The sequence below is a fragment of the Streptomyces sp. NPDC057743 genome, assembly GCF_042798755.1.
Classification (GTDB): Bacteria; Actinomycetota; Actinomycetes; order Streptomycetales; family Streptomycetaceae; genus Streptomyces.
Genome location: NZ_JBHVJX010000048.1, coordinates 1 through 49,617, shown reverse-complemented (window position 1 = coordinate 49,617; position 49,617 = coordinate 1). Strand labels below are relative to the sequence as shown.

The 49,617-nt window shown below is 72.1% G+C and carries 40 protein-coding genes; 13 read left to right on the top strand and 27 right to left on the bottom strand.

Going from position 1 to position 49,617, the window contains the following annotated elements; translation table 11 throughout:
• Positions 1-91 precede the first annotated feature (91 nt).
• From ACFVFQ_RS34445 to ACFVFQ_RS34435, 3 genes are all read right to left on the bottom strand, one after another.
• Positions 92-1,537: a CoA transferase gene (locus ACFVFQ_RS34445; protein WP_383423775.1), complete on the bottom strand. Its 1,446-nt coding sequence runs from the start codon at positions 1,535-1,537 to the stop codon at positions 92-94.
• Between the two features lie 69 nt (positions 1,538-1,606).
• Positions 1,607-2,344 (bottom strand): helix-turn-helix domain-containing protein, encoded by a 738-nt coding sequence (locus ACFVFQ_RS34440; protein WP_383423773.1) that lies wholly within the window; start codon positions 2,342-2,344, stop codon positions 1,607-1,609.
• A 25-nt stretch (positions 2,345-2,369) separates the two neighbouring features.
• Complete coding sequence (locus tag ACFVFQ_RS34435; RefSeq protein WP_383423771.1) at positions 2,370-2,954, bottom strand: TetR/AcrR family transcriptional regulator; 585 nt, start codon at positions 2,952-2,954, stop codon at positions 2,370-2,372.
• Positions 2,955-3,092: 138 nt separating this feature from the next.
• Here ACFVFQ_RS34435 and ACFVFQ_RS34430 point away from each other — a divergent pair, with 138 nt between their 5' ends.
• Complete coding sequence (locus ACFVFQ_RS34430; protein ID WP_383423769.1) at positions 3,093-4,634, top strand: AMP-binding protein; 1,542 nt, start codon at positions 3,093-3,095, stop codon at positions 4,632-4,634.
• Between the two features lie 47 nt (positions 4,635-4,681).
• Here ACFVFQ_RS34430 and ACFVFQ_RS34425 read toward each other — a convergent pair whose 3' ends face one another.
• The gene (locus ACFVFQ_RS34425; protein ID WP_383423767.1) at positions 4,682-5,899 is read right to left on the bottom strand and encodes an IS701 family transposase; all 1,218 of its coding nucleotides are present in this window, start codon (positions 5,897-5,899) and stop codon (positions 4,682-4,684) included.
• Between the two features lie 336 nt (positions 5,900-6,235).
• On the opposite strand from ACFVFQ_RS34425, the gene ACFVFQ_RS34420 reads away from it, so the two are divergent.
• From ACFVFQ_RS34420 to ACFVFQ_RS34405, 4 genes are all read left to right on the top strand, one after another.
• Positions 6,236-7,072: a BTAD domain-containing putative transcriptional regulator gene (locus ACFVFQ_RS34420; RefSeq protein ID WP_383423764.1), complete on the top strand. Its 837-nt coding sequence runs from the start codon at positions 6,236-6,238 to the stop codon at positions 7,070-7,072.
• 85 nt (positions 7,073-7,157) lie between these two features.
• Complete coding sequence (locus ACFVFQ_RS34415) at positions 7,158-7,742, top strand: RNA polymerase sigma factor (RefSeq protein ID WP_383423760.1); 585 nt, start codon at positions 7,158-7,160, stop codon at positions 7,740-7,742.
• Positions 7,739-8,548: an Ada metal-binding domain-containing protein gene (locus tag ACFVFQ_RS34410; protein WP_383423758.1), complete on the top strand. Its 810-nt coding sequence runs from the start codon at positions 7,739-7,741 to the stop codon at positions 8,546-8,548. The genes ACFVFQ_RS34415 and ACFVFQ_RS34410 overlap by 4 nt, the downstream gene beginning before the upstream one ends.
• A 23-nt stretch (positions 8,549-8,571) precedes the next feature.
• On the top strand, positions 8,572-9,114 hold the full coding sequence (locus tag ACFVFQ_RS34405) for a methylated-DNA--[protein]-cysteine S-methyltransferase (protein ID WP_383423756.1): 543 nt from the start codon (positions 8,572-8,574) through the stop codon (positions 9,112-9,114).
• A gap of 12 nt (positions 9,115-9,126) precedes the next feature.
• On the opposite strand, the gene ACFVFQ_RS34400 is transcribed toward ACFVFQ_RS34405, so the two are convergent.
• From ACFVFQ_RS34400 to ACFVFQ_RS34385, 4 genes are all read right to left on the bottom strand, one after another.
• On the bottom strand, positions 9,127-10,557 hold the full coding sequence (locus tag ACFVFQ_RS34400; RefSeq protein WP_383423754.1) for an adenylosuccinate lyase family protein: 1,431 nt from the start codon (positions 10,555-10,557) through the stop codon (positions 9,127-9,129).
• A complete protein-coding gene (locus ACFVFQ_RS34395; RefSeq protein WP_383423752.1) occupies positions 10,554-12,542 on the bottom strand; it encodes an FAD/NAD(P)-binding protein in 1,989 nt (662 codons plus the stop codon). Before ACFVFQ_RS34395 ends, ACFVFQ_RS34400 begins: the two co-directional genes overlap by 4 nt.
• A gap of 40 nt (positions 12,543-12,582) precedes the next feature.
• The gene (locus ACFVFQ_RS34390; protein ID WP_383423750.1) at positions 12,583-13,587 is read right to left on the bottom strand and encodes a methyltransferase; all 1,005 of its coding nucleotides are present in this window, start codon (positions 13,585-13,587) and stop codon (positions 12,583-12,585) included.
• A gap of 69 nt (positions 13,588-13,656) precedes the next feature.
• Entirely contained in the window at positions 13,657-15,339 is a 1,683-nt protein-coding gene (locus ACFVFQ_RS34385) for a class I adenylate-forming enzyme family protein (RefSeq protein WP_383423748.1), read from the bottom strand.
• Between the two features lie 199 nt (positions 15,340-15,538).
• On the opposite strand from ACFVFQ_RS34385, the gene ACFVFQ_RS34380 reads away from it, so the two are divergent.
• From ACFVFQ_RS34380 to ACFVFQ_RS34370, 3 genes are all read left to right on the top strand, one after another.
• The gene (locus ACFVFQ_RS34380) at positions 15,539-17,194 is read left to right on the top strand and encodes an FAD-dependent monooxygenase (protein WP_383423745.1); all 1,656 of its coding nucleotides are present in this window, start codon (positions 15,539-15,541) and stop codon (positions 17,192-17,194) included.
• 169 nt (positions 17,195-17,363) lie between these two features.
• Positions 17,364-18,254, top strand: a complete 891-nt coding sequence (locus ACFVFQ_RS34375; protein ID WP_383423743.1) for a BTAD domain-containing putative transcriptional regulator — start codon at positions 17,364-17,366, stop codon at positions 18,252-18,254.
• 316 nt (positions 18,255-18,570) lie between these two features.
• On the top strand, positions 18,571-19,377 hold the full coding sequence (locus ACFVFQ_RS34370; protein ID WP_383423741.1) for an SDR family NAD(P)-dependent oxidoreductase: 807 nt from the start codon (positions 18,571-18,573) through the stop codon (positions 19,375-19,377).
• Between the two features lie 100 nt (positions 19,378-19,477).
• Here the strand turns inward: ACFVFQ_RS34370 and ACFVFQ_RS34365 are convergent, their stop codons facing one another.
• The 5 genes from ACFVFQ_RS34365 to ACFVFQ_RS34345 all read right to left on the bottom strand — a co-directional run bounded on the left by ACFVFQ_RS34365 (position 19,478) and on the right by ACFVFQ_RS34345 (position 25,663).
• Positions 19,478-20,137, bottom strand: a complete 660-nt coding sequence (locus ACFVFQ_RS34365) for a cupin domain-containing protein (RefSeq protein WP_383423739.1) — start codon at positions 20,135-20,137, stop codon at positions 19,478-19,480.
• 111 nt (positions 20,138-20,248) lie between these two features.
• Entirely contained in the window at positions 20,249-21,475 is a 1,227-nt protein-coding gene (locus ACFVFQ_RS34360; RefSeq protein WP_383423737.1) for an MFS transporter, read from the bottom strand.
• Positions 21,472-23,160, bottom strand: a complete 1,689-nt coding sequence (locus tag ACFVFQ_RS34355; RefSeq protein ID WP_383423735.1) for an FAD-binding oxidoreductase — start codon at positions 23,158-23,160, stop codon at positions 21,472-21,474. The genes ACFVFQ_RS34360 and ACFVFQ_RS34355 overlap by 4 nt, the downstream gene beginning before the upstream one ends.
• A gap of 126 nt (positions 23,161-23,286) precedes the next feature.
• The gene (locus ACFVFQ_RS34350) at positions 23,287-24,906 is read right to left on the bottom strand and encodes an FAD-binding oxidoreductase (RefSeq protein WP_383423733.1); all 1,620 of its coding nucleotides are present in this window, start codon (positions 24,904-24,906) and stop codon (positions 23,287-23,289) included.
• A 94-nt stretch (positions 24,907-25,000) separates the two neighbouring features.
• A complete protein-coding gene (locus ACFVFQ_RS34345; RefSeq protein WP_383423731.1) occupies positions 25,001-25,663 on the bottom strand; it encodes an O-methyltransferase in 663 nt (220 codons plus the stop codon).
• A gap of 372 nt (positions 25,664-26,035) precedes the next feature.
• Here ACFVFQ_RS34345 and ACFVFQ_RS34340 point away from each other — a divergent pair, with 372 nt between their 5' ends.
• Together ACFVFQ_RS34340 and ACFVFQ_RS34335 are read left to right on the top strand one after the other, a co-directional pair.
• The gene (locus ACFVFQ_RS34340; protein WP_383423729.1) at positions 26,036-26,602 is read left to right on the top strand and encodes a flavin reductase family protein; all 567 of its coding nucleotides are present in this window, start codon (positions 26,036-26,038) and stop codon (positions 26,600-26,602) included.
• 67 nt (positions 26,603-26,669) lie between these two features.
• Positions 26,670-28,247: a 4-hydroxyphenylacetate 3-hydroxylase family protein gene (locus tag ACFVFQ_RS34335; RefSeq protein WP_383423727.1), complete on the top strand. Its 1,578-nt coding sequence runs from the start codon at positions 26,670-26,672 to the stop codon at positions 28,245-28,247.
• A 121-nt stretch (positions 28,248-28,368) separates the two neighbouring features.
• Here the strand turns inward: ACFVFQ_RS34335 and ACFVFQ_RS34330 are convergent, their stop codons facing one another.
• From ACFVFQ_RS34330 to ACFVFQ_RS34265, 14 genes are all read right to left on the bottom strand, one after another.
• Positions 28,369-29,760 carry a class I adenylate-forming enzyme family protein gene (locus ACFVFQ_RS34330; RefSeq protein WP_383423725.1) on the bottom strand — a complete coding sequence of 464 codons (1,392 nt, stop codon included), beginning with the start codon at positions 29,758-29,760 and terminating at the stop codon, positions 28,369-28,371.
• 78 nt (positions 29,761-29,838) lie between these two features.
• A complete protein-coding gene (locus ACFVFQ_RS34325; protein WP_383423723.1) occupies positions 29,839-30,948 on the bottom strand; it encodes a 3-dehydroquinate synthase II family protein in 1,110 nt (369 codons plus the stop codon).
• Complete coding sequence (locus tag ACFVFQ_RS34320) at positions 30,945-31,751, bottom strand: 2-amino-3,7-dideoxy-D-threo-hept-6-ulosonate synthase (RefSeq protein WP_383423779.1); 807 nt, start codon at positions 31,749-31,751, stop codon at positions 30,945-30,947. The genes ACFVFQ_RS34325 and ACFVFQ_RS34320 overlap by 4 nt, the downstream gene beginning before the upstream one ends.
• Before the next feature lie 279 nt (positions 31,752-32,030).
• Positions 32,031-32,459, bottom strand: a complete 429-nt coding sequence (locus tag ACFVFQ_RS34315) for a nuclear transport factor 2 family protein (RefSeq protein ID WP_383423721.1) — start codon at positions 32,457-32,459, stop codon at positions 32,031-32,033.
• Positions 32,460-32,620: 161 nt separating this feature from the next.
• Positions 32,621-33,430 (bottom strand): enoyl-CoA hydratase/isomerase family protein, encoded by an 810-nt coding sequence (locus ACFVFQ_RS34310; protein WP_383423719.1) that lies wholly within the window; start codon positions 33,428-33,430, stop codon positions 32,621-32,623.
• 141 nt (positions 33,431-33,571) lie between these two features.
• Entirely contained in the window at positions 33,572-34,273 is a 702-nt protein-coding gene (locus tag ACFVFQ_RS34305) for an HAD-IA family hydrolase (protein ID WP_383423717.1), read from the bottom strand.
• Positions 34,270-34,926 (bottom strand): transaldolase family protein, encoded by a 657-nt coding sequence (locus ACFVFQ_RS34300; RefSeq protein ID WP_383423715.1) that lies wholly within the window; start codon positions 34,924-34,926, stop codon positions 34,270-34,272. The genes ACFVFQ_RS34305 and ACFVFQ_RS34300 overlap by 4 nt, the downstream gene beginning before the upstream one ends.
• Positions 34,923-36,953 (bottom strand): thiamine pyrophosphate-dependent enzyme, encoded by a 2,031-nt coding sequence (locus ACFVFQ_RS34295; RefSeq protein ID WP_383423713.1) that lies wholly within the window; start codon positions 36,951-36,953, stop codon positions 34,923-34,925. The genes ACFVFQ_RS34300 and ACFVFQ_RS34295 overlap by 4 nt, the downstream gene beginning before the upstream one ends.
• Before the next feature lie 10 nt (positions 36,954-36,963).
• Positions 36,964-38,259 (bottom strand): D-arabinono-1,4-lactone oxidase, encoded by a 1,296-nt coding sequence (locus ACFVFQ_RS34290; protein ID WP_383423711.1) that lies wholly within the window; start codon positions 38,257-38,259, stop codon positions 36,964-36,966.
• Positions 38,256-39,950: an alpha-amylase family glycosyl hydrolase gene (locus tag ACFVFQ_RS34285; protein ID WP_383423708.1), complete on the bottom strand. Its 1,695-nt coding sequence runs from the start codon at positions 39,948-39,950 to the stop codon at positions 38,256-38,258. Before ACFVFQ_RS34285 ends, ACFVFQ_RS34290 begins: the two co-directional genes overlap by 4 nt.
• A 10-nt stretch (positions 39,951-39,960) precedes the next feature.
• Positions 39,961-40,947, bottom strand: a complete 987-nt coding sequence (locus tag ACFVFQ_RS34280) for an aldo/keto reductase (RefSeq protein WP_383423706.1) — start codon at positions 40,945-40,947, stop codon at positions 39,961-39,963.
• Positions 40,947-42,419: a glycosyltransferase gene (locus tag ACFVFQ_RS34275; protein ID WP_383423704.1), complete on the bottom strand. Its 1,473-nt coding sequence runs from the start codon at positions 42,417-42,419 to the stop codon at positions 40,947-40,949. Before ACFVFQ_RS34275 ends, ACFVFQ_RS34280 begins: the two co-directional genes overlap by 1 nt.
• Positions 42,412-45,189 (bottom strand): DUF4915 domain-containing protein, encoded by a 2,778-nt coding sequence (locus ACFVFQ_RS34270; RefSeq protein ID WP_383423702.1) that lies wholly within the window; start codon positions 45,187-45,189, stop codon positions 42,412-42,414. The genes ACFVFQ_RS34275 and ACFVFQ_RS34270 overlap by 8 nt, the downstream gene beginning before the upstream one ends.
• Before the next feature lie 14 nt (positions 45,190-45,203).
• A complete protein-coding gene (locus ACFVFQ_RS34265; protein ID WP_383423700.1) occupies positions 45,204-47,033 on the bottom strand; it encodes a class II aldolase/adducin family protein in 1,830 nt (609 codons plus the stop codon).
• A 596-nt stretch (positions 47,034-47,629) separates the two neighbouring features.
• On the opposite strand from ACFVFQ_RS34265, the gene cysC reads away from it, so the two are divergent.
• From cysC to ACFVFQ_RS34250, 3 genes are all read left to right on the top strand, one after another.
• Entirely contained in the window at positions 47,630-48,256 is a 627-nt protein-coding gene (cysC, locus tag ACFVFQ_RS34260) for an adenylyl-sulfate kinase (protein ID WP_383423698.1), read from the top strand.
• 152 nt (positions 48,257-48,408) lie between these two features.
• Positions 48,409-49,287: a sulfate adenylyltransferase subunit CysD gene (gene cysD / locus ACFVFQ_RS34255; RefSeq protein ID WP_383423777.1), complete on the top strand. Its 879-nt coding sequence runs from the start codon at positions 48,409-48,411 to the stop codon at positions 49,285-49,287.
• Between the two features lies 1 nt (position 49,288).
• On the top strand, positions 49,289-49,617 hold a 329-nt coding region (locus ACFVFQ_RS34250), incomplete at its 3' end, for a GTP-binding protein (RefSeq protein ID WP_383423696.1).

Below are 49,617 nucleotides of genomic sequence, written 5' to 3'. Positions count from 1 at the left end.
GGCTGCACTGGTACAACCACCACCGACCCCACACCGGAATCGGCGGCCACACCCCAGCCAGCCGCGTCACCAACCTCTCCGAACAACACACCTAGCGCCACTGCAGCGCAGCGGACCCGAGGGGGGAGCGTCGGCCGGGCTGGGGGACCGGGCGGCCGCCGTACGCGAATGGAGTCGCCGGTTCGGTGATCGGGCCGAAGTCGGTTGCGGTGGTCGAGAGGGCGGCCAGCGGCGTGCCCCCGGGGCGCGGCAGGTCGAGTACGTCTTCCCTTGCCAGCAGCCCGAGTTCCTGTACCCAGTGGCACACCCCGGCCAGGGTCACGCGGATGCGCCAGGAGCCGCCCTCCGTCGCGCGTCGGCGCAGGACCGTGGCGACGGCGGCGGCGCCGAGGTAGGCGGCGAGGTAGTCGTTGAGCAGGTATGTCGGCGGCAGCGAGGGGCGGTCGGTCCACTCCTCGACGGCGAACCCGGTTGCCGAGCAGGCGAGTTGGTCGAACCCGCCGCGTTCGCCCCAGGGGCCTTCGGTGCCCCAGGCGTGGTATTCGAGGGTGATGAGTCCGGGGCGGCGTCGGACGAGTTCCTCGGTTGAAGCGCCGTGTCGGGCGAGTCCTCGGTAGGCGCTCACGAAGACGTCCGCGTCCTGGAGCGCGTCGTGGAAGGCGGCGCGGTCGTGCGCGTCGCGCAGGTCGCAGTAGGCGTTGCGCTTGCCGCCGCCGGTCATGGCGATCATCGGGATCGGGTCGGGGCGGTCGGGGCGCGTCAGATGCAGCACGTCGGCGCCGAACTGGGCGAGGAGGCGCGTCGATACGGGGCCTGCGATGACATGGGTGAGATCGAGTACCCGGATGTCCGTGAGTGCCTCGTCGGCCTCGCCGATCGGTGCCAGGGGCCGGACCGGTCCGTCGCCGACCCGTTCGATCTCGACGACCGGGCGCTGCGCGACATACCGCCCCGCGGGGTGCGCCAGCCACTCGTCCCGGCTGCGCACCGCGCAGGCGACGCCGCCCCGCGCGCAGATGGCCTCCTCCAGTGTGAAGGCGTCCCAGTCGGCCGCGGCCCGCGCGATTCCGACCTGGTCGAGACCGCACCTCAGCACGGAGTAAGCCGCGTCCCGCAGATGCGGATAGGTGGTGATGATGAAGATCCAACGGCCGTCGCGCGCCCGGTAGAAGTCGTTGTTGGCGAGCAGCGCCGGGTCGTCGAGCAAGGCACCGATCGGACGCCCGGAAAGTGTCGTGTGATAGGTCGCCATGAGTTGGTCGATCGCGGCTTTGGCCTGCACCTCCACGTTCTGGTGTCGGTGGCCGCGCGCCTCGCCGAGCGTCGCCGTCTGCCGTCCGAAGACCCCGATCGCGGCGGACATGGCGTCGGCGAGGCGGTGCACCGAGGGCACCAGCGGATCGGTCCCGACGACGGTGATGTCCTCGGCTCCGCGGGCCGGATCGGGGTCGCCGAGGGTGTGCAGCAGCCGGGAGACGATCTCGTGGGTGAGGGGCAGCGGCGTCGAGCTGGCCGTGGCCAGCGGGTGTGAAGTCATGCCGGGATCGTCGTTCTGGGCACTGCACGAGCGCCCGGATTCACGGATATCCGTGAAGCGATGCGGACGTCACGTCCGCCTCTCCTGGAGGTGCGCGAGGAGCCGGGCCGCCGCCCGGTCCAGGCGCAGTCGCTCCGAGCGGCCGCGTCGCCGGTGCATCAGGGCAAGGGCGCCCGTGACGACGGGGCCGTCGGTGACGGGGAGTGCGAGCGCGCTGACCTCGGGGTCGGCCAGCCCCTCGCTGCGGCTGAGCCGCGACGCGCGGATCGCCGGAAGGGCGGAGCGGAACTCCGCGACCGCTTCGGGATCGCGGCGGGCGAGTTCGTCGAGCAGTCCACCGCGCTCCGCCTCGTCGGTGAAGGCCAGCAGCAGACGGCCCGCGGCGGTGCGCAACAGCGGCCGGGCCAGGTGCTGGTCGGCGAGCGGGACGAGGCGGGGGATGTGGTCCTCGCCGCCGCGCGCGAGGTAGACGGCGTCGAGTCCGACCCGCACCGTGAGCAGCACCGGGGTGCCGGCGACGCGGCTCAGTTCGTCGAGCTCGGCCTGACTGATCCGCGGGACGACCCGGCCGGCGATGAGGTTGAGGACGTGCGGGGCGGGCCCGAGCCGAAAGCGCCGGTGCTGTTCCAGCAGAAAACCGGTCGCGACAAGGCCGTTGACCAGGTCCTGCACCGAACTCGCCGGCGCCCCGATCGTCCGCGCCAACTCGGCCACGGTCACCCCGCCCGGCGCCCGCGCGGCGGCCTCCAGGATCCATGCGACCCGGTCCACCGTACGGTGCCGCCCCCGTCGGCCGTGCTCGCTCATCCCAACTCACCTCGTCCTTGCCCCGTCAGCACGTGGGTGGTGTGGCCTGGCTCTTGAGCAGGGCGTCGAGGTGGTGGAGGAGCCATGACCAGGTTTCCTGGGTGTCGGGGGCGCTGTGATGGAAGCCGCCGGCCGCCTCCAGGCTGATGTAGCCGTGGATGACGCTGCCCAGGAGGCGGACGGCGTGCGTCTGGTCGGGCTCGGCGAGGTCGTAGCCGCGCAGGATCGCCCGCAGCATGTGGGAGTGTTTGGGGGCGGCGCTGCCGGCTGCCGACTCGGAATCCAGGCGCAGTTGGGTGGCGGCGTAGCGGCCCGGGTGGTGGCGGGCGTAGTCGCGGCAGACGTCGGCGAAGGCGGCCAGGGCGTCCTTGCCGGCCCGTCCTGCCATGGCGGCCGAGGCCAGGTCGGCGAGTTCCTCCAGGGCGAACAGGGCGATCCGGGTCCTGAGGTCCTGGAGGTTCTTGATGTGCGCGTACAGGCTCGCGGTCTTGACGTCGAACCGCCGGGCCAGCTCCGTCGGGGTCACCCGGTCGAAGCCGATCTCGTCGGCCAGTTCCGCCCCCGCCTGCACGACGCGTTCCGTACTCAGCCCTGCGCGTCCTCGTGTCACGGTCACCCCTCCAGCGATCTAACGCAATTATGCACTTGCCTAACGTGATTAGGGAACCTGGCTTGTTCCACTCACCGGCCGGCACAACCCTGGCGAGCAACTCGCCGCAGGGCCCGCCCACTTCCGAAGGAAACCCGCATGTCCCACTCCGCCCAGCCCTCCCGTTCCTTCGTGGACGACATCCTGGACTCGCTCGGGGGCGCCCCGACCCACGAGGCGCTGGTCCACCAGGGGCGACGGATCACCGCCGGTGCATTCCGTGACCTGGTCCACCGGCTCGCGCACGCGCTGCGCTCCCAGGGGCTGGAGCGCGGCCAGACCGTCACGCTGCTCGGTGGCAACCTCCCCGAGGTCCTGGCCGCACGCTATGCCGCCAACCTGCTCGGCTGCCCGGTCAACCATCTCTACAACAAGCTCTCCGTTGACTCCCAGTGCGCCATCGTGCGCGATGTGGAGACCCAGGCACTGATCGTGGACCCGACGTACGCCGAGCGGGCCGCCCACGTCACCGCCGAGGTCCCGGTTCCGCACCTGCTGACCCTCGGCGCCAACAAGCTGGGAACCGATCTGCTGGAGCTGGCCGCCGCCCAGTCCACCGAGCCCCTTTCGGGACTGGCCCGCCCCGAGGACATCTGCTCCATCCGCCACACCGGCGGCACCACCGGCCATCCCAAGGGCATCTGCACCAGCTTCGCACGGGCCGGCAGGATGCACCGCACGTCCAGCGGCCAAGAAGTCTCTTCAGCACGGCAGTTGGTGACCACGACCCTCGCGCATGCCGCCGGGCTGATCGCCGATCACCTGCTGGCGGCCGGCGGCACCGTGGTGCTGCTGGAGGACTTCGACCCCGGCCGGGTGCTCGCCACCATCGAACGCGAACGCATCACCCACCTCTACCTACTGCCGCCGCTGCTCTACCAACTCGTGGACCACCCGCACGCGGACCGCACCGACACCTCCACTCTGCGCCAGCTGATCTACGGCGGGTGCCAGGCATCCCCGGCCCGCATAGCCGATGCGGTACGCCGCTTCGGCCCGGTCCTCATGCAGGGCTACGGCCAGACCGAGTCCGGCAGCATCAGCGTCCTGACCCCCGACGACCACGACCTCAACCGCCCCGAGCGGCTGCGCTCCGCGGGCAAGGTGCTGCCCGACGTCGAGGTGGCGATCCGGGACGAGTCCGGCCGCGATCTGCCGCCCGGCGAGCACGGCGAGGTCTGCGTCCGCTCCACCATGATCATGCAGGGTTACTGGAAGCAGCCCGAGCTGACCGCCGAGGTCCTTAGGGACGGCTGGCTGCACACCGGCGACGTCGGATTCCTGGACGACGAGGGCTACTTGACCGTCGTCGACCGGATCAAGGACATGATCGTGGTGGTCGGCGGCCACGTCTACACCACCGAGTTGGAGGACCTCCTCAACTCCCACCCGGAGGTGCTGCAGAGCGCCGTCTACGGCGTCCGCGACGCCGACCGGATGGAGCGGGTGCACGCGACGGTGGTCCGCGCCCCCGGCAGCGACCTCGACGCCGAGCGACTGTGCACCATGGTGCGCGAGGCCCGCGGCACGATGTACGAGCCGGCCCGGATCACCTTCGTCGACGCGCTGCCCCTCACCGACGTCGGCAAGCCCGACAAGAAGCTGCTGCGGTCACGCGCGGCACGGCAACAGCGCGCCTAGGGTCTGTCCCGTCGGACAGACCCTAACCGACCCGGGCGGCGTGGGCGTCAGGAGCCGGCCGGCTGGAGTTCGCCCAGGGGCGGGGTGAAGTCGTCGGTGGGGACGTGCCGGTCGGGGGCGGAGCCGGAGAGGCGGTGCCATCCGTACGCGGCCGAGACCAAGGTCATGTGGTGGTGCCAGCCGGGGAAGGAGCGGCCCTCGAAGTCGAGGAGTCCGAAGCGTTCCCGGAGGGTCTGCAGGGCGGCGCTGACGCCGGCCTGGGTGTGGACCAGGGCCTGGAGTTCGTCGATGTCGGCGAGGTTGGTCAGCCAGACACGGGCGGGACTGGGGTGCATGGGGTGCCACTTGGCGAGCAGACGCATCGTCTGTTGGCCGTGCGGCAGATGGACGGGGCCGGAGAGGGTCCACATGGTGGCGGTCTGGCAGCGCCGGTCCCGGGAGGCCGACACCAGGGCGGGGGCGCCGCGTTGGAGGCGGCGGTCGAGCACGCACAGGCGGGCCGCCAGGGAGTTGGTGCCCGCCCGCCGCTGCGAACCGAGGTGCGGGCCGCCGCGCACCACCAGGCTCCCCGGGACGGTGACGACGAACCTGACGCCCCGGTTGGACAACGCGTTGACCAGGGAGGTGGTGTCGAGGAGTTCCCTGGCGTCCGCCACCACCGGTGGCGGTGGCCCCTCGTGGTGGCCCATCTGGGTGTCGACGAGTTCCATGCCGAGTGCCCACAGCGGGCGGGCGTCCCCGGAGTCGGGTATGCGCGCGCGGCGGCGTAACTGCTCGTCCCGACACCAGACTTCGGGCAGGTGAAGCCGCCAGTCCACGGGTACGTCGCCGCAGCAGCCGGACAGCAGCAGCCCGATGCCGGCCTGGCAGTTGATGACCCGTCCGGCCGCGGGATCGAAGCGGCGGTGCACACCGACGGAGTGCTCGCCCCGCTTCGGCGCGACGACCGGTACGAGGCTCCAGGCCCGTACGGCGGCCCGCCGTCGGACCCAGTCGGCGAGGGCGCGGCGCGAGGGGTCCCACAACCAGGGGCTCGCGCTGACGAACTGGTGGAGTGACTGGGAGGCGGTGGGACCGCCGGAGACCGCGGCGGCCATCCGCCGCACGGACTTCTTGCCCGGTGTGCCGATCAGTCCGCGCAGATACGTCTCGGCCCACCGGCGTTGGTCCTGCCGGGGCAGGTGCCCGAACACATCCCTGCTGAAGGCGTCGAGCGTCATCTGGCGGTATGGACTGTGCATGCGTGGCGCACGGTTCGTGGTCATGCTTGCTCCCCCTAGCGGCGTGACCCCGGATACCTGAGATGGCAAGAGGATAGCGGGCGTCGTCTCGGCTGCCAGACGGTGAAACCGTCCGGTGACAATTTTGGCAAGTCGTCCCGCGGTACCCGGGACGCCCGGGCCTGGGCCGTTGCGTGGTGATGCGCAAATCGCCTACGTCTTTGGGAAGTTGACGGTTGTGCGCGTGTCGGCGAGGAAGCATGGTGCACCGGCCGCCCACCACCGGACCGGCCGGAGGCCGCCAATGACGCCACGACAGCGCGCAGTTCGCCACTCCATCCCCCTCCCTCACTCCGCGCACGGGTGTGCTGGGAGCCTCCAATGACCCGGGCGGGTACGGTCGGGCGCCACGGCGCCGAGGTCGCGGAACTCCCGTTGCGGGTCGGCGTGCTCGGCCCGCTGTCACTGGTCGTCGACGGGCACCAGCGCACCCCCAGTGCCCCCAAGCCCCGGCAACTGCTGGCCCTGCTCGCCCTCAACGCCAACCGGACCGTCCGCGCGAGCGAGTGCGTAGCGGAACTGTGGGGGGCCTGCCCGCCCAAGACCGCGATCTCCACCCTCCAGACGTATGTGCTCTACATCCGGCAGGTCCTGCGCACCGCCCCGGCCGACCACAGTCACCGCCTGATCACCCGCAGCCAGGGCTACCAACTCGACGTGGCCCCGAGGGCGTGCGACCGGCTCGCCTTCGAGTACCTGGCCCGCCGGGGGCGTGCGGCCCGCGCCGCGGGTGACCCGGCCCGCGCTTCCGCACTGCTGGGCCAGGCCCTCGCGCTCTGGCGCGGCCCGGCCCTGGCGGACGTGCCGCCCGGACCGCTCAGTTCCGTGCACGTCGTGGAGCTGGAGGAGGCCCGGACGGGGGTGCTGGAGCAGCGGATCGAGGCGGACCTCCGGCTCGGCAGGCATCACCAACTCCTCGACGAACTAGCAGTTTTGACGTCACGTCATCCACTCAACGAGAACATCCACGCGCAGTACATGGTGGCCCTGTACCACTCCGGCCGGCGGCTTGCGGCCCTGGACGTCTTCCACCGGCTGCGCTGCCGACTGGGCGGTTCCTTCGGCATCGAGCCCGTACCGCGGCTGCGGCGGTTGTACGAGGCCATCGACGCCGACGACCCCGCCCTGCGGGCGCCCGCAGGGACCGCCGCGCCCTGAACGACCACGGACCCGGCCCGGCGGTGCCGGTTCCCCGGGCTTCCCTTTCCGCAACCCTTCTGCACAGGACGGTGTTTGACTAGCGATGGACGAGGTGGCCGAGCAACTGACCGACCTGCTGGCGACGGATCTGGACGACGGCTTCACGGAGCTGGTGCGGACCCACGCCAGGGGTGTGCACGCGTTCCTGCTGCGGGTGTCCGGATCTTCCGCGGAAGCGGACGACCTGGGGCAGGACACCTTTCTGCGTGCCTACACGGCGTTGCAGACCTACTCGCCCGAGCGGCGACGGACCCTGCGTCCGCGCGCCTGGCTGATGACCATCGCGGCGAACGTCTGGCGCAACCACGTCCGCACCAACACCCGCCGGCCGGCGTCGGTCATGCAGATCGACGACGCCGAGGACATCCTGTCGGCCGCGGAGCCGGGACCGGCCGAGCGGGCGCTGAACGCGGACGACCGCGGCCGGTTGATCGCGGCGCTGTCCGAACTGCCGGAGCACTACCGCATCCCAGTGGTGCTACGGCACGTGGTGGGCATGAGTTACGTGGAGGTCGCCCACGTACAGGGCTGTCCCGTCGGGACGGCCAAGGCACAGGTCTCGCGCGGCATGTGGGGCTTACGGCGCCTGCTGGCGCCAGACGACGAGCTGAGGGAGGTGACGACATGAACGTGGACGATCAGCAGGCGCACCCCGGGCCCGGGCCGGGCGGTGGGCTGGGCCTGCCGCCGGCGCCTGCGAACTTCGCGCTGCGGGTCCTGCAGCGCGCCGGCATCCCGCGCGAGCGCTACGACACGTACGCGCGCCTGGACACCGCGGCGGGCGGACTGTACGTGGCCACCACGGCGGAGACCATCACGGGGGCCGCGCTCGCGGCCGGCGGGCTGACCCCGGAGCGGTTCGAGGAGCTGCACCGGCGGCGCACCGGCCGATCGGCAATCCCCACCACCAAGCGGTTTCCCGGCCTGATGACGGCCCTGCGCACCGGGCGGGCGCGGAACCTGCCGCTGGACCCGGGCCCGGTGGACGGGGCACAGGCGGCGGTCCTGCGGGCCGTACGGGCCATCCCGGCCGGCCAGTTGCGCCCGCTGTCCTGGGTCGCCCGGGAGACCGGACTGCCGACCGCCAGGGAACCCGAAACGCTGGTGGGCCTGCTGGCCCGCAATCCGCTCGCGGTGCTGGTGCCGTGCCACCGGGTGACGTACGAGAACGGGGTGCCGTGCGACGCGGCGTACCTGCCGGCGATCGGCGACGCGCTGCGCTCGGCGGAGGGCATCGACATGGCCGAGGTGCACCGGTGGTCGCACAGCGGCACCGTCTTCCTCGGCAGCGCGACCACCCGCATCTACTGCCACCCCACCTGTGCCCACGCGCGGCGGATCACCTCGCCGCACCGGGTCCCGTTCGCCGACGCGCGCGAGGCCCGCCGGGCCGGGTACCGGGCCTGCAAGAGCTGCCGACCGCTGCCGGCCTGAGCACGACCGTCGAGGAGAACCCCATGCCGAGCCCCCGTGCCGCCAACGACGCCGGCGTCGCGCTGACCGTCCGCGACACCGCCCTCGGCGAGCTGCGGCTCGCCGCCACCGACCATGCGCTCGTCTACTGCGGGTTCCAGGGCGCCGCCGACGTCGGGCGGCGGCTGGCGCGCGCGGGGCTGCGCGAGGCGCCCGCCGACACCTGGACACCGCAGCAGACCGACCTGCTCGACACGGCCGAGGACCAACTCGCGACCTATCTGGCCGGCCGACGGCGGGACTTCGCGCTCCCGCTCGACCTGGCGCTCGCCACGCCCTTCTGCGCCGAGACCGTGCGGGCGCTGGCCGCACTCGTGCCCTACGGCCACACGACGACCTACGGCCAACTGGCCCGCGCGCTCGGCCGGCCGGGGGCGGCCCGGGTGGTGGGCACCGCCCTGGGCGCGAACCCGCTCTGCGTCGTCCTGCCCTGCCACCGCGTGGTGCCGTCGGCCGGCCGCACCGGTGGCTACTCCGGCGGCGAGACGGCCAAGCGCCACCTCCTCGACCTGGAACGGGGCGCCTGATACGCACGTTGGTCAATCCGAGGCCCGGCGCGGCGGGGTGTGGCGCAGTGCGCGGTCGACGAGGGCGCCGGCCGCCCCGGTGTAGTCGGCCGGATCGAGCAGGGCGGCCAACTCCCGGTCGCCGAGATGGGCGGCCACCTCAGGCAGCGCGTCGAGCACCGTGCGCAGGTCCACCCCGTCCCGCTCGGCAGCGGCCGAGGCGCCGGCGAGCAGTTGGGCCGCGCGGGTCCGGCCGAGCCGGGGTGCCAGCGCCGCCGCCACCCGCTCGGACACCAGCCGACTACCCGTCAGTTCGAGGTTGGCGCGCATCCGCTCGGGCCGCACCAGCAGCCCCTCGGTGAGCTCGACGGCGGTGTGCGCGGCGCCCCCGGTCAGCCGCAGGCACTCGCGCAGCAGGTTCCACTCCGCGTGCCAGGGTCCGGCGGACCGTTCGTCCTCCGTGACCAGGCACTGGGTCAACGCGCCGGCGAGGGCGGGGACTTGGATGGCGGCGCTGCGGATCAGCGTGGCCAGGACGGGGTTGCGCTTGTGGGGCATGGCGGAGGAGCCGCCGCGGCCGGCGACCGGCGCCTCGGCGACTTCCCCGATCTCGGTGCGGGTCAGGGCCTGCACGTCCACCGCGATCTTGCCGAGGCCACCGGCGGTGAACGCCAGGGCCGCCGCGAGGTCGGCGAGCGGGGTGCGCAGGGCGTGCCACGGCAGTACCGGTCGGGCGAGCCCCGTCTCGGCGGCGAAGGCGTCCACGAGCCGGTCGGCGTAGTCGCCGTGCGCGGCGGGGGAGCCGTCGAGGTCCGCGTACTCCAGATAGCCGGCCAGCGTGCCCGCGGCCCCGCCGAGGGACACCGGCAGGGAGTCCGCCACGGTGCCCAGCCGTTCGCCGGCCTGCAACGCCAACTCCCGCCACCCGGCCGCCTTGAGGCCGAACGTGGTGGGCACCGCGTGCAAGGCGAGGGTGCGGCCGGCCATCGGGGTGTCCCGGTGCTCGGCGGCCAGTGCGCCGAGCGCTTCGACGGCACGGTCGAGGTCGGAGCGGATGAGGTGCAGCGCCCGTCGGGCCACCAGCATGGCGCCGGTGTCGAGAATGTCCTGGCTGGTGGAGCCCCGGTGCACGTACTCCGCGGCCGGCCCAGACGCCTGCGCGACGGCCTCGCCCAGCGCCCGCACCAACCCGACAACGGGGTTGGCGGTCTCACGGGAGGCCAGGGCGAGAGCACGCGCGCCGAACCGGCCCGCGTCCGCCGCGCTCGTGATGGCCTCGGCCGCGGTGCGGGGCAGCGTGTCCAACTCGGCCTGGACGCGGGCCAGGGCGGCCTCCGCGTCGAGCATGGCCTGGAGCCATGCCTCGTCGGAAACGGCCCGTTCCACGGGAGTGCCCGCGCGGACCGGCGACAGGAGTCCGGTGTCCTGTCCCGCGCTCGTGTCGGTGTGCGGGGGCGTGGTCATAGTGGTGCCTCCTTCAGTCCGGCGCCGGTCAGATCGTCTCCCGGTGTGCCGCCGTCCCCGGCGGGGGTGAGTTCCAACACGGCGCGTGCGAGGGCGTCGGAGTCGCCCAGCGTCACCGAATTGACGCCGGGACGGATGCCCGCCGCGGTGGCCCAGTGCACGGCCTCCGTGGGCACCCCGTAGGCGAACCGGCGCGGATGCGCGCGGCCGTCGGCGGCCACCACCCGGTAGGGCCGCTCGGTGACCGTCATCCCACCGGTCTGGTAACTCGTGCCGTGTGCACCGGCGATGCGGTACGCGGTGGCCTGACCGGTCGCCAACAGGTGGGCCAGCAACGGGTCGTCGGTGCGTCGCACGTCGGATTCGGGCAGGCGGGCCTCGACGAGGACGGTGGCGCGGACCGGGTCCCCGCCGACCCGGTCGGAGACGGCCTCGAAGGCCGGTGCCCCGGGGCCCTCGCTGATCACGCGGACCTGCATGCCAGGGCCGATCGGCCGGACCGTGCCAGCCTCCACCAGCGCGATGAGCTCCTCGATGCGCGAGACGGGCGGCCCGATCGACAGGAAGGCGTTGAGCGGCGTGTACCAGCCCTGAAGGTCGTCCCGGTAGGAGTTCCCCTCCAGCCGACCGTGGTCCACCACCAGCCGTATCTCGTTGCGCAGGTCCCGCAGGACGTCCAGGGCGGCCTTCAGTGGCCCGTTGACGTTACCGGCGCGGGCCTCGCGCACGTCCCGGTCCAGGTACGCGAGCAGCCAGTCGCGGAACGCCGAGCGGTCGGTGAACACCCGCCGCCCGTACGGCAGCGAGATCCGGTCCCAGTCCCAGCGGTCGGCGGCGGGTATGCCGTACGCGTCGAGCAGCGCGGCCTCCTCGCCCGGCCGCGCCGCCACATAGCGGTCGATGCAGCGGGCGCACTCCGCCGCCCGGCCGCGGGTGGCCAGCAGCGTCCCGTAGTAGACGCTCTCCACCTCCTTGGCGATCAGCGGCCACACGTCGGTGCCGAATCGCACCTGTTCACCGCGGTCGGCCCGGGCCGTGAGGCGGGCGATCCGCTCCGGGGTGAGCAGTCGGGGTCGGTGGCGGCCGTGCGCCCCCTTCTCGTTCTCGCCCCGCGCGTGATAGGGGACACCGCGCCGCGAACCGGCGTAGAGCGTGGGTTCGCGCCCCGACGGCAGGTACCGCAGCCGGCCGCCCGCGTCGCGGTCGAAGCGCCCGCCGCGTCCGACCGTCAACAGGGCCGTCTCATCGAAGAAGTTGAGGCCCAGGCCCCGCAGCAGCACCGGTTGGCCGGGCTCGGCCACGGAGAGGTCCACGTCCGCGGGACTGGCCGGGGGGATGTACGTCAGGCCATGGGCCCGCGCCTCTTCCATGGTCCGCGCCTCGTGTGGCGAGGGTCGTGCCGGGAGATGCCCCTGAGCGAGGACCACCGCGTCGAGCCCCGCCAGCAGGGTGCCATCGGCCAGTGCCAAGACCTGTGTTCCCAAGGGCCCGTCGTCGAGGGCGGTGGCCGACTGTCGGTGCACCCGGACCGTGACGTGGTCGGGGGCGCGCTCGACGACGCGGTCGAAGCAGTCCGTCAGGTAGCGGCCGTACAGCGCGCGACTGGCGTAGGAGTCGGGGCCGGTGCGCCGCGCCTCGTCGAGGAACGCCCGCTCCTCGGCCGTGCGGGCGGTGCGGGTGTCCGCGGTGCGGGCGAGCTGCGCCGCCCACGCGTACAGGCTCGGCCCCTCCTCGACCGGCCCGTCCATCACCACGCTGTCGTCGGTGTAGACGGTCACCTGGCACGCCACGGTGTTCATGAGCAGATGCCGGGACTGCGCCGTGCGCCACACCTTGCCGGGCCCGGGCCGGTACGGGTCCACCACGTGGACCGTCACCGACGAATTCGACGGGGACTTCCGCTCGTTGGCGCAGATCCGCTCCAGGACCGACAGGCCGCGCGGGCCGCCGCCGACGATGCCGACCGTGAGGTGACCGCTGCTCATCTCGCTGCTCCGATGCATGGGGAAGAAGCCGGGGCGCAGGTCACCGGACGGCCGCCGCGACCAGCAGGCTGGTTTCGAGGGCGAGGGTGTGGACCGACGCCAGCTCCAGGTCGGCGGCCGCGAACAGGGCGCGGTAGCCGGCGAGGTCGCGTTCGCGCCCGCCGGCGGCCATCAGCAGGTGCAGATCGTACAGGAGCGGCAGCAGGACCGTTTCCCCGGCGTCGGGCACCACCCGTTCCAGGACCAGCAGTCGGCCCTCGGGGGCCAGGGCGCCGCGGATGTGGCGCAGCAGCGTCAGACAGCGGTCGTCGTCCCAGTCCTGGAGGACGCGCGAGAGCAGATAGACGTCACCGCCGGCCGGCACGCCCGTGAAGGCGTCGCCGGCGCGCACCTCGTGGCGACCGGCGCCCAGCGCCGCGTCGAGGTGGGCCCTCGCCACCGGCACCATGCCGGGCCGCTCCAGGAGGATGCCGCGCAGGTGCGGGTGGGCCCGCAGCACGGTGCCGAGCAGCAGCCCGCTGCCACCGGCGACATCGACGACCAAGTTGCGGCGGGAGAAGTCGAAGGCGTCCAGGACCTCGGGGAAGAAGACGTTGCCGGCGTTCATGGCCCGCTGGAACTTCGCTCCTGCCTCCGGGGCCTCCAGGTGGGTGTGGAGGCTCGTCCCGAAGGCGTGTTGGAAACCGGAGGTGCCGGTGCGAACGGCGGGTACCACCGCGCCCCACGCGCGGTGGAACTCCTCGCCGTACAGGCGGACCAGGTCTCCCATGGCGTGCGGCGCGTCGGCACGCAGCAACTCGCCGGTCGGGGCGAGCCGGTAGCCGCCCGCCGCCTCCTCGAAGACGTCCATGGCGGTGAGCAGCCGCATCAGTCGGCGGATGCCGTCGGCGTCGGAACGCGTCGCCGCGGCCAGCGCCTCGTCGGTGCTGCGGCCGGCCTCGACATGGTCGGCGAGGCCGAGGGTGACCGCCGCGTACAGGGCCTGGGCCTGCCAGGTGCCGGTCATGATGTCGACGATGCGGCGCGCGGCCTTCTGGTCGGGCATGCTGGGCCTTTCGTGTTGGCGGGGTCGCCGAAGTCGGTCGCGGGCCGAAGGAGTTCGGCGCGGTGGCGGTCAGGCCCCGGAGTGGGCAACGGTGTCGGTGGTCGGTCGGCTGAGCACGTCGCGGTGGCGCTCGCGCAGCTCCCGCTTGAGGACCTTGCCGGTCACGCCCACCGGCAGGTCCTCGCGGGCCGGGGCGAGGATCAGGGCGTCGAGCCGGGGCAGGCCGGCCGCGTCGAGGGCCGCGTTGCAGTCGGCGAGCAGATCGGCGGCGTCGCGGGCGGTGCCGGCGGGGGAGTGGACGACGGCGGCGGGGCAGGACCTTCCGGGCTGCCGGGGGTCGGCCACCGCCACCACGGCGGCGTCCAGGGCACCGGTGGTCGTCAGCACGACCTCCTCAAGGGGAAGGCTGTACACGGCGCCGGCCGCGGTCTCGATCACGTCGGGCGTGCGGTCCAGGTGGTACCAGTGGCCCGCGCCGTCCCGGCGCACCACGTCGCCGGTGAGGAAGTAGCCGTTGCGGATGGACCGCTCCGTCAGCCCGGGGTCGTCCCAGTAGCCGGCGGTGATGCTCGGTCCCCGTACGCCCAGCAACCCGGCCTGCCCGTCGGGGAGTTCGCGCCCGGACTCGTCGAGGACGGCGGCCCGGCGCACGGCCCGGACGGGACGGCCGATGTAGCGCCCGTAGTGCGTGGAGCGGGCGGTGTGGGCGGCCTTGAAGAGCACCATGCCCATCTCGGAGGAGCCGAGGCCGTCGACGTAGACGGACCCGGGGCCGGGGGCGCCCAGGGCAACCAACGGGCGGATGTGGCGCTCGTGCGAGGCGTCGCCCATGCCGTTCCACATGCGGATGCCGCGGGCGGCCTCCGGGCGGAGCGCGGCCGGATCGAGCTCGGCGAGGGTCAGCGGGAACCCCAGCACGACCGTGGGGCGGAAGCAGTTGATCGCACGGGCGACCCGGTCGCCGTCGGCGCCGTCCAGGATGAGGGTGGGAACGCCCAACAGCACGGCCAGGGAAAGGTAGCTGATGCCGGCCGAGTGGCTGTGCGGCAGCGCGGTCAGCAGCCGATCGGAGGTCAGCGAGGGGAAGGTCCACAGCCGCTCGCGCTTGCCGGCGAAGAACGAACGGTGGTGGAAGACCGGGGCCTTGGGGCGGCCGGTGGTGCCCGACGAGTGGGAGACCATCACCAGGTCGTCCGGGGCGTGCCGGTGGGGGAAGTTCGCAAGGGGCGCGGGCGGCCAGCCGGCCTCCGCGTCCAGGGCGTGCACGTCCTGTGTGCGCGGCGCCGTGGCGCCGGACTCCGCCCACGCGGCGCCGAGGTCCTTGAGCCGGTCGCCGTCGCCCACCACGAGCGCGGCACCGGTGCGGGTGAAGTACTCGGCGGCGGTGTCCGGTGCCATCCGCGGATTGCAGTGCACCGCCGCCGCGCCCAGGCTCGTGACCGCGATGTGGTGCAGCAGGCCGAACAGCCCGTGGCGGGTGCAGAGTCCGACGTGGGACGAGGCCGTCACGCCCTGCTCGCGGTACCAGTGCGCATAGCGCAGGACGGACCGCCGGACGTCGTCGAGGGAGAATCCCGGTATTTCCCGGTGCTGCCAGTCCGGCTGGGTGACATCCGGGTGGAACAGGAACGGCCGGTCCCGGTCGTGCGCGGTGTGCCAGGCGTGCCAGAAGAAGTTGCCCGCCCCCAGGTTCCGGTCGGCGTGCAGGCGCAGGCGCTGCGGAATCGACCGATGCGTGCCAAGGAGAAACATGAATACCTCACATTCCGGAGGGCGCTGAGCGGCGGGCGAGTCGCGAACGAGTCTGCGGGTGCCGTCTAAAGGTCCTCTGGAAGCAGAAGTACGAGGCAATTCCCGGGCGTTCGCGGGCCCCTGCATTAATCCTTGAGAAGGCGTCACGAGAATTGCGCGCGCAGGTTCTCCCGAACTCACATTGCCGGAGGCGCGTGCCATGGACCGCTCCACCCGCACACCGGTCGCCATCGTGGGCGGCGGTCCGGTCGGGCTGCTGCTCGCGCTCCTGCTCGACCACCACGGAGTCGACTCGGTGGTCTTCGACGCCGCGGACTCGGTCCCGACCGAACCGCGCGGCAATACTCACGGCGCCCGGACGATGGAGCACTACCGCAGGCTCGGACTCGCCGACCGGATAAGGGAGTTGGGACTGCCCGGCGGCCACAGCGCCGGCATCTCCTTCTTCACCCGCTACCGCGGCCACCTGCTGGCCCACCTGCCCTGGCCCGGCCCCGACGCGGCCCGCGCCCAGGTCGCGGCCGCCGTCCGCACCGACCAGGTGCCCGAGCCCATGCACCGGGCGAACCAGATGTACGTCGAGCGTCTGCTCATGGACCACGCCCGCACCCGGCCCCGCATCACCCTGCGCTACGGAAGCCGGGTCACGTCGGTCCGCGAACGGCCCGGTCATGTCGCGCTCACCGAGGAGGGCCGGCACGGCGGGAACACCTGGCGGGTCGCGCACGCGGTCGGGTGCGACGGCGGACACAGCCTGGTGCGCCGCTCGTTGGGCATTTCCTACGAGGGTGCGGGCTCGCTCGACCAGGACGTCCTCGGCCGCCGGGCGACCGCGGCGCACCTGCGCGTCCCCGGCCTGTACGAGCGGTTTTTGGGCGCCAACGCGGCCTGGAGCAACTGGGTGTTCAACGACGAACTCGCGCTGAACCTCATCGCCCTCGACGGCACCGACGCGTTCTTCCTGCTGACCAGTTCGGTCGATCCGGACGATCCCTCCGACGCCGCCCTCGTGGACCTGGTCCGACGGGCCGCCGGCGTACCCCTGGACGTGCGGGTGCTCAGCCGCCGCGCCTGGACACCGGGCGCGGCCCTGGTCGCCACCCGGTTCGGGGCCGGCCGGATCTGGCTCGCGGGCGACGCCGCCCATCTGTTCACCCCCAACGGCGGATTCGGGATGAACACCGGCGTCGACGACGCCGCCAACCTGGCCTGGAAACTGGCCGCCTCGGTACAGGGCTGGGCGGGCCCGGGCCTGTTGCCGTCCTACGAGGCCGAACGGCGGCCGGTCGCCCTGCGCAACACCGCCGCCGCCCGCGAGCTCAACATCGCCCTCGGAGCGATCGAGCGGCCGACGGCCCTGGAGGACGACTCCGCCGAGGGAGCGGCGGCCCGCACGAAGACGGCCGCACGGCTCGCCGCGTACGGGCAACTCACGCTGGACACGCTCGGTGTCCAACTCGGCGCGCGCTACGACGGCTCACCCGTCGTCGTCGGGGACGAGCGCCCGCCTCGGGACAGCTTCACCTCCTACGCGCCCTCGGGGGTGCCCGGCGGTCGCGCCCCGCACCTGTGGCTCGACGACCGCCACGGACCGGGCAGTTCGCTCTTCGACCGGTTCGGGCCGGGCTTCACCCTGCTGGACCTGGGCGCGGTGCCCCTCGACGCCGCCGGATTCGAGACCGCGGCGACGAAGAGCGGAATTCCGTTTTCGGTGCTCCGGGTTTCCGAACCCGCGGCGCGCGAGTTGTACGGGCGCGACCTCGTCCTCGTGCGGCCGGACCAGCACATCGCCTGGCGCGGAAACCGGCCGCCCACGGATATCGTCGATCTCCTGCGGCGGGTCACCGGCCATTAGCGTACGGTTACCGCCGAAAAAGGAATGAGTAATTCAGCAATCCCTCCCCGGAGTTCACCGGAAAACGATCGACGCGGAGTTGCCAAAGTGGCGCACCGATCATTCGGTGTCCGTCGAGGTGTGGTTACGGTTGAGCCGATACCGCCGGGCTCGAATCCGTGGAGAGGTAATGCGTTTCTCGATACTTGGGCCCCTGTCCGTCACCGGAAACGGCGGCGACAGAACGCCCAGCCCACCCAAGCACCGCCAGATGCTCGTCCTGATGCTGATGAACGCCAACCGGGTTGTGTCCATGGCCCAGTTCGTCGAGGAGCTGTGGGACTACAACCCGCCGCCCCGCGCCGTCGCGGCGGTGCACACCTACGTCATGCAGCTGCGCCGCATCCTGCAATCCGGCGGCACCCCGCCGGCCGACTCCGGCCGGATCGTCACCCGCGACCAGGGTTACCTGCTACGGGTCCACGACGGCGAACTCGACCTGCACACCTACGAACACCGCCTCCGCGCCGGCCACACCGCCCTGGACGCCGGAGCCCTGGCCGCCGGCGCCCGGCACATCCGGGCCGCCCACGCCATGTGGCGCGGACCGGTCTTCGTCGACGCCCCCGCAGGCCCGCTGCTGCGCGCCACTCTCGCGGCCCTGGAGAGCGACCGCCTGGAATCCGTCGTCCGCCGCGTCGACGCCGAACTGCAACTGGGCCGCCACCACCAGCTGCTCGCCGAACTGCACGCCCTCGTCCAGCAGGACCCCACCCACGAGCAGCTCGCGGGCCACCTGATGCTCGCCCTGTACCGGTCGGGACGGCGGGCCGACGCGCTCACCGTCTTCCACCGGCTGCGCCGGGCCCTGCGCGAGGAGTTGGGCACCACCCCCCGACCGGACACCCACCACCTCGTCACGGACATCCTGGCCGGCCACGTCAGGCTGGAGACGCCCTTCCCGGCGGAGACGCGGCTGTCCCTCGACGCCGCCGCCCACACCCAGGCCACCACCGTCCGCCGTACCCGCGCGAGGTCCGCGGACTGGCCGCAGGACCGGCCGCTGCTGCTCGGCGCGTGACCCGGCCGCGGTACCCCTGACCGGCCGAGGACGAAAGGCCCGCGGGCGCGCCCCGACCGCCCGCGCGCTCCCCACCCTCCACCGCACCGCCCGTCCCAAACCCACGCCGCCCGACAGACGTTGACGCCAGGCACCCGCCCTGCAACCCGTTCGCGCCGGATGGTGTTCAACCCCGCGAGAGCACCGGACGGGACTCTCACCGGCCTCCGGGCCGACACCACCGCACGCCACGTCATCGGATCGCCCGGCACGACGCGAGACGTCGGGACACCGGCATCCGAGACGCGGAACCCAAGACCCCAAGACAAGGACACCCATGGATCTGCAGCTATCCGGCCGCGTCGCCGTGGTCACCGGAGCCTCCAAGGGCATCGGCCTGGCCATCACCCGCTCCCTGCTCCAAGAGGGCGCCAAGGTCGTGGCGGTCTCCCGCAAGAGCAGTAACGAGCTGGACCAACTCGCGAGCGCGAACCTGCTCCACGTGCCGGCCGACCTGATGGCTCCCGAGGCCCCGGAGGCGGTCATCGCCCGTGCGGTGGACCACTTCGGGGGCGTCGACATCCTCGTGAACAACGCGGGCGGCCCGCCGCCCGGAGTCACCATGCCGCGCACCGGCTTCTTCGCCGGCAACGACGAGGAGTGGCAGTCGATCTTCGAGCTCAACCTCTTCTCGGCCGTCCGTGCGATCCGCGCGGCGATCCCGAAGATGCTTGAGCGCAACGGCGGCTCCATCATCAACATCTCCACCGGCATGGCCCGTCAGCCCGCGCCCGCCAACATCGAGTACGGCGCGGCCAAGGCGGGACTGTCCAACCTCACCCAGGCCCTGTCGGAGGAGTTCGGCCCGCAGGGCATCCGCGTCAACACCGTCTCCCCGGGCGCGGTCCGCACCGCGTGGTGGACCGAGGAGGGCGGCGCGGCCGACGTCATCGCCGGCATGGCGGGCGCCGACCGCGACAGCGTCATGGACAGCATCGCCCCGCAGATGATGGGCCAGGTCACCGGCCGGCTCATCGACCCGCAGGAGGTCGCCGACGCGGTCCTGCTCCTGGCCTCGCCGCGCTCGGCGAGCACCACGGGCTCCGACTACGCCGTCGACGCCGGTTTCCACAAGAGCGTCTGACCGCACGACGCGCGCGGGCCGGGCTTCCCCGGCACGCCGGGACCCCGGTGGCCCACAGGCCACCGGGGTCCTCTCGCAGGCACCCCGGGCCGCCCCGGGCTCACGCCCGGTCGTCCGCGCCACCCTGCGCCGCGCCGAGCCGCGCTGCCACCACCGCGGGCAGCTCCTCCAGTTCGGCCGTCTCCGACGGGCCGCGCTTGAGGTACTCGGGATTGCACGCCTGGTAGCCCAACAGCCTGGCGAGCGGTGCCAGCGCGCCGTTCATCAGGCGTTGCAACGGCCAGGGGCGGTCCGTGAAGCGCAGCACATCGGCGAACTCCCGCATGGTCACCGCATGTTGGAGCAGCCCCGGACGCCCCTCGGCGTCCGTCTTGCCGTCCTGCGCCAACCCAAAGAGCTGACGCAGTATCAACTGTTCGAAGCGGTCGGCCCGGTTGACGAGCTGCACCACCGCGAACGAGGTCTCCTCGTCGGTGTTGCCGAACCACCGGTGCACCGTGCCCGCCGGCACCGTCACCGTCTGCCCCACCTCGCTGAGCACCACCTCCCGACCGCCCAGGTGCACACGCAGACTGCCGCGCACCAACGTGAAGATCTCCTGGCTGTACGGGTGGACGTGATAGCCGGCCGCGAACCCGCCGGGCTCGACATAGAGATCCATCACCGCCCGACCGCCGCCGGTGTGCGCGGCGGGCGTCCTGATGACGATCTTCTCCCGACAGCGGGGGTTGTAGTAGACCTCGCCCGGACGAACGGACATCTCTCCTCCAAAAGGGAAACGCCCGGCCGGCCCTCCGACCGGGCTCGTCGGCCCCACCCAGGTCCTGTCCGATGGGTCAGGGTCGGATAGGTAGCCCGGGCCGACCGGGGGTCACCGCACCGGATCGTGCTGCGGCGTTCGGCTCCCGCGACGCCCCACGGCCACGGCCACCAACACCGCGGCGCCGGCCAACGCGGCCCCCGTGCCCAGGCTCGCGCTGAGCCCGTAGCCATCGACCAGTACCCCGCCGAGCAGCGACCCCGAGGCCAGGGAGACCTGCACGGTGGTGACGAAGGCCGCCAGCCCACCCTCCGGCGCCTCGGGCACCGCCCGCATCAGCGTCGTCTGCAGGCTCAACGGCAGCGCCCCGAACGCGGCACCCCAGACCAGGACCAGGACGACCACCGCCGCCCCCGACCCCCGCACCACGGGCAGCAACGCCGCGACCACCGCGATCCCGGCCGCCGCCCCGACCACCGTGCCGCGCACCGAACGCGCCAGGGTCAGCCCGGCCAGGAAGTTGCCCGCAACCCCGGCCACGCCGTACCCCAGCAACACCGCCGCCACCGCGCCGGCACCCAGGAGCGCCCGCCCCTCCAGATACGGAGCGATATAGGTGTACGCCGCGAAGTGGCCCAGGAAGGCGAGCGACGTGACCAACAGGCCCGCCCGGGCGGCCCGGCTGCCGACCGCCGAGACCAGGGCCCGCCGGCCGGTCACCGCCGTCGCCGGTAGCGCAGGCAGCAAGCGGAGTTGGGCGGCGAGCGCGACCAGCGCCAACACACCGGCCGCCCAGAACGCCGTCCGCCAGCCCGCACTCCCACCGGTCAGCGCCGCCAGCGGCAGACTGGCCACCGTCCCCACCGCGATGCCGGCGGTGACGAAGGAGGACGCCCGGTGGACGGCCTCCGGCGGCACCAACCGCGGCGCCACGGCCGCCCCCAGGGCCCAGAACCCGCCCAACGCCGCGCCGAGCAACACCCGCCCGGCCAACACGGCCAGCAGATCCCCGGCGGTCGCACAGACCAGGTCGGCCAGCCCCGTCAACGTGGCCAGCGCCCACAACAAGGGACGACGGTCCAGCCGCCCGGCGGCCACGGTGAGCAGCGGCGCGGCGACGGCCGCCGCGAGCCCGGGCACGACCACCAACAGGCCACTCGTCCCCGTCGAGACACCCAGGTCCGCAGCGATGCCGGGCAGTGCGCCGACCGGCAGCAACTCGGAGAGCACCAGGGCGAAGGAGCCCAGCGCCACCGAGACGACGGCCGGCAGGCCGCCGCGGCGCCGGACGACGCCCGACACCGCAGCGGCCGGCCGGTGACCCGTCGTCCCGGTCACGACGTCGGCAGTTGCACCGACTGCCGGTGCCGGAAGACGTCGTGCGGGTCGTACTTCGCCTTGACCCGCTGCAGCCTCGGGTAGCCGTCCTTGTAATAGAGCGTGTACCAGGGCACGTTGGACTTGTTGTACGCCGGGTCGCTCAGGTCGACGTCGGGGTAGTTGACGTAGCAGCCGTCGGTGACGTCGTTGGGCACCGGCACGCCACCGGTCTCGGCGTAGACGCCGTGGAAGAACTCCCGGATCCACTTCAGGCACTTGGCCTCGTCCGCCCGGTCCGTCCACCAGATCATCCAGGCGGCCTTGTACGCGGCCTCCCGGTGCGGGGCGGCGGTGGCGTCCGGCGCGACCGCGTTGACCTTCCCGCCGAACGAGCTGAGCATCACCGACGCCGTGGAGTTGCCCACGTCGTCGCGGGTCAACTGCTGGTAGAACCTGTCGATGTGCGGGTCCGGCATGACCGTTCGGTAGTACGCGGACTTGAAGTCACCGTTGAGACTCGGGTCGTTGAGCGTCGGGTTGGTGGTCCCCAGGTAGCGCGCGGCCTGCAACCACGGCATCTTGCGCGGCTTGACGAACTCCGGCATGGCCGGCAGCTCTCCCATGTGGACGCTCAGCGGCTGGTGTTCGATGCCCAGCCCGGCCGTCACCGTGGCCAGGAAGTCGTCCAGCACCTTCTCCGCGCCGGGGGCGGTCGCATCGGCCTGGGTGACCAGCCCGATGTACCCGTTCGACTTGTGGTTCAGCGAGAGCATGCTGACCAGGTTGTCGTTCGGGGTGCCGGACCCCAGGTGCCTGGCGTGCCAGTCACCGAAGTTCTTCACCAGGCGGCGGAAGCGCTCCTTCGTCATCTGCTGCCACGGCCAGGAGATGGCGCTGAGCAACACCTCGGCCGGCGGCTGGGGCAGCAGCCCGGCCGGGTCCTTGCCCTTGGCCGTGGGCGAGCGGAAGAAGAAGCGTGTGATCACCCCGAAGTTGCCACCACCGCCACCGGTGTGCGCCCACCACAGGTCGTGGTGCGGGTCCTTGGGGTCCCGCGTCGCGACCTTGGCCCGGGCCACGCCGTCCGCGTCGACGGTGACCACCTCCACGCCGTACAGGTGGTCGACGACCAGGCCCAACGGGCGGCACAGCAGCCCCCAACCGCCGCCGCTGATGTGCCCGCCGGCGCCGACCTGGAAGCACATGCCGGCCGGCACGACCACGCCCCAGGTGCGGTACATCCGCTCGTAGACGTTGAGGAGCTCGGCCCCGGCCTCCACGGCGATGGCGTTCATCTTGGGGTCGTAGTAGACCCGGTTCATCTTCGTCATGTCGAGGATGACCCGGACCTCGGGGTTGAAGACGAAGTCCTCCCAACAGTGGCCGCCGCCGCGGACGGTCAGCCGCTTCCCGGCCGACACCGCCTGCTGCACGACCCGGGTCACCTGCGCCGTCGTCTCCGCCAGGCACACCTTCTCGGGCGAGGCCACCCAGCGCTGGTTCCAACCCCGGACCACGTCCGGATACCGCTTGTCGGACGGCGTGATGACGGTGACCGGCTCCGCAGCCGTCTCGCCCCCGCCGTCGGCCGCGGCCGCCGTCCCAGGCAGGCCCGCTCCCCCTAACAGCGCGGCACTACCCGCCACGGCGCCCGCGGCGAGCACATCCCGCCGCCGCACCGCGCCCTCATCGTTCCCCCTCATAACAACTCCTCGCTAATCCAACGTAGTTGTGGTCGATATGCGTGATCGCGTCAGGGAGCGCACCGGGGCGCCGGCACCCCGGGAAGTGCGCTCGCAACCGAGCCGGCCGCTTCGCCGGCGTACGAGTCAGCGGGCGTGCGGCCGCACCGACTGGCGGTGGCGGAAGACGTTGCGCGGGTCGTACGCCGTCTTCACCCGCCGCAGCCTTGAGTAGTTCTCCTTGTAGTACAGCTCGTGCCAGGGCACGTTGGACTTGTTGTACGCCAGGTCGTTCAGGTCGGTGTCCGGGTAGTTGACGTAGCAGCCGTCGGTGACGTCGTTGGGCACCGGCACACCGCCGGTCTCGACATACGTCTCCGCGTAGCTCTCCCGCGCCCAGGCGATGTACTTCGCGTCGTCGGCGGGGTCGTTCCACAGGACGGACCAGAGCATCTTGAACGCCGCGCCCCGGTGGACGAGGGCGGTCTCCCGCTCGCCGACCGCGTGCGTTTGGCCACCGTAGGGCGTCAACTGGATGTTGATCTTCGGGTTGTCGATGTCGGTGCGCGTGAGGTGCTTGTACAGCGTCTCCGCGTGCGCCCGCGGGAAGTTCGCCTTCATGTAGGCCGACTTGTACTTCGCCCGCAGTGTGGGGTCGTTGAGCTGCGGGTTGGTGGTGCCCATGAAGCGGGTGCACTGCAACCAGGGCATCCGCTGCGGCTTGGCCAGATGCGGCATCGGGCCCACCAACTCGCCCATCGGCTCGGTCAGCGCGCCCGGTCCGGTGGTGACCCCGGCGCTCATGTACGCGAGGTACTCGTCGAGCAGCTTCTCGGCGTGCGGGACACCCGCGTCGACCTGGGTGACCATCCCGATCTGGCCGTTGGACTGGTGGTTGAGCAGCATGAAACTCGTCACGAAGCGGTTGGGGCTGTCCGGTGCCATGTTGGCGACGTGCCAGGACGCGTAGTTCTGCACCAAGCGGACGAACTCGTCCCGGGTCAGGTCGCGCCACGCCCACGACACCGCGCTGAACAGCACCTCGGCCGGGGGCCTTGGCAGCAACCGGCACGGGTCGGTACCGGTCGCACCCGGCGAGCGGAAGAAGTAGCGCGTCACGACCCCGAAGTTGCCCCCGCCACCGCCGGTGTGGGCCCACCACAGGTCCCGGTGCGGGTCGTCCGGCTCCCGGGTGGCGACCACCGTCCGGACCGAGCCGTTGGCGGTCACGTGGACCACCTCCACCGCGTACAGGTGGTCGACGACGAGGCCGTCGCGGCGCACCAACATGCCCCAGCCGCCGCCGCTGACGTGCCCGCCGACCCCGACGGAATAGCAGATCCCGCCGGGGATGGTCACGCCCCAGGTGCCATACAGCTTCTCGTAGACGTCCAGTAGCCCGGCACCGGCCTCCACCGCGATCGCATTGAGCCCAGGGTGGTAGTAAACGGCCTTCATCCTCGACAGGTCGAGCACCATCTGGGTGCCCGCGTTGAAGACGAAGTCCTCCAGGCAGTGGCCGCCGCTGCGCACGGTCAGCCGCTTGTCGCGCCGCACGGCCTCGGCGACGACCGCCGGAACCTGGCTCGGCGCGTCGACCACCCGCACCGACTCCGGACGGGCGACGAACCGCGCGTTCAACGCCCGCACCAGGTCGGGGTACTGCCGGTCGTCGGGGGTAACCGTCATCGAGCCGGCCGCCCGGACGGCATCCGATCCGTGGTTTTCGCAAGCGCCGACGGCGTCGTCGGCAGGGTGATGCACCATGGTCATACCTTCGTGACAAGGACCCAGAGGTCGTGAATGGGAGCAAAGCCCGGCGGTCGCCGGGAGCCGGCCAACAGGCCGACTCAGGGCCCGCTCAGCGCTTGAGGGCGAACGTCAGGCCGTCGGCGAACGGCACCACGCTCAGGACCACCCGCTTGTCGTCGCGCACCTTGGCGTTGAAGGCCCGCAGCGCGGTCGTCTCCGAGTCCTGCTGCGCCTCGTCGAGCACCGCCCCGTGCCACAGCACGTTGTCGACCACGATCAGCCCGCCGGGCCGCAGCAGTTCCAGCGCGGCCTCGTAATAGGCCGCGTAGTTCTCCTTGTCGGCGTCGATGAAGACGAAGTCGAAGGAGCCTGCCGACCCGTTCTCCCGCATGAGGGCGGCCAGCGACTGCCGGGCGTCGCCGACGCGCAACTCGATCTTCTCCGCGACCCCGGCCCGACCGGCGAACTCCCGGGCGATCGAGGTCCACTCCTCACTGATGTCCAGCCCGACCACCCGACCGCCCGCGGGCAGTGCCATCGCGGTCGAGAGCAGGCTGTACCCGGTGAAGACGCCGATCTCCAGCGCCCGTCGGGCACCGATCGCCTTCACCAACAAGGCCAGGAACTGGCCCTGTTCGGGAGAGATCTGCATGAGCGCGAGCGGGAGCTCGGAAGTCTTCTTCCGCAGGTCCCGCAGCACGTCAGGCTCACGCAGGGAAATGCTGGCGACGTAATCCTGCATCGCCTCGTCGACGGTCACTTGAATGCGCATGAAACCCCCGTTTCACCATCGCGATCACGGCTGGCTCGGCGGCCAACGAGGGCCCGCCCGCCGTGCTCCCGGGGGCCGCGGATGCGCCCAACTCGCGCACCACATACGGAACTTGCCGATCCGTGACCGGACCGTGCCCCCCGACTTCCGAAAGCTAGAACGCCGGGCCGACGCCCGTCAAGCACTCCATGTGCACCCGTTTCTGGACTGTTTCTTCAGCACTCGCTCGAAGAATGCGGGTAATGCCGCCGGACGCGGACACGGGAATTTTCCGAATTCCTTGCCGAATCACCGGCGTCGGCGACACCGGCGACCGGAGCGGAATGCCGGGCGACCCGCGCCCGCCTTCCCTTTCCCGGAGGAGGCCCCGTAGTGGATCCGGAACAGCGCGCGTTGAGGGACTGCCTGGGGCAGTTCGCCTCGGGGGTGACCGTGGTGACCACCGGCGACGGCACGGCCGTCCACGGCGCCACCGTCAGCTCCTTCACCTCGGTGTCCCTCGCCCCACCGCTGATCCTGGTCTCCCTCGACCGCCGCAGCCGCACCTGCCACCGACTCGCCACGGCCCCGACCTTCGGCGTCAACGTGCTCGCGGCCGACCAGCGCGACCTCGCCCTGCTCTTCGCCGGACACACCGGCGGGCCGGCTCCGGAGATCTACTGGACGGGCGACCCGCATGCCCCCCAACTCCCGGGTTCCGTCGCACACTTCACCTGCCGACCCTGGGCCGGCTACGACGGCGGCGACCACGTCCTCCACATCGGCGAGGTCATCGACTTCGCGGCACCCGGCGGCCCGCCACTGCTCTTCCACTCCGGAACGCTCGGCGAACTGGGCCGGGCGCCCGGCGGAACCGTGTGGGCCGGCTCGCTCGACGGCCCCGCCCACGGCTGGACGGCCGACTTCGGCGCGCTCGCCGCGACCGCCGCCACACCATGACCACCACCGCGGCACGACCAACGGCCACCGCACCACCCAGGCCCAATGACCGGACAAGGAGCGAAACATGACGCCACCCAACGGCGCCCCGGCATCCAACGCCCCCCAGGATCCCGGAACGCGTCCACTGACCGGCCGTGAATACCTGGAGAGCCTGCGCGACGACCGCGAGATCTACCTCTACGGCGAGCGGGTCAAGGACGTCACCGCCCACCCTGCCTTCCGCAACTCGGCACTGATGACCGCCCGACTCTACGACGCCCTGCACGACCCCGCCCGGCGCGAGGTACTGACCTGCGCCACCGACACCGGCAACGGCCGCACCCACCCCTTCTTCCGCACCCCGCACACCGTGGCCGACCTCGTCGCCGACCGCGAGGCCATCGCCGAATGGGCCCGCATGACCTACGGCTGGATGGGCCGCAGCCCCGACTACAAGGCGTCCTTCCTCGGCACCCTCGGCGCCAACAGCGACTACTACAGCCCCTACGAGGGCAACGCCCAACGCTGGTACCAGGAATCCCAGGAGAAGGTCCTCTTCTGGAACCACGCCATCATCCACCCGCCGGTGGACCGCCACCTTCCCACCGAACAGGTCCAGGATGTCTTCGTGCACGTGGAGAAGGAGACCGACAACGGCCTGGTGGTCTCCGGCGCGAAAGTGGTGGCCACCGGCTCGGCCATCACCCACTACAACTTCATCTCCCACTACGGACTGCCGCTGCGCGACCGCAAGTTCGCGCTCGTCGCCACCGTGCCGATGGGCTCGCCCGGGCTGAAGCTGATCTGCCGCCCCTCCTACGCCGCGACCGCCGCCGTCATGGGCAGCCCCTTCGACCACCCCCTCTCCAGCCGGCTCGACGAGAACGACACCATCTTCGTCCTCGACAAGGTCCTCATCCCCTGGGAGAACGTCTTCCTCTACGGCGACGCCGACCGCGTCAACGGCTTCGCGCCCAGGTCCGGCTTCCTGGAACGACTCACCTTCCACGGTTGCATCCGACTCGCCGTGAAAATCGACTTCCTGGCCGGACTGCTGCTCAAGGCCGTCGAGATGACCGGCAGCAAGGACTTCCGCGGCATCCAGACCCGGATCGGCGAGGTCCTGGCCTGGCGCAACATGTTCTGGGCGCTCAGCGACGCCGCCGCCCGCAACCCGCAGGAGTGGAAGAACGGCGCGCTGCTGCCGCGCCTCGACTACGGCATGGCCTACCGCTGGTTCATGACCATCGGCTATCCGCGCATCAAGGAGATCATCCAACAGGACGTGGCCAGCGGACTGATCTACGTCAACTCCGCCGCCGAGGACTTCGCCAACCCCGAGATCCGGCCCTACCTGGACACCTATGTCCGCGGCTCCAACGGGTACGACTCCGTCAGCCGCGTCAAACTCATGAAACTGCTCTGGGACGCCATCGGCACCGAGTTCGGCGGCCGCCACGAACTGTACGAACGCAACTACTCGGGCAACCACGAGCAGGTGCGCACCGACATCCTCCAGGCCCAGGCCGCCAGCGGCCAACTCGATGAGTACAAGGGCTTCGCCGAACGCTGCCTGGCGGAGTACGACCTCGACGGCTGGACCGTCCCCGACCTCGACTCGTTCCCCGAACTGCGCGAGCAGCGCAAGCGGTTCTGGGGGTGACACCACGCGTCACGACGGGGCCGGCCCGCGATCGCGGGCCGGCCCCGTCATGCCACCGGCGCTCGTCGTCGGTGCGGTAGGCCCCGGCGGCGGTGTGCCCAACCGGCCGGCGCGCGGGGCATCACCGGCCCCGACTCACCCGGTCCGGCCGCGGCGCCCAGCCCCGCCCGTGCAGCCGGGCCCGGTCCCGCAGCACCTTCCCACTGGCCGAGCGCGCCAGTTCGGGCACGACATGGAAGGACTGCGGCACGGCCGCCTCCCGTAGGAACCGCCGGCACCAGGCCGCCAGGTCGGCCCGCTGCAACGCACCGGAGCCGGCCACATGCGCCTCCACCGGGTCCGGGCCCAGCACCACGGCGTCCCGGACATCCCGGTGGGCGAGCAACACCGCCTCGATATCGACCAGATACTCGCCCGAGGAGGTCCGCCCGTCCCGCCCGCGCAGCCGCCAGGCACCCGTCGCCGCATCCCTGGCCACCAGGTCGTGCGTCGGCAGCCAACCGCCGCCCGCCAACGCCGGCCACGGCTCGTACGGGTAGGGCGACGCGGGGACGTACACCTGCAAAGCGCCGGCGACCACCCGGGTACGCACACCGGGCAGCGGCACCCCGATCGCCCCGGGCCCGTACACTCCCGCCAGATCCGTGGCGACGACGCCGGTCTCCGTCGTGCCGTACGCCTGCCCCACCCGGACCCCGTAGCGCCGGGCGAACGCGTCCGCGGTCGCCACCGGCAGCGCGTCGCCGCCGGAGACGGCCAACCGCAGCCGCGGCAGCCGCGTTCCGGCAGGGGCGTTGGCCAACTGGGCGATCTGACGGGGGCCGCCCACCACCACGTCGGCGTCGGCCGCGGCCGCCACGACGGCCGCATCGCCGCCGGACGTCGGGAAGACCACCGTCGCGCCGGTCGCCAACGCGTGCAGCACGCCCCCGATCAACGCGAACGAGCGCGCCACCGGCTCCAGGACCGCCACCCGCTCGCCACCGCGCGGCGCCAACGGCAGCGCACCGACCCGCCGCACCTCCGCCAACAGGGACGACGCGGTGCGCCCCGCGGCCTTGGGCCGACCCGTGGTACCGGAGGAGAACTGCACCACGCAGTGGTCCGTGCGCGCCGGCCGGCCACCCTGCCGGCGCCGCACCAAGACCTCACACTCCGGCGCGAACCGGTCCTCGTCGCCCAGGAGTTCCCCGAGCGTGATCACGAACTGCGGGTCACTGAGCTCCAACAGCGCCCGTCGCTCCGCGCGCGAAACCGACGGCTCCAACAGCACGACCTGCGCACCCAGGGACCACAGCGCGCACACCACCCACAACTGCGTGAAGCTGGGCGTGCCGTGCAGCGCCACCGTGCTCCCCACACGGATGCCGTGGGCGGGCAGCACGCGGGCCAGCCACGCGGTGCGGGCGCGCAACTCCCGGAAGGACACCGCGTCGGCGCCCGCCCGAGCCCACTGCGCACGCGGGTCGCCGGCGGCCAGCAGCCCCCCGCCCCACCAGCCTTCGTCGTTCATCTTCTCTCCAGGCCGCTGCCTCCCCGCCGGTGGTGCCGACCCCTTACGGGAGCGCGGCACCACCGGCACGTACGGCGGCTACTTCTCGACGCAGAACTCGCCGACGGGCCAGCCGACATGGCGCTTGTCGGTGGCGATGTGCCCGAGCAGCAGGTCGCCCTGGGTCAGCTCCGTCACGTTCAGGACCGCCGCGCCCGGGCCCAGCACCCGCACATGCCAGTCGTCCTGCACGATCAGGTTGACCTCGACACCGTCCGGCGAGACCGCCCGGATGCCCAACAGCGGACGCGATTCGAGCTTGATCCGCCCCACCACGATCCGGCGGGTCCGGCCGTCGGCCCCCACCGCCAACACCGCCGAGCCGGCCTTCAACTCGCTCAGGTAGTTGGTGCGGTTGTCCTGACCGAAGACGTACGAGTGCAGTGCACCCGCGTTGACCCGGAACGGGCGCGTCGGCATATAGGGCAGCGGATGGGTCTCGCTTACGCACAGGATGAACCCGTGCGCGTACGAGCCGATGAGCATCCCCTCGTCCTTCTCGAAGTGCGTGCAGGTGTCGATGCACACCCGGTCGCCCAGACCGAGGTGCTCGATCGACTCCACCGTCAGCGTGGTCAGCTCCAGGTCGGGAGTCGCCTCCCGCAGCAGCTCCACGAGCCGGAAGACGTCATTGGCATCGCGCGGGGCCAGCAGGACGCCCTCCGAACCCTTCTCCAGGACGTCGACGATGACCCTCGCCTCCTCCAAGTCCTCTGCCCGGCACACGAGTTGGCCGGGGGACCGGTCAGCGGCCGCGATCACGATCTCCAGCGGGATCTTCGTCGGGTCCTTGAATTGCACCACCGCGTACGGCAGCGCCACCGCCGTCTCGCAGGCCAGGGTCAGCGTGGGATCGTCGACGACGTCCACCAGACCCGCCACGTCCGGCTCGCCCGACTGGTGCCGGGTCCGGAGCCGGTCGAGGCCACCGGTACCGGCGACCTCCCGCAGCACGATCAGCCCGTCCGGGGCCCCTTCGGCCGGCGGTTCGGCGCCGGCCAGGATGCGCTTGACGGTGACCGGGAGCGTGGCGAGCGTGTCGATGTTGTCGTCCACGATGCCGTCGACACGGGCGTGGATGGCCGCGTCGACGACCGCCTCCCGCTGCTCGGCGGGAACGGTACGGAGGTCGATCCAGGCGAACTTCACAGGGCACCTGCCAATTCGGGAGAGGACTCGGACGGGCGCGCGGGACCGCTGCCGTGGACGATCGCGGCCAGGTCCCGGACCACGGACTGGGGTGAGGCACTGGTGAACACCCGGCGGCCCACGGCGAGTCCGGCACAACCGGAGGTCATCGCCGCGCCCGCGAAGGCCGCCAGATCCTCCCCGGACCCACCGCCGCCCGCGACGACGACGGGCAGCGGAGCGGACTGGACCACCTCGGCCATCCGCGCCGCCGGTGCGGCGAGCACCGTCTTGACGATGTCGACGCCGAGATCGGCCGCGACGCTGACGGCGTGCGCCACGAGCTCCGGCCGAGCGGGGTCCGTCACCCGGGGACCCCGGGGGTAGACCATCGCTATCAGGGGCATGCCCCAGCGCTCGCACGCCCCGGCCACGGTTCCCAGGTCGCGCAGTTGCGCGGGCTCGGTGTCCGAACCCAAGTTGACGTGGACGCTCACCGCGTCCGCCCCCAGGCGCAGGCACTCCTCGACATCGCCGACGAGGACCTTGGCGTCCACGTCCGGCCCCACGACGGTGCTCGCGCTCAGATGCACCACGAGCCTGGTGTCCGCCAGCAGACTGGGCGGGATCGTGCGGGCCCTGCCTTTGTGCACCACGACGGCGTCCGCACCGCCCGCCGCGAGGTCCGCCACCAGGCCGGGGAAATCGGCCGCGGGCACGATCGGCCCGTCGGAGACGGAATGGTCCAGTGGGACGAACAGATACCGGCCGTCACCGGGACGGGACAGCCGTGCCAGGCGCAGTGCTCTTCCGGTCAGCGGCATCGATGTCATGACACGCCCCCATTCGTACGCGACAGCTCTGCCTCACGACGGAACTCTCGCAAGGGCCGCTGAAGAATCGAGCCAACCCGAACTCGCGCCCCACGGCGGACGATTGTCTGTAGCCGTTGGCTTGTGGGGCGCTTGACCCGGGAGCGGGCTCCAGAGGGGCGGGCTGGCGCCGCCGCCGGGTGGCGCAACCGCCCGGAGGCCAGGGCACGCGTGAGATGCCCCAAGCACGGGAACCCTGCCCGGGGCCTCACTGGTGAACACGCGGCCAGGTCAGGCCGGCTGGGGCCGACCGGGCGCTTGCCAGGCGCGCATGATTGCCAGGCTGTCCTCGTAGAAGCGGTACCGCGTGATCTGTCCGTCAGTCACCGTCATATGGATGGCGAACCAGCTCTCCATCAGTGCGTTGTTCGCCCTGACCCGGCTCCTGAGGTGCCCGAGCGCCACCGCGTGCTGGTCGTCGGCGAGCACCTGCTCGATGACGAACTCCTCCTTGGCCACGTGGTGGTAGAGCACCGTGAAGAAGTCCGCGACGTCCTCTCGCGTCGAACGCGTACCGAGCCAGGGGACTTCCTCCGCGCCGGGAACGCACCAGTCGACCTTCTCGGCGAAGAGCTCCGCTATCCGGTCGCTGTGGCCGCTCTCCAGCGCTCGCACATACGCCTCCACGGCCTCGCGGGGCGTCCGCTGTTCCGCTGTCATCGTGGGCCTCTCTCCTGCGTTCGTTGGGGACGAGGCGAAGTCGCCACTCGTGGTCGCCCCGTTGGGCGTGACGCTACCAGCTTTTTGGATCGATCAGTACATAACTGGTGGTTGCCTTTCCGGCACCCACGGGGCATGGGGAGTTGGGGGCACAAGGGGGATCAGGGCTGTGCGGAAGGAAAGCGAGGGGCGCGCTTTTCGCGCAGGGCCGTGTAGCCCTCCACGACGTCCGGGCCGAGGAAGGTGAGCATTTCGTAGGCGGCGGACTGGTCGAAGGTGGGGCCGAAGGCGCGCAGCCAGTTGTTGAGGGTGCGTTTTGTCAGGCGGATGGCTTGTTGGGGGCCGGTGGCGAGGCTGTCGGCGATTCTGAGGGCCTCGTCGAGGACTTGGTCGCGGGGGAGGGCCTTGGCGACCATGCCGAGGCGCTCGGCCTCGGCGCCGGTGAGCATCTCGCCGGTCAGCAGGTAGTAGCGGGCCTTGGCCATGCCGACCAGGAGCGGCCAGATGATGGCGGCGTGGTCGCCCGCGGCGACGCCGAGCCTGACGTGCCCGTCGCCGATCTTCGCGTCCTCGGCCGCGATGGCGACGTCGGCGAGCAACGCGGCGACCGTACCGGCGCCCACCGCAACGCCGTTGATCGCGGAAACGATCGGCTTCTCGCAGTTGACGATGTTGTAGACGAGGTCGCTCATCTCGCTGAGCATGTGCGAGACCCGGTCGTAGTCACCGGCCATCCGCTCGACCATCGCCAGGTCCCCGCCGGCGGAGAACGCCCGGCCCGCGCCGGTGATGACGGCGACGCGGGTCTCGGGGTCGGCACCGACGTCGGTCCAGACCCTGGCGAGTTCGGTGTGCATCTGCTCGTCGGCGGCGTTGTACTTCTCGGGCCGGTCGAGGGTGATGAGGAGAACGCCGTTCGGGCGGCGGGAGAAGGCGAGTTGCTCGTACTGCTCGTAGCCATCGAAGGTCACCGGAATCCTCCGTTCGTCGCGGCCCGCGAAGGCCGGTCCAGTTGACGGCCGTAGCCCACCACAGGCAACCACAGTGGTGGTGTGCACAGACAGCGCCGCGGGGACGCCCGGAAGGGGCGTCCCCGCGGTCACCGTGGTGGGTCAGTCGCGCCCGGCGCTCGCCACCGGGTCGTGGGCGAACTCCAGGTGGGTCAGGCCGGGGAGTACGGCGCCGGCCTCGGTCAGGGCGTCCGCCTGGTGGGTCGTGGTGAGGGCCACGACCGTGCAGCCGGCCGCCCGTCCGGACCGGATGCCCGACGGGGCGTCCTCCACCACCAGACAGTCGGTGGGGGAGACCCCGAGGGCCTCGGCGCCGAGCAGGTACGGCGTCGGGTCGGGCTTGCCGCGCGGGCAGTCGTCCGCCGTGACCAGGACCTCAGGGACCGGCAGTCCCGAGGCGGCCAGGCGGTGCCGGGCCAGCGCGGCGGAGCACGCCGTGACGACGGCCCAGCGCTGGCCCCGCGCGGTCAGCGACGCGAGGAGCTCGGCGGCACCCGGCATCGCGGTGCCCGGAGTGGGGTCCTCCTCCTGGATCTGGAGTTGGTAGCGGGCCGCCTGCGCCACCTTGTCCGCGGGCCAGTACGGCCGCACGGTCCGGATCAGGTCGACGGCCGTGTGGCCGTGCAGCAGCCCCTCCAACTCCTCGGGGACCACGTCGTACCGCGCGCACCACAGGTTCCAGGCCCGGTCCACCGAATCGCCCGAGTCGACCAGGGTGCCGTCCAGGTCGAAGAGCACGGCCGCGTAGTCGCGCCCGACGGTGGTGGGACGCAGCACGGTGGCCGTGGCCGCGGCGGGGGTCACGACGCGGCCCCTGCGCCGTCGCGGTACTGCGCGAGGAAGTCTTCCTCCGCGGTGCGCGAGGACGGGTGCGAGACCAGGTCGCGCAGTACGGCGAGCGGGACGGTCACCGCGTCGGCGCCCTGCCGCAGCACCTCGGCCACCTGCTCCGGGGTCTTCACCGAGGCGGCCACCACCTGCGGGGCGGGGCGGGTGCCGCGCACCGCCACCAGGCCGGCCACCAGCGGATCGGAGACCTGAGGGTCCTTCAGGCCGCGGTCGTGGTACGGGATCACGGCATGGCAGCCGAGGGCGAGGGCGGTGATCATCGCCCTGGGCGCCTGGGCGGCCGTCAGCGCCACGCGGGCACCTCGCTGCCGCACGGCGTGGGCCAGGGCCGTACCGGGCGCGGTCGCCATGGCCTTGATGATCACGCGCTCGGGGTCGACGTCGACGGCGCGACGGGCCTCGGCCACCAGATCGTCGCCGTAGGCCCCGGTGGGCTGGTAGCACACCTCACCGGGCACCAACGCCAGCAGCGTGGCGAGGTGTTCGAGGGGCTTGTCGGTTGCCGCCCGCATCAGCTTCGGGTTGGTCGTCGCGCTGGTGACCAGGCCCGACGCCACGGCCTCCTTGACGTCGGCGGGGTCCGCGCTGTCGATCAGCAGGATGCTCATGCCTCCACCTTCCGCTGGGTCTCGAAGCCCTGGGTGACCCAGATACCGCGCCAGGCGTCGGGGTCGGCGGGCAGCCGCAGCTCGATCAGCGCGGGCCCGTCCACGGCCGCGGCCTTGTCGAGTTCGGCCGACAGTCGCTCGACGGCCTCCTCGACGGCCTCGGGGTCACCGCCGACGGGGACCTCCACGGCGGCCGCCGGGATGCCGAACGAGCTGGCCAGCGCGCAGTAGTCGAAGTCCTCGACGTTGTGCAGGAACGGCCGGGTGCCCTCCCCGAACCACTCCGGACCGGAGGCCGCCGACTGCTTGGTCAGCGAGACCGAACGGCCGTTGTTGCACACCAGGTAGGTGATGCGGGGCCGTTCCTGGACCGCGGCCACCAGCCCCTGGAAGGAGTTGGTGAACGCCTGGTCCCCGAGCGTGCACAGCACGTCCGCATCCGGGTTGGCGATGGCGACGCCGGTGGCCAGCGGGATGCCGCCGCCGACGAAACCGCCGTGCCCGCCGAAGACCCGCAGCCCGGGCGGGAAGCCGTCGTAGCCCTCGGAGAGCAGACCGCCGAACATCTGGCTGTCGTCCACCAACACCGGGTTGCGCCAGCAGGAGAGCAGCCCCGCGACGGCGTCGACGATCCGCTGACGGGCCGCGACGACCGGCTCGCGGGCCGGCTCCGGGGTGTGCATCGCCGTGGCGGCCACCTCGGGGCTAAACCACTGCTCCCGCGCGGTGCCCATCTGCTCAAGCCGCGAGGCGATGCCCAGCAGCGCCGCGCCCGGGTCGCCCGGGACCAGCAGGTCGTCGGGGGACAGGTACTCGTTCTTCTCGACCTTGGCCGGGTCGGTGTTCAGCGCGATCTTGCGGCACTCGGGCAGCGGACCGACGACCCGGGGGTAGATGTTGCGGTCCTCGACGGTGACCAACAGGTCGCAGCGGTCCAGCAGTTCGAGGTGGGCCGGGCTGTAGGGGTTGAGCCAGCCCGCGAAGCCGTGCACCTCCTCGCTGCGCAGCCGCTCGAACAGCATCGGGCCGCGGCGGTAGCGGACCTGGAGCACGGCCGCGCCCAGCGCCCGGCTCACCCGGTCCAGGCCCTCGCGCACCCCGTCGTGACGCAGCGCGTAGTCGTCGACCAGGATCACCGGGCGGTCGGCCGTGGCCAGCAACCCCGTGGCCGCGGCGACGACTTCGGTCTCCGGCAGTCCCGGTGCCGGCGGCGTCGGCGCCTCCGCGAGCGCCTCGGCCGGAATCCACCGCTGCTCGGCGACGTCCTGCGGTATGCCGAAGAGCGCCGGCCGGTACGGCGCCTGGCGCACGACCCGGCACGCCTCGCGCAGCCTGGCCACGAACGCTACGGCCGCCGCTGTGGCCGCGTCCCCGGCCGGCACCGCGGGGGCCTGCCACCACCAACTGGTGAACTCACCAATGGCCGCCAGCAGGTTGTCCTCGCCGTGCGGCGGCAGGAACCGCGCGGAGCCGCTGCTCGGCAGCCCCACCAGGAACACCGTGCCGGCCTCGTTGCGCCGCACGTCGGCCACCGCGCCGGCGCCGTTGGTCAGGCCCCGGGCGCCGTGCAGGATCGCGGCGGCCCGGCCGGGGGCGAGGAAGCTGCCGCCGCCCGCCATGAACGCCGACTCCTTGTCGCCGCGCCCGTTGACCATGGCGACGCCCTGGGTCCGGTCGACGGCGTCACACAGGGAGAGTTCACTGGTTCCGGGGTAGCCGAAGACGGTCCGGGTGCCGCTCTGCGCCAGGATCACGGCGACGGCCTCGGCCCCGGTCAGTAACGGAGTGCGGGCCAGCAGACAGTTCACCACGGCGGCGGTCTCGGTCACCGGCCGCTTGAGCACCCCGGCGAGGGTGGCCTCGGCCGCCCGCCGGCCGCCGGCCAGGAGTTGACCCACCAGACGGGCCGCGTCGGGACCCGCCAGTTCCAGCAGCCGGTCGGCGACGGCCTCGGGCTCGGCGGGCTCCGCGGTCGGCAGGTTCCGCAGCGCGGGGTGTTCGGTAACGGGCAGGGGAGTGACAGACATGGAGCCTCTTTCAGCAGTGGGTGGATCGGTCGGCATCGATGCAGCGTCGGAGGTGCTCGTTGGTGAACTTGCCGTGGGGGTCGTAGCCGTGGACGAGGTCCACGAAGTCGGGCAGCTTCGGATAGTGGGAGCGCACCACGTCGGGTGCGGTGGTGTAGACCTTCGCCCAGTGCGGTCGGGCGGCGAACGGGGTGAGGACGTCCTCGACCAGCCGCACCACTGGCAACACCGCGTCGAGGTCGGAGGTCCAGGTGAAGTGGATGCTGACGCTGTCGCGACCCTGGGCGGGGCTGAGCCACAGCCGGTCGGCGGCCACCGTGCGGACCTCGCAGATGTGCAGCACCGGCGCGAGCCGCTCGCGCACCAAATCCAGCGCGCGCAGCGCCGCTGGCGCGTCCTGGGCGGCCAGCAGGTACTCCGACTGGAGCTCGTCGCCCGCGCTGGGCACCGCGTCCGGCCTGAAGTGCGACAGCCGCTCGTGCCAGGGGCCGATGACGCCCAACTGCTGGGTGCAGCAGTCGGCGTCCAGGCCGTCGACCGGGTGCCGGGGGCCGTCCGCGGGCACCGCGGTGAACCAGGGCTCGTGCACCACCGTCGGATCGGGATCGCCGATCCGCTGGTTGATCCACACCTGGGTGAGACGGGGGCCGCGCCAGTCGGTGAACAGGCACACGCTGTAGGCGTCGGCGACCAGCTCCGCGAAGTGCGCGTCCAGCACCTCCAACGGCAGCCCCTCATAGACCCGTTGCCGCATGGCGAACGTCGGCACCAGATCCAGCGTCACGGACGTCACCACCCCCAGCGCCCCCAGATTGACCACGGCGCCCTCGAACTCCCGCGGATGGGTGTCGCGGGCGAGGGTCACCAGGTCGCCGTCGGCGGTCACCAGGTCCAGGGCCGCCACGGAGGTCGACAGGCACCCGTTGCGCACCCCCGAGCCGTGCGTCCCGGTCACCACGGAGCCACCGACCGAAACGTGCGGCAGCGAGGCGAGGTTGGGCAGCGCGAACCCCGCACGCTCCACCGGACCCACCACGTCCGAGTACGGCAGGCCCGCGGCCACCTTCACCGTCGCGGCCCTGGAGTCCACCTCGACGACCGGCGGCAGCGACGTGACCGAGAGAAGCGTCCCCGGGGTGTCGGCGAGGTCGTTGAAGGAGTGCGCCGTGCCCAGGGCCCGCACCTGCCGGCCGCGGGCGACCACGGCTTGCAGCTCGGGCACCGAGGTGGGCGCGACGAACTCCCGCGCGCCAAAGGCGACATTGCCGGACCAGTTGGTCACCGTACGGGGCGGTGTCGCGCTCACGCGGCCGGTCCCTTCGACGGTGCTGCGGTGGTCGGGTCCTCGTCGGTGAGGCGGACGACCACCGCCTCCAACGGGCCGAGCGGCAGCGGCCGGAGTGGAACCGTCGCGCCGGCCCGCCCGTCATGGGTCGACAGCTCGATGCGGCCGGCGGCCGGCAGCTCCACACCGGTGACCGTCACCTCGGCCGGACTCCGCTGGAAGTTCACCGCGACCAGCAGGAGTTCGCCGGCTGCCTGGCGCAGGTAGACGTAGGAGTCGCCGGAGCTGTCCAGTGAGCGGTAGCCGCCGCGCCGCAGCGCCGTCGAGCCGCCGCGGTAGCGGATCAGCCGCCGGTAGAGCGCTAACATCGAGGCGGGGTCGTCCCGTTGTGCCTCGACGTTGGCCCGCCCGGCGTCCGGCCCCGGCGCCAACCACGGCGTCCCGGTGCCGAACCCCTTGCCGGAGGCGTCCCACTGCATCGGGGTGCGCTGACCGTCCCGGCCGTCCACGTCCCGCTCCAGACCGGCTGGCGGGGGCGCGTCCGCCATGCCGATCTCCTCGCCGTAGTAGACGCACGGCGTCCCCGGCAGCGTCAGCATGATGACCGCCGCCGCCCGCGCCGGACCCCAGCCGCCGAAGCGGCTGACCGTCCGCGAGATGTCGTGGGTGGCCAGCGCGTACGTCGGCCAGGAACCGGGCCGCATCGCCGCCAGCAGGCCGTCGACCGTGCGCCGGAACGCCGCGCCCTCCCACGGCTGTTCCCAGAAGGCGATGTGGAAGACCGTGTGCATGCCCTCGCCGCCGAAGTACTCGGCGAGCCGGGCGTCGTCGCTGATCGGCACCTCGCCCAGCACGAACCGGCCCTGCGTCATGGACCCGTCGAGACCGGGATAGGAGTCCAGCACCTCGCGCAGCTCCCGCAGCACGTCGTGCACCTCCGGCAGGTCCAACTGGCGCTGGCGCATCCCGGGCACGCTGACATGGCGACGGGCGAGCGCCAACTCCGGCGGGTTGTCCCGCAACTGCTCGTCCTTGAGCAGCCGGTGGGCCACATCGGCGCGGAACCCGTCCACCCCGCGGTTCAGCCAGAACCGCCACACCTTGCGCATCGCCTCCCGCACGGCGGGCTCGCGCCAGTTCAGGTCCGGCTGCCCGGGGGTGAAGCTGTGCAGGTAGTACTGGCCGGTGGTCGGATCGAGGGTCCAGGCGGGCCCGCACTTCTCGAAGGCGCTGAGCCAGTTGTTGGGCGGGCCGCCGTCCGGCGCCGGATCGGCCCAGATGTACCAGTTCCGCTTGGGGTTGGTGCGGCTGGAACGGGACTCGACGAACCAGGCATGCTCGGTGGAGGTGTGGTTCATCACCAGGTCCACCACGACCCGCAGGCCCCGCCGGTGCGCCTCGACGACCAGCTCGTCGAAGTCGGCGAGCGTGCCGTAGACGGGGTCGACGTCCTGGTAGTCGCTGATGTCGTAGCCGAAGTCGGCCTGCGGGGACGGGTAGAACGGCGAGAGCCAGATCGCGTCGACGCCGAGCGAGGACGAGGTGCCGTCCCGGAGGTGGTCGAGCCGGGAGATGATGCCCCGCAGGTCCCCGATGCCGTCGCCGTTGGAGTCGGCGAAGCTGCGCGGATAGATCTGGTACAGGACCGCCTCGCGCCACCACGGGCCGGGCCCGCCGGTGTCCTGCGGCGGTATCTGAGGGTGCGTGGTCATGCGGGCCCGCCTATCGGTCGACACCGGACATGTCGGGGTAGCGGTCGCCGGCCGCCGCACCGGGCGGGGCCGCCTTGGAGAGCCGCTTCAACTCCTCTGTCGTCAGCCGAAGTTGGCCGGCCGCCACGTTCTCCTCCAGCCGGGCCACGGTCTTGGTCCCGGGGATGGCGAGGACATCCTCGCCCTGGGCGAGCACCCAGGCCAGCGCCAACTGCCCCACACTCACCCCGCGGGCCTCGGCGATCGCGGCGATCTCCCGCACCAGCGCGGCGTTCTGCGACAGGTTCTCCGGCTGGAAGCGGGGCAGCGAACGCCGGAAGTCGTCCTCCCCGAGGTCGTCGAAGGACCGGATGCGGCCGGTGAGCAGGCCCCGACCCAGCGGGGCGTAGGCGATGAAGCCGATGCCCAACTCGCGCAGGGTGCCCAGCAGTTCGCGTTCCGGATCGCGGCTGACCAACGAGTACTCGGTCTGCACGGCGGTCACCGGGGTCACCGCATGGGCCCGGCGCACCGTCTCGGCGGACGCCTCCGACACCGCCAGGTGGCGCACCTTGCCCTCCTGCACCAGCTCCGCCAGCGCGCCGAAGGTCTCCTCGATCGGCGTGTCCGGATCCACCCGGTGCTGGCAGTAGACGTCGATGGTCTCCACGCCCAGCCGCCGCAACGAGCCCTCGCAGGACGCCTTCACGTACTCCGGCGTCCCGTTGACGCCGATCACCCGACCGTCCGGGCCCTTGACGTTGCCGAACTTGGTCATCAGGACCACCCGGTCACGGTTGCCGCGCACCGCCCGCCCGATGAGCTCCTCGTTGGTGTACGGGCCGTACATGTCGGCGGTGTCCAGGACGTTCACCCCGAGGTCCAGCGCCCGGTGAATGGTGCGGATCGACTCCGCGTCGTCCCAGGCGCCGTAGAACTGCGACATCCCCATGCAGCCCAGGCCCTGTTCGGACGTCACCAGCACGTCCCCCGCCGCGTTCTTTCCGAGCTTGCGCATCAGTGCTCCTCCGTGCTGCTGCGTCGTTGTCCGGGCCCCGGCTCGCCGGCCGCCGGCCCCGGGGTGTCCTTGAGGGCGTCCTCGATCAGCTGCGCCCACTGCGTCAGGTGCCGGTCGGGCAGGAACCGCTCCGCCACCCGCTCCCGCGCGCCCGCACCGAGCCGGGCAGCCAGGGCGGGGTCGGTCAGCAGGCGCCGGATCGCCGCCGCGGCCGCCGGAATGTCTCGCGGGTCATCGAGCAACAACCCGTGCCGATCGTCGTCGAGTTGGTCCCGCAGACCGCCGACCGCGCTCGCCACCAACGGCCGGCGCTTCCACATCGCCTCGGTCGCGGTCAGCCCGAACCCCTCGGCCAGGCTCTTCTGCACCACCACCGTCGCGTGCCGCTGCAACGCGTTGACGACCAGGGCGTTCTCCCGCAGGTCGGTCATCGGCAGACAGAGCAACTGACTGCGGCGCCGCAGCGCGTCGGGCAGCTCCCGCCACTGCTGTCGGCACTCCTCGAACAGGGCGGCGGCCTCGGGATCGTCGGCAACGGCCCCACCGACATCGGGACCCGCGAGCGTGAGGTACGCGTTGGCCACCTGGGCCTCGCCGAACGCCCGCAGCACCCCGCCCATGTCCTTGAGCCGGTCCCAGCGCGACACCTGCACCACCATCGGCACCTTCGCCGACGGCGGATCCCCCTCCCGCACCGCGGTCACCGGCCGCCGCACGGTGACCGGCTCGCCCACCGGCACCGGAACGGTCACCGGCAGCGGGCCGCCGTTGGCGAGGATCCCGACGGCACCCAGCACCGTCGTGGCCGTGGTGTCGGTGAGAGCGGTGTTACGCGGTGCGCACGGGTCGATCGACGGCGGGATCACCGTCGGCCGCTTTGCCCACCCGGGCACATGGCGTGGCGTGGAGAACACCATCCGGTCCTCGGGTTCCAGGAAGTGCCGCAGGAACGCCCAACCCTCGGCGGTGTGTCGGTTCGGCCGGTCGCTGCCGATGTGACAGCGCCACACCACACTCGCACCGCATTCCCGGGCCACCCGCACCAGCCCGACCGGCTGCGGATCGTGCACGACCACCACGTCGCCGGGCCGCACCCGGCGCGCCAACTCGACGGCGTTGGCCTCGGTGACCGCACGGAAGTGCGCCAGTTCGGCCGGTCCCAGCGCGCCCGAGTCGCCCTGGATGCCGTACAGCCGCAGGCACAGCCGCTTGGTGATGGCGAAGAACTCGGCATCGCCGTCGATCACCAACCACCGCGTGCCCACCCCGAGCGCCCCGGCCAGCGGACCGAGGCCGTACAGCAGCTCGGCGACCCCGCCACCGGCCGCGGTGGAGTTGAGCTGCCAGACCGTGCGCCCGGCCAGCCGCTTACCGACCCGCTCGGCGACGGAGGCCAACTCGGCGCTGCGCGCCGGGCCGAACGCCTCCTCGTAGGGCTCCAGTTGCACCGGGGGAAGATCGACCTCACGCATCGCGGACCTCCCGCGGCAGCAGCTCGATCACGGCCGGCCCAAAGCGGTCGGCGAGTTCCGCCAGGGTCAAGGCCAGCGCGTTGGGGGAGACCCGTCGCGCCGACACCCCCAACGCCTCGGCCATCCGCACCGGAGACGGCACCTCCCCACCGGGGCGAGCGGAGGGGGCAGCCGTCCCCTCCTCTTCCTCGGCCTCGGCGACCACCAGCACGACCCGCGCCAACTCCCGCCGGGCCACGGCCAACGCGGGCAACCCCTCGGCAAAGGCGGCACCGTCCAACAGACAGAGCACCCGCGCCCCGGGCTCCGCGAGCGCCCGGCCGAGCGCGAAGGGCACCGCACGGTACGGCGCGGCGTCCGCACCGGTCGCATGCCGACCGCCGGTCACGAACACGCTGTGCGGATACGGCCGGGCGACGGCCTCGTGCAGCGCCTCACCGAGGGGGCCGTCGACGGGCACCGGGGCGGGGGCGGCCTCCGGAACCCGGCGCTTTGACGCCTGCCGGCCCAGCGCGGACAACGGGACCCACGGCCGCTCGGCCGCCTCGGGGGAGAGGGTCAACAACACCGGCCCGGACGGCGCGTCGGCGGCGGTTCGCAACGCCTGCCGCAGCGCCGCGGCGAAGGCGTCGGCCGAGACGTCGGCGTCCCGCTCGGACGCCGTCCCGCAGTCGTACCAGGACCGGGCGGGCTGGGGAGTGGCCCGCAACAGGGCGAGCGCGGGCCCGTCGGGCGCCGGGGCGGCCAGCACCAGCGGGGCGGTACCGCTGCCGTGCGCGTCGGCCAACGCCACCGAGGCGCCCAGCAGTTCGGCGTCCGAGGTGAGGACGGCGACGGCCGCGCCGTGCCCCGCCTGGCTCGCGCCCGCGGCCTGGGCCAGCGCGTCCTGGGCGTCCCGGGCCCCGGCCAGGGTGCCCAACCGGGCGAACGCCGCGGCGAGGGCGCCGTCTTCGACGGTGGCGAACCCGCGGCCCGCCCCGGGCGCCCCGCTCTCGCGCGAAGTCGCGAGCGCCACCGCCTCGGCGCCGGTCAGCAGGGCCTGCGCCGGCTCGGGCAGCAGCTTGGCGACCGTGTCGTCCAGCGCGGCGTCGGTGCAGTCGAGCGCCTGGGCCACGGCGGTGGTGAACGCCGTACGCCCCAGGTCCTCGATCCGCCCCAGGACCAACCCGTCGGGTTCCCCGGTCGGGCGGTGCAGCAGGGCGCGGACCATGTCGTCGGCGAGCGGACCCGCGGTCCGGGCCGCCGCGGCGTCGGCCGGCGCGATGCCGAACGCCCGCAGCTGGACGTAGCGCGCGTCCCGCACCACCGCATCCACCACGACATCGGTACCGCTGAGCTCGTCCTGTAGGTCGAAGGGCTCGCCGTCGTCCTGCGTGAGCGTCACCCGCAGCCGGTACCGGCCGGGCTCCGAGGGCACCCGCGCCCGCATGGGCACCCGGTCGTCGTCCCCCGGAGGAATGGACCGGGTGAGCGCGGACCGGAGCGGCTGCGTGGCCACCTCCTTGCCGTCGGCGTCGTACCAGCGGTGGGTGACCCGCACGGGATACGGCGGCGCGGGGGTGAGCAGGGCGCTACCGGTGTTGCGGACGGTACAGGTGAAAGTGATCAGGCTCTTGGGCTCGGCCTCGACGACCGCACCGCCCTCGACCGGGGCGAGGGCCTCCGTAGCCTGGTGCGCGGTGTCCCGCGGCTCGTGTCGGGTGCCCTGCGGCCCGGTGAGCGTCAGGCGGGCCCGGCACTCGTGCGGGGTGAGCCGATCGCCGATCGCCCACAACCGCCGTGGCTGTACGCCGAGTTGGTCGAAGAGCTGCCGCTGAGCCTGCTCGTGAGCCCGGGTGGCGTTGGTGCCGAAGCCGGTCCGGACACCGGCCGCCATCGCGTCGGGCACCAACGCCAGCGCATACACCTCGCGCGCCGTCAGGTCCAACAGCCCGGCCAGGCTCCACCGCTGCCGGTCGACGACCGCCACCGCGGCCGTGGCGACGGACGACGCGGCATGCCGGTGCGGGCTCAGCCCCACGAAGACGTACCGGTCGGTGACGACCAGCCCCCGCGGCCAACCCGGCAGGGTCAGGGCCTGGGTGGGGCGCCGGGTCGCGTCGTCGAACTCCACCAGCTCGCCCGCGGCCGAGTCACAGATCAGCCACGTCCCGTCCTGGTGCCAGGGGTTGTGCGGGGCGCGCAGCCCCTCCAGGACCGGCTCGCCGTTGTCGAGCCTGACCACCCGCCCACTGGCGGGCTTGCCGTTCTCGTCCCAACCCCGGCGCCGCAGGTACTGCCCGAACCCACACACCACCGGCTGCCCGTGGTAGAGCGCCAGGCTGTTGACGTGCCAACTGTCCGGCTCACCCGGCGCGTGCCAACTCCACACCGCCTCGCCGTCCGGACCCACGCACCGGACCTCGTTCTGCATGGTCGCGGCGACGAGGACATTGCGCCCGACGGGCAGCAGGTCGTGCGGGGTGGAGACGTTGTCCAGCCGGTGGTAGCGGCGCACCCCGGTGGTGTCGTAGGTGACGAGCTCGGCCGGACTGCCGTCGGCGCTCCACAGGCACCGGTGGAGCAACCCGTCGTCGCCCAGCACCATCCCGCTGCTGGAGACCCGGTCCACGACCTCGGCACCCTGCGTGCCCCGCCCGATCGCGAACAGCCCGCCGCCGATGGTGTGGTGGGCGTCGAAGCACGACACCAGCAGGGTCTGCCCCTCGGGGACGAAGGAGGGCAGGTCGCCCTCGGCGGCGCTCGGGGCCGCGGCGTTCTCGTTTTCCATGCCCGCTTCCGTCGTCATCGGCCCGCCGCCTCAAGGGAGATGCTCTGCCACCGGGTGCGCCGGGCTCCGCCCAGGAACACCGCCGTCTCGGCCAGCGCCGCCGGGTCGGCCGTCGCCACGGCATGCGCGGACACGTCGTGCTCCGCGCCCAGCCCGTCGAGCTCCGCGGCGGCCCCACGCAGCGCGGCGGACGACTCCGCCGCCACCAGGAGGAACGTTCCGCCGTGGCCCTGCCGAGCCAGCACGTCCAACGCGGCCCCCGTACGATCCGGGCGGCCACCGCCCGCCAGGTCAATCACGAGGTCGAACCCGCCATAGGCGAGGACCGCCTCATGCACCGGATCGGCCTCCCCACCGGACCCGCCCGGCAGCGCGACCACGCGGCGCTCGCCGTACTTCCCACAGATCCGCTCCGCCGCCGCACGGTCCCCGGCGGCCAGCGCGACATGCGCCTCCTGGGCCGCGAGCAACTCGGCGACGGCCGCCGCCTCGGGGCCCGCCTCCGAGGCCCCCAGGACCAGCACCACCTTGCCCGCCAACAGCCCATCCGCCACCTTGAGTTGCGGCTTGAGTCGCATCAGCGGCCAGTACTCGTCGGCGACGCCCTGAGCCTCGGTCAGCGACACATAGCCGCCGACCGCCTCCGTCACCCGGACCACCGTCATCGTCTGCCGGTAGTGGTCCCGCCGCAGCCGGGCCGCCGCGGCGTCCGCGCCCTGGGTGACCACCCCGATCCCGGGCAGCACCACCGCACGGGGCGCATCGCTGCGCCGCCCACCGACCCGGCCCGCCTCCGTGATGTTCTCCTCGTAGTACGACCGGTACCAGGCCCGGTGCCGCTCCACCCCGTCCGCCAGGGCCTGCGCGGTCTGGTGCCCCGGCTCGGTCAACGCGCCGAGAACCAGCGGACGGTAGCCGACGGTGACCAGGTGATCGGGGCACCCCGGCCCCCGCAGACTGGCCAGCGGCCCCTGCACCGACGAAGCGAAGTCCTCGGTCGCCGCACTGCGGTCCACGTGCAACACGGGGCCGCGCTCACCCTCGAAGCAGGCACCGCGCAACGCGGGCAACACCTGAGCGAGCACCGCCTCCGCCCGCTCGTCCGACAACGCGGGCACGGCACGCCCGCCGAGGTCCAGCGGACCACGCGGAATCCGCCCCAGGGCGGCGACCGAACGGGCCACCGCCTCCAGCGAGTTGCGATAGCACTGCTCACTGGTGTCGGCCCAGGTGAACAGGCCGTGATTGGCCAGCAGCACGAAGCGGCAGCGCGGGTTCGCGGCGATCCGGTCGGCCAGCTCGCGGGCCACCCCGATGTCGAACTGCCGGTAGTCGAACCAGATCGCCTCGTCCCCGAACTCCTCCTCGGCCAGCTTGCGGCCCTCGGGGAACGAGGTCAGCGCGATGACCGCGTCGGGGTGACTGTGGTCGACATGCGCCGCCGGGATGAACGCGTGCGTCAACGTCTCTATGCCCGGACGCCGTTGCTCACCGGTGACCCCGCAGGCGACCAGGTGCGTGACCATCTCCTGCACGTCCAGCCGGTCCCGCTCGCGCAGCGTCAGCAACTCGTCCAGCCGCAGCGCGGGAAAGTCCTCGTCGGTCGTGGTGGCGCCGTCACAGCCCCAGGCACTCATCCACAACACCCGGGTCGAGCGCCCGCAATGATCCGTCACCGTCCCCTTGACCGAGAAGTTGCCGCCCCCCTCCTTGGACAGCGCCGACTCGGAACCCACCAGGTGCGAGCGGAATATCGCCTCGTCGCGCCCTGACAGGCCCCGCGCCGCCTCGGGATCCCAACGGTCCTTCGGCAGCGGTAACAGTTCCTCCGGCAACGCGCCCACGCGGCGCCTCCTTCGTGGCTGACTGGCAGAACAATCACGGACCCGACCCACGGGGGCCACGGCCCGAAGTGCACAAGAACTCACGTCAACGGACCGACAAAGTCCGACCAATACCAGGGAAATGATCGAGGGCAGAGGGAAGACGCAGATGAGGAATGAAGTAGGGGGGTGTTAGGGGGGTCCTAGGGGGGTGTGAAAGGCCCGGAGTTTGCGGCCCGTTCATGACGGTCGCAAAACACCGCCGGGCTCTTCGATGAAAAGCGAAGCACACGGTTCCAGACGCCGACAAGCGGCCAACCAGCGCCTAGCGATGTGATCCAGACAGAATAGGCTTGGTGTACCCCCGGAATGCAAAGCGGCCGTGGCGCACCGTGCAACGGGCGTAAATCGGCGGGGCAACGTCCCCTTTCGCAGCTCCACTGCCGGGCACGACACAGATGCGTAACTTACGCGCAGGACCTGCCGTAACGGGGGAGCGCGCCGCCTCGCGGTCCGGGCCCAACTGGCCCTTTCCCCCGGGGTTTCAGCCAAGTCGAAGAGGCGGCCCACCCGGTCGCCATTGACCACGTCGGCGACGGATGTGGATCCTGGGCTGCATGGACCGGTCGAGCGCATTCGATGAGGATGAGTGTGGCGCCTGGCAACATCGGGTTGCCGAACCGTGGACGACTCCCGAATTTTGTCGATGTTGGCCAGGAGCCACCGTCTGGCTGACCGGGCTCCCCAGTTCCGGAAAGACCACCATCGCCCGCGGGGTGGCACAGGAACTGCACGCACGCGGACGGCGCACGGAAATACTCGACGGCGACGAGAACCGGAAGTTGCTGTCCGCGGGGCTGGGATTCGGAAAGGAGGACCGGCTCACGAATGTGCGCCGGGTCGGCCTGATGTCCGAAGTCCTGGCGAGAAACGGGATTCTGGTCCTCGTACCGGTGATCGCCCCCTACACGGTGGCGCGGGCCGAGGTCCGTGCACGCCACACCGCCAGCGATACCGCCTTCCTGGAGGTCCATGTGGACGCCCCACTCGAAGTGTGCCGCGAGCGTGACGTCAAGGGGCTGTACGCCCGCCAGGCCGCGGGTCGACTCTCCGGCCTGACCGGCGTCGACGACCCCTACGAGCCGCCGCTCGCCCCGGAGTTACGCATCGAGACGCACCGCCTGAACATCGACGAATCCGTGGACAGCCTGCTGCTGGCCCTCGCCGAGCGTGGTCTCGCGTGACGGCGGAACCGTCCCGGCCGTCCACGAGTACCGAGGGCCGTGTGCCGGCGGATTCCTCCGGTGCGACGGCGGGATCCCGCACGGCGACAGACACCCGCAGGCCGCCCCAGACCCACGGACCCACCCGGCCGGACTTCCACCGTTGGACGCACCTGGATGCGTTGGAGTCGGAGGCGGTGCACATCTTCCGTGAGGTGGCGGGGGAGTTCGAGCGGCCGGTGATTCTCTTCTCCGGTGGCAAGGACTCGATCCTGATGTTGCATCTGGCGTTGAAGGCGTTCGCGCCGGCGCCGGTGCCCTTCGCGTTGCTGCATGTGGACACCGGTCACAACTTCCCCGAGGTGTTGGAGTACCGCGACACCACGGTGGCCCGCCATGGCCTGCGGTTGCATGTCGCCTCGGTGCAGGACTTCATCGACCGCGGCGAGTTGCGCGAACGCCCTGATGGCACCCGCAACCCCCTGCAGACCGTCCCGCTGCTCGATGCGATCGACTCGCACCGCTTCGACGCCGTCTTCGGGGGCGGCCGCCGCGACGAGGAAAAGGCCCGCGCCAAGGAACGCGTCTTCTCCCTGCGCGACGAGTTCGGTGGGTGGGACCCGCGCCGCCAACGCCCCGAACTGTGGCAGCTCTACAACGGCCGCCACTCCCCGGGCGAACACGTCCGCGTCTTCCCGCTGTCCAACTGGACCGAGTTGGACGTGTGGCAGTACATCGCCCGCGAGAAGATCGAACTGCCCGCCATCTACTACGCCCACCAGCGCGAGGTCTTCGCCCGAGGCGGCATGTGGCTGGCCCCCGGCCCCTGGGGCGGCCCCAGGCAGGACGAGCACCTGCAGGTGCGTCGGGTGCGGTACCGCACGGTGGGGGACATGTCCTGCACCGGCGCGGTCGACTCCGACGCGGACACCATCGATGCGGTCATCGCGGAGATCGCCGCCTCCCGCCTGACCGAACGCGGTGCCACCCGAGCCGACGACAAACTCTCCGAAGCCGCCATGGAAGACCGCAAGCGCGAGGGGTACTTCTAACATGAGCACCACCCACACCACCCCCACCACCCCCGACCCGGTGGGCCTGGGCGCCACCTCGCTGCTGCGCTTTGCCACCGCCGGCTCCGTCGACGACGGCAAATCCACCCTGGTCGGCCGCCTGCTCCACGACTCCAAGTCGGTCCTGACCGACCAACTCGAAGCCGTCGAGCACGCCTCCCGCAACCGCGGCCAACACGCCCCGGATCTGGCCCTGTTGACCGATGGGCTGCGCGCGGAGCGGGAACAGGGCATCACCATCGATGTCGCCTACCGCTACTTCGCCACCCCCCGCCGCCGCTTCATCCTGGCCGACACCCCCGGCCACGT

Coding starts and splice junctions, on each gene's coding strand:
- ACFVFQ_RS34445 (WP_383423775.1), bottom strand. CDS start 1,537: ATGACTTCACACCCGCTGGCCACGGCCAGCTCGACGCCGCTGCCCCTC.
- ACFVFQ_RS34440 (WP_383423773.1), bottom strand. CDS start 2,344: ATGAGCGAGCACGGCCGACGGGGGCGGCACCGTACGGTGGACCGGGTC.
- ACFVFQ_RS34430 (WP_383423769.1), top strand. CDS start 3,093: ATGTCCCACTCCGCCCAGCCCTCCCGTTCCTTCGTGGACGACATCCTG.
- ACFVFQ_RS34425 (WP_383423767.1), bottom strand. CDS start 5,899: ATGACCACGAACCGTGCGCCACGCATGCACAGTCCATACCGCCAGATG.
- ACFVFQ_RS34420 (WP_383423764.1), top strand. CDS start 6,236: ATGACCCGGGCGGGTACGGTCGGGCGCCACGGCGCCGAGGTCGCGGAA.
- ACFVFQ_RS34415 (WP_383423760.1), top strand. CDS start 7,158: ATGGACGAGGTGGCCGAGCAACTGACCGACCTGCTGGCGACGGATCTG.
- ACFVFQ_RS34410 (WP_383423758.1), top strand. CDS start 7,739: ATGAACGTGGACGATCAGCAGGCGCACCCCGGGCCCGGGCCGGGCGGT.
- ACFVFQ_RS34405 (WP_383423756.1), top strand. CDS start 8,572: ATGCCGAGCCCCCGTGCCGCCAACGACGCCGGCGTCGCGCTGACCGTC.
- ACFVFQ_RS34400 (WP_383423754.1), bottom strand. CDS start 10,557: ATGACCACGCCCCCGCACACCGACACGAGCGCGGGACAGGACACCGGA.
- ACFVFQ_RS34395 (WP_383423752.1), bottom strand. CDS start 12,542: ATGAGCAGCGGTCACCTCACGGTCGGCATCGTCGGCGGCGGCCCGCGC.
- ACFVFQ_RS34390 (WP_383423750.1), bottom strand. CDS start 13,587: ATGCCCGACCAGAAGGCCGCGCGCCGCATCGTCGACATCATGACCGGC.
- ACFVFQ_RS34385 (WP_383423748.1), bottom strand. CDS start 15,339: ATGTTTCTCCTTGGCACGCATCGGTCGATTCCGCAGCGCCTGCGCCTG.
- ACFVFQ_RS34380 (WP_383423745.1), top strand. CDS start 15,539: ATGGACCGCTCCACCCGCACACCGGTCGCCATCGTGGGCGGCGGTCCG.
- ACFVFQ_RS34375 (WP_383423743.1), top strand. CDS start 17,364: ATGCGTTTCTCGATACTTGGGCCCCTGTCCGTCACCGGAAACGGCGGC.
- ACFVFQ_RS34370 (WP_383423741.1), top strand. CDS start 18,571: ATGGATCTGCAGCTATCCGGCCGCGTCGCCGTGGTCACCGGAGCCTCC.
- ACFVFQ_RS34365 (WP_383423739.1), bottom strand. CDS start 20,137: ATGTCCGTTCGTCCGGGCGAGGTCTACTACAACCCCCGCTGTCGGGAG.
- ACFVFQ_RS34355 (WP_383423735.1), bottom strand. CDS start 23,160: ATGAGGGGGAACGATGAGGGCGCGGTGCGGCGGCGGGATGTGCTCGCC.
- ACFVFQ_RS34350 (WP_383423733.1), bottom strand. CDS start 24,906: ATGGTGCATCACCCTGCCGACGACGCCGTCGGCGCTTGCGAAAACCAC.
- ACFVFQ_RS34345 (WP_383423731.1), bottom strand. CDS start 25,663: ATGCGCATTCAAGTGACCGTCGACGAGGCGATGCAGGATTACGTCGCC.
- ACFVFQ_RS34335 (WP_383423727.1), top strand. CDS start 26,670: ATGACGCCACCCAACGGCGCCCCGGCATCCAACGCCCCCCAGGATCCC.
- ACFVFQ_RS34330 (WP_383423725.1), bottom strand. CDS start 29,760: ATGAACGACGAAGGCTGGTGGGGCGGGGGGCTGCTGGCCGCCGGCGAC.
- ACFVFQ_RS34320 (WP_383423779.1), bottom strand. CDS start 31,751: ATGCCGCTGACCGGAAGAGCACTGCGCCTGGCACGGCTGTCCCGTCCC.
- ACFVFQ_RS34315 (WP_383423721.1), bottom strand. CDS start 32,459: ATGACAGCGGAACAGCGGACGCCCCGCGAGGCCGTGGAGGCGTATGTG.
- ACFVFQ_RS34300 (WP_383423715.1), bottom strand. CDS start 34,926: ATGAGCATCCTGCTGATCGACAGCGCGGACCCCGCCGACGTCAAGGAG.
- ACFVFQ_RS34295 (WP_383423713.1), bottom strand. CDS start 36,953: ATGTCTGTCACTCCCCTGCCCGTTACCGAACACCCCGCGCTGCGGAAC.
- ACFVFQ_RS34285 (WP_383423708.1), bottom strand. CDS start 39,950: ATGACCACGCACCCTCAGATACCGCCGCAGGACACCGGCGGGCCCGGC.
- ACFVFQ_RS34280 (WP_383423706.1), bottom strand. CDS start 40,947: ATGCGCAAGCTCGGAAAGAACGCGGCGGGGGACGTGCTGGTGACGTCC.
- ACFVFQ_RS34275 (WP_383423704.1), bottom strand. CDS start 42,419: ATGCGTGAGGTCGATCTTCCCCCGGTGCAACTGGAGCCCTACGAGGAG.
- ACFVFQ_RS34270 (WP_383423702.1), bottom strand. CDS start 45,189: ATGGAAAACGAGAACGCCGCGGCCCCGAGCGCCGCCGAGGGCGACCTG.
- cysC (WP_383423698.1), top strand. CDS start 47,630: ATGGACCGGTCGAGCGCATTCGATGAGGATGAGTGTGGCGCCTGGCAA.